General features: G+C 70.8%; 47 protein-coding genes and 6 pseudogenes (2 of these 53 only partly in view). 27 read left to right on the plus strand and 26 right to left on the minus strand.

The annotated features are described in order from the left end of the window. Both ACWD10_RS06135 and ACWD10_RS06140 read right to left on the minus strand, forming a co-directional pair. On the minus strand, positions 1-356 hold the start of the coding sequence (locus ACWD10_RS06135; RefSeq protein ID WP_451087527.1) for a fructosamine kinase family protein. Its footprint begins 574 nt before the window's first position; 356 of the gene's 930 nt are visible here — the first part of the coding sequence; its start codon is at positions 354-356; its stop codon lies off the left edge, out of view. 125 nt (positions 357-481) lie between these two features. After that, complete coding sequence (locus ACWD10_RS06140; protein ID WP_451087529.1) at positions 482-1,435, minus strand: GlxA family transcriptional regulator; 954 nt, start codon at positions 1,433-1,435, stop codon at positions 482-484. A gap of 207 nt (positions 1,436-1,642) precedes the next feature. Between ACWD10_RS06140 and ACWD10_RS06145 the strand changes: the two genes are divergently transcribed. Next, positions 1,643-2,629 carry an NADP-dependent oxidoreductase gene (locus ACWD10_RS06145; protein ID WP_451087805.1) on the plus strand — a complete coding sequence of 329 codons (987 nt, stop codon included), beginning with the start codon at positions 1,643-1,645 and terminating at the stop codon, positions 2,627-2,629. A 39-nt stretch (positions 2,630-2,668) separates the two neighbouring features. Here the strand turns inward: ACWD10_RS06145 and ACWD10_RS06150 are convergent, their stop codons facing one another. The 3 genes from ACWD10_RS06150 to ACWD10_RS06160 all read right to left on the minus strand — a co-directional run bounded on the left by ACWD10_RS06150 (position 2,669) and on the right by ACWD10_RS06160 (position 6,311). Next, a complete protein-coding gene (locus ACWD10_RS06150) occupies positions 2,669-3,541 on the minus strand; it encodes an arylamine N-acetyltransferase family protein (RefSeq protein ID WP_451087531.1) in 873 nt (290 codons plus the stop codon). Between the two features lie 122 nt (positions 3,542-3,663). Next, on the minus strand, positions 3,664-4,533 hold the full coding sequence (locus ACWD10_RS06155) for a DUF4389 domain-containing protein (protein WP_451087533.1): 870 nt from the start codon (positions 4,531-4,533) through the stop codon (positions 3,664-3,666). Positions 4,534-4,757: 224 nt separating this feature from the next. Further along, positions 4,758-6,311 carry an MFS transporter gene (locus tag ACWD10_RS06160; protein ID WP_451087535.1) on the minus strand — a complete coding sequence of 518 codons (1,554 nt, stop codon included), beginning with the start codon at positions 6,309-6,311 and terminating at the stop codon, positions 4,758-4,760. Between the two features lie 207 nt (positions 6,312-6,518). On the opposite strand from ACWD10_RS06160, the gene ACWD10_RS06165 reads away from it, so the two are divergent. From ACWD10_RS06165 to ACWD10_RS06175, 3 genes are all read left to right on the plus strand, one after another. After that, positions 6,519-7,919: a cytochrome P450 gene (locus tag ACWD10_RS06165; protein WP_451087537.1), complete on the plus strand. Its 1,401-nt coding sequence runs from the start codon at positions 6,519-6,521 to the stop codon at positions 7,917-7,919. Between the two features lie 396 nt (positions 7,920-8,315). Next, positions 8,316-10,322, plus strand: coding sequence for an ATP-binding protein (locus tag ACWD10_RS06170; protein WP_451087539.1), 2,007 nt, complete (start codon positions 8,316-8,318; stop codon positions 10,320-10,322). A 225-nt stretch (positions 10,323-10,547) separates the two neighbouring features. After that, positions 10,548-11,069, plus strand: coding sequence for a hypothetical protein (locus ACWD10_RS06175; RefSeq protein WP_451087541.1), 522 nt, complete (start codon positions 10,548-10,550; stop codon positions 11,067-11,069). 138 nt (positions 11,070-11,207) lie between these two features. Here the strand turns inward: ACWD10_RS06175 and ACWD10_RS06180 are convergent, their stop codons facing one another. The 6 genes and pseudogenes from ACWD10_RS06180 to ACWD10_RS06205 all read right to left on the minus strand — a co-directional run. Beyond that, on the minus strand, positions 11,208-12,203 hold the full coding sequence (locus ACWD10_RS06180) for an aldo/keto reductase (protein WP_451087543.1): 996 nt from the start codon (positions 12,201-12,203) through the stop codon (positions 11,208-11,210). Between the two features lie 12 nt (positions 12,204-12,215). Then, positions 12,216-12,707, minus strand: a complete 492-nt coding sequence (locus ACWD10_RS06185) for a glyoxalase (RefSeq protein WP_451087545.1) — start codon at positions 12,705-12,707, stop codon at positions 12,216-12,218. 46 nt (positions 12,708-12,753) lie between these two features. Beyond that, complete coding sequence (locus tag ACWD10_RS06190; RefSeq protein ID WP_451087547.1) at positions 12,754-13,389, minus strand: GNAT family N-acetyltransferase; 636 nt, start codon at positions 13,387-13,389, stop codon at positions 12,754-12,756. A gap of 134 nt (positions 13,390-13,523) precedes the next feature. Further along, positions 13,524-15,695, minus strand: a complete 2,172-nt coding sequence (locus ACWD10_RS06195) for a GAF domain-containing protein (RefSeq protein WP_451087549.1) — start codon at positions 15,693-15,695, stop codon at positions 13,524-13,526. A gap of 124 nt (positions 15,696-15,819) precedes the next feature. Next, positions 15,820-17,232, minus strand: coding sequence for an MFS transporter (locus ACWD10_RS06200; protein ID WP_451087551.1), 1,413 nt, complete (start codon positions 17,230-17,232; stop codon positions 15,820-15,822). Positions 17,233-17,391: 159 nt separating this feature from the next. Then, positions 17,392-17,568 (minus strand): annotated as a pseudogene (locus ACWD10_RS06205) (IS30 family transposase); the annotation flags it as partial. Between the two features lies 1 nt (position 17,569). Between ACWD10_RS06205 and ACWD10_RS06210 the strand changes: the two are divergent. Next, positions 17,570-17,653 (plus strand): annotated as a pseudogene (locus ACWD10_RS06210) (IS5/IS1182 family transposase); the annotation flags it as partial. Between the two features lie 395 nt (positions 17,654-18,048). On the opposite strand, the gene ACWD10_RS06215 reads toward ACWD10_RS06210, so the two are convergent. Then, positions 18,049-18,672: a TetR/AcrR family transcriptional regulator gene (locus ACWD10_RS06215; protein ID WP_451087553.1), complete on the minus strand. Its 624-nt coding sequence runs from the start codon at positions 18,670-18,672 to the stop codon at positions 18,049-18,051. Positions 18,673-18,718: 46 nt separating this feature from the next. On the opposite strand from ACWD10_RS06215, the gene ACWD10_RS06220 reads away from it, so the two are divergent. Next, entirely contained in the window at positions 18,719-19,201 is a 483-nt protein-coding gene (locus ACWD10_RS06220; protein ID WP_451087555.1) for an AMP-binding protein, read from the plus strand. 253 nt (positions 19,202-19,454) lie between these two features. Further along, positions 19,455-20,342: a helix-turn-helix domain-containing protein gene (locus ACWD10_RS06225; protein WP_451087557.1), complete on the plus strand. Its 888-nt coding sequence runs from the start codon at positions 19,455-19,457 to the stop codon at positions 20,340-20,342. 7 nt (positions 20,343-20,349) lie between these two features. Here ACWD10_RS06225 and ACWD10_RS06230 read toward each other — a convergent pair. From ACWD10_RS06230 to ACWD10_RS06250, 5 genes and pseudogenes are all read right to left on the minus strand, one after another. Continuing rightward, positions 20,350-20,584 (minus strand): annotated as a pseudogene (locus ACWD10_RS06230) (molybdenum cofactor biosynthesis protein MoaE); the annotation flags it as partial. Between the two features lie 55 nt (positions 20,585-20,639). Further along, positions 20,640-21,795: pseudogene (locus ACWD10_RS06235) on the minus strand (XdhC family protein). Positions 21,796-21,940: 145 nt separating this feature from the next. Continuing rightward, complete coding sequence (locus tag ACWD10_RS06240) at positions 21,941-24,148, minus strand: xanthine dehydrogenase family protein molybdopterin-binding subunit (RefSeq protein WP_451087559.1); 2,208 nt, start codon at positions 24,146-24,148, stop codon at positions 21,941-21,943. After that, a complete protein-coding gene (locus ACWD10_RS06245) occupies positions 24,145-25,125 on the minus strand; it encodes an FAD binding domain-containing protein (RefSeq protein WP_451087561.1) in 981 nt (326 codons plus the stop codon). Before ACWD10_RS06245 ends, ACWD10_RS06240 begins: the two co-directional genes overlap by 4 nt. Positions 25,126-25,137: 12 nt before the next feature. After that, entirely contained in the window at positions 25,138-25,791 is a 654-nt protein-coding gene (locus ACWD10_RS06250) for a (2Fe-2S)-binding protein (protein ID WP_451087563.1), read from the minus strand. Between the two features lie 707 nt (positions 25,792-26,498). Between ACWD10_RS06250 and ACWD10_RS06255 the strand changes: the two genes are divergently transcribed. Further along, positions 26,499-26,846, plus strand: a complete 348-nt coding sequence (locus tag ACWD10_RS06255) for a VOC family protein (protein WP_451087565.1) — start codon at positions 26,499-26,501, stop codon at positions 26,844-26,846. 105 nt (positions 26,847-26,951) lie between these two features. Further along, complete coding sequence (locus ACWD10_RS06260) at positions 26,952-27,794, plus strand: hypothetical protein (protein WP_451087567.1); 843 nt, start codon at positions 26,952-26,954, stop codon at positions 27,792-27,794. A 42-nt stretch (positions 27,795-27,836) separates the two neighbouring features. Here the strand turns inward: ACWD10_RS06260 and ACWD10_RS06265 are convergent, their stop codons facing one another. Continuing rightward, positions 27,837-28,430, minus strand: a complete 594-nt coding sequence (locus ACWD10_RS06265; protein WP_451087569.1) for a dienelactone hydrolase family protein — start codon at positions 28,428-28,430, stop codon at positions 27,837-27,839. A gap of 342 nt (positions 28,431-28,772) precedes the next feature. On the opposite strand from ACWD10_RS06265, the gene putP reads away from it, so the two are divergent. The 6 genes from putP (at position 28,773) to ACWD10_RS06295 (ending at position 37,452) form a co-directional block, all read left to right on the plus strand. After that, positions 28,773-30,437: a sodium/proline symporter PutP gene (putP, locus tag ACWD10_RS06270; RefSeq protein ID WP_451087571.1), complete on the plus strand. Its 1,665-nt coding sequence runs from the start codon at positions 28,773-28,775 to the stop codon at positions 30,435-30,437. A gap of 215 nt (positions 30,438-30,652) precedes the next feature. Continuing rightward, positions 30,653-31,954, plus strand: coding sequence for an MFS transporter (locus ACWD10_RS06275; protein WP_451087573.1), 1,302 nt, complete (start codon positions 30,653-30,655; stop codon positions 31,952-31,954). A gap of 3 nt (positions 31,955-31,957) precedes the next feature. Then, positions 31,958-34,429, plus strand: coding sequence for a beta-glucosidase (locus ACWD10_RS06280; protein WP_451087575.1), 2,472 nt, complete (start codon positions 31,958-31,960; stop codon positions 34,427-34,429). Positions 34,430-34,471: 42 nt separating this feature from the next. Further along, on the plus strand, positions 34,472-35,134 hold the full coding sequence (locus tag ACWD10_RS06285) for a TetR/AcrR family transcriptional regulator (protein WP_451087577.1): 663 nt from the start codon (positions 34,472-34,474) through the stop codon (positions 35,132-35,134). Next, positions 35,127-36,584, plus strand: a complete 1,458-nt coding sequence (rox, locus tag ACWD10_RS06290; protein ID WP_451087579.1) for a rifampin monooxygenase — start codon at positions 35,127-35,129, stop codon at positions 36,582-36,584. Before ACWD10_RS06285 ends, rox begins: the two co-directional genes overlap by 8 nt. Before the next feature lie 187 nt (positions 36,585-36,771). Further along, positions 36,772-37,452 carry a DUF899 family protein gene (locus ACWD10_RS06295; RefSeq protein ID WP_451087581.1) on the plus strand — a complete coding sequence of 227 codons (681 nt, stop codon included), beginning with the start codon at positions 36,772-36,774 and terminating at the stop codon, positions 37,450-37,452. Between the two features lie 57 nt (positions 37,453-37,509). Here ACWD10_RS06295 and ACWD10_RS06300 read toward each other — a convergent pair whose 3' ends face one another. From ACWD10_RS06300 to ACWD10_RS06310, 3 genes are all read right to left on the minus strand, one after another. Further along, the gene (locus ACWD10_RS06300) at positions 37,510-37,932 is read right to left on the minus strand and encodes a PPOX class F420-dependent oxidoreductase (protein WP_451087583.1); all 423 of its coding nucleotides are present in this window, start codon (positions 37,930-37,932) and stop codon (positions 37,510-37,512) included. Between the two features lie 141 nt (positions 37,933-38,073). Continuing rightward, on the minus strand, positions 38,074-40,008 hold the full coding sequence (locus tag ACWD10_RS06305; protein WP_451087585.1) for an ATP-binding cassette domain-containing protein: 1,935 nt from the start codon (positions 40,006-40,008) through the stop codon (positions 38,074-38,076). A gap of 336 nt (positions 40,009-40,344) precedes the next feature. Continuing rightward, entirely contained in the window at positions 40,345-41,142 is a 798-nt protein-coding gene (locus ACWD10_RS06310; protein WP_451087587.1) for a 3-hydroxybutyrate dehydrogenase, read from the minus strand. Positions 41,143-41,373: 231 nt separating this feature from the next. On the opposite strand from ACWD10_RS06310, the gene ACWD10_RS06315 reads away from it, so the two are divergent. Then, on the plus strand, positions 41,374-41,787 hold the full coding sequence (locus tag ACWD10_RS06315) for a VOC family protein (RefSeq protein WP_451087589.1): 414 nt from the start codon (positions 41,374-41,376) through the stop codon (positions 41,785-41,787). Between the two features lie 8 nt (positions 41,788-41,795). Here the strand turns inward: ACWD10_RS06315 and ACWD10_RS06320 are convergent, their stop codons facing one another. Continuing rightward, the gene (locus ACWD10_RS06320) at positions 41,796-43,352 is read right to left on the minus strand and encodes a hypothetical protein (RefSeq protein WP_451087591.1); all 1,557 of its coding nucleotides are present in this window, start codon (positions 43,350-43,352) and stop codon (positions 41,796-41,798) included. Between the two features lie 60 nt (positions 43,353-43,412). Beyond that, positions 43,413-43,823 carry a Fur family transcriptional regulator gene (locus ACWD10_RS06325; RefSeq protein WP_451087593.1) on the minus strand — a complete coding sequence of 137 codons (411 nt, stop codon included), beginning with the start codon at positions 43,821-43,823 and terminating at the stop codon, positions 43,413-43,415. A 368-nt stretch (positions 43,824-44,191) separates the two neighbouring features. On the opposite strand from ACWD10_RS06325, the gene katG reads away from it, so the two are divergent. Both katG and ACWD10_RS06335 read left to right on the plus strand, forming a co-directional pair. After that, positions 44,192-46,414 carry a catalase/peroxidase HPI gene (gene katG, locus ACWD10_RS06330; protein WP_451087595.1) on the plus strand — a complete coding sequence of 741 codons (2,223 nt, stop codon included), beginning with the start codon at positions 44,192-44,194 and terminating at the stop codon, positions 46,412-46,414. A gap of 119 nt (positions 46,415-46,533) precedes the next feature. Continuing rightward, entirely contained in the window at positions 46,534-47,379 is an 846-nt protein-coding gene (locus tag ACWD10_RS06335) for an SDR family oxidoreductase (protein ID WP_451087597.1), read from the plus strand. An 87-nt stretch (positions 47,380-47,466) separates the two neighbouring features. Here ACWD10_RS06335 and ACWD10_RS06340 read toward each other — a convergent pair whose 3' ends face one another. Beyond that, positions 47,467-47,598 (minus strand): hypothetical protein, encoded by a 132-nt coding sequence (locus tag ACWD10_RS06340; protein ID WP_451087599.1) that lies wholly within the window; start codon positions 47,596-47,598, stop codon positions 47,467-47,469. A 218-nt stretch (positions 47,599-47,816) separates the two neighbouring features. On the opposite strand from ACWD10_RS06340, the gene ACWD10_RS06345 reads away from it, so the two are divergent. Both ACWD10_RS06345 and ACWD10_RS06350 read left to right on the plus strand, forming a co-directional pair. After that, positions 47,817-48,320, plus strand: a complete 504-nt coding sequence (locus ACWD10_RS06345) for a DUF2000 family protein (RefSeq protein WP_451087601.1) — start codon at positions 47,817-47,819, stop codon at positions 48,318-48,320. 63 nt (positions 48,321-48,383) lie between these two features. Next, positions 48,384-48,857 (plus strand): PaaI family thioesterase, encoded by a 474-nt coding sequence (locus ACWD10_RS06350; protein WP_451087603.1) that lies wholly within the window; start codon positions 48,384-48,386, stop codon positions 48,855-48,857. Here ACWD10_RS06350 and ACWD10_RS06355 read toward each other — a convergent pair. Next, on the minus strand, positions 48,845-49,363 hold the full coding sequence (locus tag ACWD10_RS06355) for a hypothetical protein (RefSeq protein WP_451087807.1): 519 nt from the start codon (positions 49,361-49,363) through the stop codon (positions 48,845-48,847). The two genes, ACWD10_RS06350 and ACWD10_RS06355, sit on opposite strands and share 13 nt — an antisense overlap. Positions 49,364-49,609: 246 nt before the next feature. Here ACWD10_RS06355 and ACWD10_RS06360 point away from each other — a divergent pair, with 246 nt between their 5' ends. The 5 genes from ACWD10_RS06360 (at position 49,610) to ACWD10_RS06380 (ending at position 54,344) form a co-directional block, all read left to right on the plus strand. Next, a complete protein-coding gene (locus ACWD10_RS06360; protein ID WP_451087605.1) occupies positions 49,610-50,644 on the plus strand; it encodes a PucR family transcriptional regulator in 1,035 nt (344 codons plus the stop codon). Between the two features lie 191 nt (positions 50,645-50,835). Further along, on the plus strand, positions 50,836-52,002 hold the full coding sequence (locus tag ACWD10_RS06365) for a glycoside hydrolase family 88 protein (RefSeq protein ID WP_451087607.1): 1,167 nt from the start codon (positions 50,836-50,838) through the stop codon (positions 52,000-52,002). A 183-nt stretch (positions 52,003-52,185) separates the two neighbouring features. After that, positions 52,186-53,010: a hypothetical protein gene (locus ACWD10_RS06370; protein ID WP_451087609.1), complete on the plus strand. Its 825-nt coding sequence runs from the start codon at positions 52,186-52,188 to the stop codon at positions 53,008-53,010. Positions 53,011-53,270: 260 nt separating this feature from the next. Then, positions 53,271-53,744, plus strand: coding sequence for a hypothetical protein (locus tag ACWD10_RS06375; RefSeq protein WP_451087611.1), 474 nt, complete (start codon positions 53,271-53,273; stop codon positions 53,742-53,744). Positions 53,745-53,834: 90 nt separating this feature from the next. Then, positions 53,835-54,344, plus strand: a complete 510-nt coding sequence (locus ACWD10_RS06380) for a hypothetical protein (RefSeq protein ID WP_451087613.1) — start codon at positions 53,835-53,837, stop codon at positions 54,342-54,344. Between the two features lie 38 nt (positions 54,345-54,382). Here the strand turns inward: ACWD10_RS06380 and ACWD10_RS06385 are convergent, their stop codons facing one another. After that, the gene (locus ACWD10_RS06385) at positions 54,383-55,879 is read right to left on the minus strand and encodes an aromatic amino acid ammonia-lyase (protein WP_451087809.1); all 1,497 of its coding nucleotides are present in this window, start codon (positions 55,877-55,879) and stop codon (positions 54,383-54,385) included. Here ACWD10_RS06385 and ACWD10_RS06390 point away from each other — a divergent pair. Further along, positions 55,872-56,480 (plus strand): annotated as a pseudogene (locus ACWD10_RS06390) (ABC transporter substrate-binding protein); the annotation flags it as partial. The gene ACWD10_RS06385 and the pseudogene ACWD10_RS06390 overlap by 8 nt on opposite strands. Positions 56,481-56,486: 6 nt before the next feature. Continuing rightward, a pseudogene (locus tag ACWD10_RS06395) lies at positions 56,487-56,814 on the plus strand (purine-cytosine permease family protein) (it continues 837 nt past the right edge of the window).

Consider the following 56,814-nt stretch of genomic DNA (forward strand, 5'->3'; position numbering starts at 1 on the left):
GCGGCGGCCCGTGCGCTCGGCCGTCCTTCCGGCACCCGGTCCGTCACCAGCCAGTCTGCGTGGTCTGCGTGGGCTGCGTGGTCTGCGTGGGCTGCCTGGTCGGCGTGGCTGCCGTAGCTGCCGTACACGCGTGGCACGCGGACCGCGTCGGCCGCGGCCAGCCACCGCAGCCCGGCCGCCTCGGCCCGCACGGCACCGTCGCCGTCGGCCCGCTTGACCACCACCAACTGCCCGCCGTCCAGGGTGACTTCGGTCACCTCGGCGGACAGCGGCCGCTGCCGCACCACCCGGCGCCCGGTCAGCCGCGCGGCGGCGACGGCGGCCGGGTCGCCCGCGCCGCGGCTCGTCTCCCTCATGACACACCAGCATGCACCAGACGGACGCCATCGCCGGGCGGGACGGGACGGACGGGGCGGGGCGGGACGGGGTGGGGTGGCGCGTGGTGGCGCGGGTCCGCGATTCCGGGGGAGGCGGGCGGCCGTTACGCGCGGTCGTCCACCGTGGCGTGCCGGAACGTACGCCGGTACGCCAGCGGTGACACCCCGATCGCGGCGTGCAGGTGCTGCCGCAGCGAGGTACCGGTGGCGAAGCCGACCTGCCCGGCGATCTCGTCCACCGGAAGGTCGGTGGACTCCAGGAGGTGCCGGGCCCGGTGGACGCGCTGCTGGATCAGCCAGCGGCCCGGGCTCATGCCTACCTCCTCGGCGAACCGGCGGGCGAAGGTGCGCAGGCTCATCCGGGCGCGCTCGGCGAGGTCGGCGAGGGCCAGCGGCTCGTCGAGGTGCTCAAGTGCCCACTGCCGTACGGCCGCTGTGCTGTGCGACGAGGTCTCGGGCACCGGCTGCTCGATGTACTGCGCCTGCCCGCCGTCCCGCCACGGCGGTACGACACAGATGCGGGCCACCCGGTTGGCGACCTCGCTGCCGTGGTCCCGGCGGACGAGATGCAGACAGACGTCGACGCCGGATGCGGCACCCGCCGAGGTCAGCACGTTCCCGTCGTCGACGAACAGTACGTCCGGGTCGAGGGCCACCCGCGGATACGTGGCGCGGAAATGGTCCGCGAGCGCCCAGTGCGTGGTCGCCGGGCGGCCGTCGAGCAGCCCCGCGGCCGCGAGCGCGAAGGCGCCGGTGCAGATCGACACGAGCCGCACTCCGGGAGCCACCGCGGCGAGCACCGCCGCCGCGCCCTCGGGCACGTTCGGGGCGAGGCAGCCGCTGCCGAACGACGGGACGACCACGGTGTCGGCGGTGCGCAGCGCCTCCGGGCCGTGCTCGGGGGTGAGCGAGAAGTCGGCGTTCGTCCGCACCGCGCGGCCGTCGAGGCTGCACGTCACCACCTCGTACCGACCGTCCGCGGCGCCGAACACGCGGCTGGGAATGCCCAACTCGAAGGGGTACACCCCGTCCAGGGCCAGAACAACGACTCGGTGCACGGCGCCCGCTCCATCCTTCTCCTGACCCTGACCCTGACCCTGACCCTGACCCTGACCCGACGACCGGGCCGTGCTGGCAGGATCTTGTCGAAAGATGGCCATCATGCCATGGCCTGCGCCGCGCCCGATGACGACGCTGGAACCATGAGCAACGGACACACCACGAACCACGACGCGACGAACAGCGACCCGGCCCACACCGCCACCATGCGCGCCATCAGCCAGGACACCCTCGGAACTCCCGATGTGCTCAAGGAAGTTCGGGTACCCAAGCCCGTGCCGGGCCCGGGCGAGATCCTGGTCGCCGTCCGCGCGGCCGGCGTCAACCCGACTGACTGGAAGCACCGGTCCATGCGGATCTTCCTCCCCCTCCCCTCGTCGAGGATCCCGCAGACCCTCGGCTGGGAGGCCTCCGGAGTCGTCGAGGCCGTCGGGCTCGGCGTCACCCTCTTCAAGCCGGGCGACGAGGTCTTCGGCATGCTGCCCTACCCGCACGGCGTCGGCGCCCACGCCGAGTACGTGACCGGCCCCGCCCGCGCCTTCGCCCGTAAGCCCGCCGCCATCGACCACGTCCAGGCCGCCGCGCTGCCCCTCGCCGCGCTCACCGCCTACCAGGCACTCGTCGACACCGCCGACGTACGCGCCGGGCAGCGCGTCCTCGTGCACGCGGCCGCGGGCGGCGTCGGGCATCTCGCCGTGCAGATCGCCAAGTCCCGTGGCGCGTACGTCATCGGCACCGCCAGCGAGGCCAAGCACGACTTCCTGCGCTCCCTCGGTGCGGACGAGACGATCGACTACCGCACGGTCGACTTCGCCGAGGCCGTCTCGGACGTCGACGTGGTCCTCGACGCGATCTCCGGCGACACCCGCACCCGCTCCCTCGACGTGCTGCGCCCCGGCGGCACCCTCGTCTCGCTCCTGCCCAGCACCGACCCCGACGAGGCGGCGAAGGCCGCGCAGCGGGGCGTACGGGCGGAGACGATGCTCGTCGAGGCCGACCACGCGGGCATGAACGCCATCGCCGACCTCGTCGCATCCGGCACCCTGCGCCCCCACATCGAGGCCGCCTTCCCGCTCGCCGAGGCCGCCAAGGCCCACGCCCTCGGCGAGACCAACCGCACCACCGGCAAGATCGTCCTGGTTGTGGAAGGCACGGAGACGGGAGACGGACCCGCCGCGGTCGTAGGGGCGTAGTGACGTAGCGACTGCGCCGTGGACGGTGTCAGAGCTCGCTCACCCCTCCAGCATCGCCCCCTCCAGCCGTGTCCCCTCGGGCAGTTCGATGCCGAAGTCCGCCGCGAGGACCCGCAGCGTCGCGTCGTTGCCGTGCACCTCGCGCTCCTCGCGCCTGCCGTCGTCGTACGTCGTCACCAGGCGGCCGCGGAACAGGTACAGGTGGAAGCCCTCGGTCGTACGCTGAGCGGTCAGCCGTCGGCTGAAGGGGGAGCGCGGGTGGGTGGCGACGTGCCAGTTCATGACCTCGTAGTCGGGCAGCTCGAAGGGCTCGCCGGTGAAGGCGTACTCGTCCTCCCAGTCGCCGTCCGTGAAGGCCCGCAGTACCCAGAGGTCGTCGGGGCCGTGGTGCGGCTCGCGCACGAGGCGGTGGCGGCGCGGACCGGCCGTCGTCTCGGTGCCCGTGGCCAGCGGGATCGGCTCCAACAGGCCGGATATGTCGCCGAATCCGACATCGGCGAGGTACGGCTGCGCGCTGCCCGGGACGTCCACGCGCAGCGTCATGTGCGTGCGCGGGCGCACCGCACCCGCCGGTGCGCCCTTGCGGACCCGGGCGGCCAGGGCGGTCACCCGGAAGCCGAGGGCCTCCAAGGCGGCGGCGAGCAAGGTGTTCTGCTCGAAGCAGTAGCCGCCACGGCGGCCGCGGACCAGCTTGGCCTCCAGGTCCGGCAGCGTCAGGGACGGGGCCCTACCGAGCACCGGATCCCCGTTCTCGAACGGGATCGCCGTCAGATGCGCCCGGTGCACCCGCCGCAGCGTCTCGACCGTGGGCTCGGGACGCCCGGACGGAAGGCCTATGCGGGCGAGATACGCGTCGAGGTCGAGCTTGAACCGGGCAGGGGTGAACGGGGGCAACACGGGCGTCGTATCCATGGCTCGAGCCTATGGGCGCCGCGCGCCCCTCCACCTCGGCCGCCCGGACGGGACTTGTTGGGACGGAGGACCTAGGGCCATGTCCTCCGATCGGTCCTAGGGTCCGCGAACCGCGGCTTCCGCTACTTCGGAGAGCCCAGCGACACTTCGGAGAGCCCAGCGATGTCGGGGTGCTGCGGGGCGGAAACGCGGGCGTCCCCGTAGGGGCCCCGGTCCTTGTCCCAGTCCTTGTCCCCGTCGTAGCCGTCGTAGTCAACGCTGCGCGGCACGACGGACCCGAGCAGGCCGAGCACCAGGAAGATCACGACGAGGGCCTTGCCCCAGGTGTCGAGGAGCAGCGGCCGGGTGCCGGAGCGTACGGCCGCCGCGGGGACCGGCTCGTCGCCGAAGAGCCGCTTGGGGTAGGCGGGCGTGAGCATCGTGGTGTACGCCATGAAGCGCATGCCGAAGCGGGCGACGGCCGCGCTGGACGCGTACACGGGGCCGGGCAGTCGGCCCAGGACGAGGGCGATGAGCCAGAAGATCCAGCAGATCGCCAACCAACCGGCCTGGACCAGGTTGTTGATGATCGCCGCCGGGATCATCAGGATCAGCCGGAACAGCACCGCGAGCCGGTTGAGCGGGGTGGCCTGCAGCTCGATCCGCACCGGGTGGTCCGGAGCCGTGAAGGCGAACGGCGGGTAGCGGTCGACCAGGAGCATCATGCTGGCGTTGACCCGGGTCCGGTAGACGAGGACCGAGCCGAGGAAGTCGAAGATCCCGTCGGGCAGCCGTCCCAGGAAGAGGGCGGCGAACCAGCCGGCGATGGTGACGAAGAACGCCGCGATGGAGAGGAAGAAGACCACCACGAACTGGGGCACGAGCAGGAGCCAGCGCAGCAGCACGGTCCAGCGTCGCTGGGGCCCGGGAGCGGGGATGTCGAGGACGGGCAGAAACTCACCGCCGTCGTCGTCGGCTGCGGTGGTGGGGCGAGGGCCCCAGCCTGTGGCCATGAGCGCTCCTGGTGGTCCCGGGTTCGACGTGGTCCTTGATTTCGGCGGGTGGTCACCGGCTGAACGATTTCGGCGGGTGGTCTCCGGTCGAACGATTCGGCGGGTGGTTTCCGGCTGAACATCGCCATCCTGCGGCGGTACGGCGTCCCGCGCGCGGCCGGAGGGCCCGAATGGAGGCGGCGTACCACCGCCGTGGCCTTGGGGCAGTCAGGTCCGTGGACCGGTCAGCGGCCCGGCCCGTGGGCCGCGGCCTGGGACCGCTCCCCGCGCACATCGGCGACGGCGACCGCGAGCGCGAGCAGCACGAACCCGAGTGCCGTGAGGAGCCCGAGCTGCAGCGCCCGCCCCCAGTGGTCGTGGTTGGCGACGTGGGCGAAGAAGACGGCGCCGACCGTCGCGATGCCCGCCGCGGAGCCGATGCGCTGGCCGGTCTGGAGCACGCCGCTGGCCGAACCGCCCAGGGACACCGGCACCTTGGACAGCGTGAGCGTGGTGTTCGGCGAGATCACGAACCCGGAACCGACCCCGGCCAACAGGAGCGGCACGGCCGCCACCCAGGCCACAGCGCGGCCCGGCACGAAGTGCACCACCACCATCGTGCCCGCCAGGCCGACCGCGACCCCGACCAGGCCGTACGCCACCAGGCGCCGCCCGTGCCGGACCACGAGCCGCCCGCCCACCGCGGCCGCGCCCGCCGACCCGACCGCGACCGGCGTCGCGGCGAGGCCCGCCTGAAGGGCGCTGAGCCCCTGCCCGTTCTGGAGAAAGAGCGTGTAGACGAAAAAGATCGTCGTGAACCCCGAGAAGTAGACCATCCCGAGCAGCGCGCCCAGCGAGAACGACCGCAGCCCGAACAGCCGCAGATCGACCAGCGGCGCACGGCCCCGCCCGGCCTCCGGCTCTCGTCCCGCCCCCGGCTCTCGTCCCGTCTCCGGTTCTTCTCCCGCTTCCGGTTCTCGCCCCGCCCTCGGCTCTCGTCCCGCCCCCGACTGCCGCCGCTCCCACCCCCAGAAGCCCGCGAGCAGCAGCATCCCGGCGGGAATCAGCAGCCACTTGCCCCGCCCGGCCCACTGCTGCTCCTGCACGAGCGGCAGCATCACCGCTACGACCCCGGTGCCGAGCAGCGCGACTCCGACCAGATCGAAGCCGGTCCGGGCACGCCCGGCACGCTCGCCGCGTGGCAGCAACCGCAAGGCCGCCACGAACGCGGCCACCCCGATGGGCAGGTTCACGAAGAACACCGCACGCCACCCGTGCTCAGGCCCGAACACACCGATGAGCAGCCCACCCGCGAGCGGCCCGACCGCCGTCGAGATCCCGACGACGCTGCCGAGCCGCCCGAACGCCCGCGCCCGCTGGGGCCCTTGGAACATCTGCTGGATCAGCCCCGACACCTGCGGCGACACCATGCCCGCCGCGGCACCCTGGAGCAGCCGGAACACCACGAGCCAGGTGGCCCCCGGCGCGAGTCCGCACGCCAGGGAAGCCAGCGTGAACAGCGTGAGCCCGCTCAGGAACACCTCCCGCCGCCCGTACAGATCCCCCAGGCGCCCGGCCGGGACCAGCGCGAGCCCGAACGTCAGCGCATAGCCCGACACCACCCACGACAGATCCGCCTCCGCGGCGCCGAGCCCTCGCTCGATGGAGGGCAGCGCCACATTCACGATCGACGTGTCGAGCAGCGTCATGAACCCGGCGGTCAGCAGCACCCCGAGCGCCCGCCAACTCCTCTGATCTGCGGCTTCGTCCGCGGACACACGCGCCGTGGGGGTCTCCATGCGCCCACGCTAGGCAGCACGAGCCCGGTCCCGGGGCGCCGGAGAGCCCATCTGGAGTACGCCGGTGCGAGCCCGGCTCCGCGAGGCGTGACGGTGGGGGGAGCCCCACACGCGTACCCATGCATACGTCCGAACCCATACATACGCCTGTACCCATACATACGCCCGTACGAATGCGTACGCCCGTACGAAGACGGAGAAGGACACGTGCTCGACGACCTCGCACCCGAAGACCACGGGACCCAGGAACGCGGAACGCAAGGCGGAACCCAAGAGAGCCAGGGCGACCCTCCCCCCGTCCGCTCCTGGCCGACCCAGAACATCCAGGGCCCCGACTTCGACCCGGTCCTGACCGAGCTGATGCGCGAAGGGCCCCTCACCCGCATCAAGCTGCCGTACGGCGAGGGCTGGGCCTGGCTCGTGACCCGCTACGACGACGTACGCGCCGTGACGAACGACCCCCGCTTCGTCCGTGGCCCGGTCACCGAACGTCAGATCACCCGCCTCGCCCCGCACTTCAAACCCCGGCCCGGCGCGCTCGCCTTCGCCGACCCGCCCGACCACAACCGGCTGCGCCGCGTGGTCGCGCCCGCTTTCACGGCTCGCGGCGTGGCGCGGCTGCGTGCGCGGGCGCAGCAGACCCTCGACGCCCTGGTGGACACAGTCGTACGGGACGGCTCTCCGGCGGATCTCACCGCCCGGGTCCTCGAACCGTTCCCCATCACGGTGCACTGCGACGTCATGGGCGTCCCCGAGGCCGACCGCCCGTTCCTGCACCGCCTGACCAAGGAGATCGTGTTCCCGTCCCGCGACGCGACGGTCACGGGCCGGGCGAAGGACGAGCTGTACGGCTGGCTGGCCCGAGAGATCCGCGCCCGCCGCGCAGACGGCCGAGCCCCCGCCCCCGAAACCGCCGCTGGCGACGCCGGAGAGGCGGGGGAACGAGGAGAGGCGGGAGAGGCGGGAGACGCGGGATCGGCGAGAGAGGTGGGAGAGGCGGGATCGGCGGGGGAGATGGGAGATTCCGGAGAAATCCTGTCGCTCCTGGCCGCAGGGGTGGACCGTGGCGACCTGTCGGAGGAGGAGGCCATCGGCGTCGCGGGCCCGCTCCAGATCGGCGGCGAGGCCGTCACGAACAACACCGGCCAGATGTTCTTCCTGCTCCTCACCCACCCTCACCTCCTGCACCGCATGCGGACCGACCCCACGATCCGCCCCCGGGCAACCGACGAACTCCTCCGCTACATCCCGCACCGCAACTCGGTCGGCCTCGCCCGCATCGCCACGGAGGACGTGGAGTTGTGCGGCCGCCGTATCCGGAAGGGCGAGCCGGTGTACGTCTCGTACCTGGCGGCCAACCGCGACCCGGACGTCTTCCCGGACCCCGACCGCATCGACTTCGACCGCACGGACAACCCGCACGTCTCCTTCGGCCACGGCACCCACTACTGCACGGGCGGCCCGCTGGCCCGCCTCCAGATCGACCTCCTCCTCGACACCCTCCTGGACCGCCTCCCCGCCCTGCGACTCGCGGCCGCCCCCCACGAGATCCCCTGGCGCCGCAACGCCCTGATCCGCGGCCCGGAGGCCCTGCCGGTCGCGTGGTGAGCACTGACGTGTTCAGCGCTGACGTGGTGAGCGCTGAAGGTTGCGTGTGCGGTGCGGTGCCGGATGCCCTGCGGATCGCCCGTTGGGCCGCCGCGTCTTGACGCTTGCGAGTTCGGTTCTTCAGCGCGGGGGGTGGTCCCGCGCGTGGCCGCGCCACTCGGAGCGCGCCGAGCGCGTTGGGGTTCCGTGGTGCCGCTGCAGTGACGGTCCTGCAGCGGGCGGGGCCGATGCCCGGGCTGCGGTGGCACCTCGTACGGATCGTGAGCAACGCGGGGAGTCAGTGACGTGTGGAGAAGAGCTGGCAGTGCCGAGGTCGCCCGGCCCTCGCCGCCGGGTGCGGGACATGCTGGTGAACTGGTCGGGCGGGAGCGGGAATTAGCGGCCTTGGAAGGGCTGTTGACCCAGCATCGCTTGGTGACCGTGGCCGGGCGGGCCGGGGTGGGCAAGAGTCGTCTGGCCGCCGCCATCGCGTCGACGACGGCCGGGAGGCAACGCCTCGTCACGGTGCGCTGGCAGGGCAATGGACCGGCCGCCCCAGGCTCGTTGACGTCCCTTGTCGCACGGACGCTGACCGGCTCCACGCCGCCGGAGCCGCGCACGGCGGATCTCCGTGGCCGCGTCGCCGAACACCTGGCGGGCGCCGCCACGTTGCTGTTCCTGGACGACATCGACCCTGCCCACGCCGAGTGCCTGGGCCTGGTGCAGCGGCTGTTGATGGCCGTGCCGACGCTGCGCGTGCTCGTGACGTCGCGCCGGGCGCTCGGGCTCGGCGACGAGCGGGTACTCCGCCTCGAGCCACTGAGCGTCGAGGCCGACATCATCGACGACATCGACGACATCGACGACGTTGCCGCCGGGCTCGGCTCGCCCACCGCGTCCGACGTTCTTGCCCCGGCCGTCCGCCTGTTCCTCGACCGAGCACGGGCGGCCGTGCGCGCCGACGGGAGCGATCGCGGCACGGACAGCGCAGCCATGGACATCACCGACGTCGACAACACGGCCAAGGACATCGCCACCAAGGACATGACCGTCAAGGACATGACCGTCAAGGACATCGCCACCGTGGCGGAGATCTGTCGGCTCCTCGAAGGAGTCCCGCTGGCCATCGTCCTTGCGGCGGAGCAGACGGTACGTCATCCGGTGGGCGAACTGGCCGAGTTGATCCGTCGGCAGCACGGATGGCTGACCGGTGACCGCCCCGCGCTGCGGCGGCACCGGTCCGTGCGGGACGCGATCGGGGCGACGTATGTGCTGTGCGAGCGGGCGGTACGGATCGTCTGGGCCAGAGCGAGCGTCTTCGCCGCCACGTTCACGGAGCAGAACGCGGTGTTCCTGTGTGCCGACGGCGACGTGCCACCCCACCGGGTCCCCGGCCACCTGGCCGAACTCGTCGCGTACGGCGTGCTCGAAGCGGTGGGCGACCCGGGTGGCCTGCACATGCCGCGCTACCGGATGCCGCGGGCCGCCCGCGAGTTCGGGGCCGAACGGCTCGGCGAGGCCGGGGAGTTCGACCGGGTGGCGGAGCGGCGCCTGGTGCACTGCCGCCGCCTGGCCGCGGTCGCCGAGTCCCTGTGGGACGGCGGGCAGCAGAACCAGGCCGTGCGCCTTCTCCGGGATGAGCAGGACGACTTGACGGCGATGCTGCGGTATGCCGCGACCCGGCCGGGTCATGCCGAGGACGCCTTGCAGGCCGTGCTCGGCGTGTGGTTCTGGTGGGCCGTGCACGACCGGGCCGAGGAGGGCCGCCACCACCTCAACGAACTGCTGCCGCTCTGCGAGGCCGACGGCCCGGCGGCGGCGCGCGGCCGGTGGCTTGCGGCCTGGCTGACCGCGTACGACGAACCCCGGACGGCCACCGAACTGCTCCAGAAGGCCTGGCCCGCCGCCGTCCTCGCCGGTGACTCCGCCACTGTCGGCCGTATCGCCCACGTAGAAGGCGTTCTGGCCCTGCACCGCCGCGACCTGGCCGCGGCCGCCGCGCACTTCCGGCAGGCCGCCGAGTCCATCCCGGCGCACGCACACGGCGGCCCGTCGGCGGCCGTCAGCCACGCCTCCGCGGCCGTGACCCAGGCGGCCTTCGCCCCCACCGAGGCCCGCCGCAGCGCCCGCCGCGCCCTCACCCACCCCGGCATCCGGGACGACGCCTGGGCCCAGACCGTCGCCCGCTACGCCGCCGCCTTCGTCGACCACCGCCTCGACCGCCGCGACCGCGCGCTGCGCCGGGCCCGCCGGACGCTCGCCCGCATGGACGCACGGCTCGCCGCGCCACACGGCCGCGCGGCCCTACACCAGTTGATCACCGACATCGAGGCAGGCACCCCGTCCCGCCTCTACCTGCCGGGCACACACCCCGCCACCGACGCGCCCGCGGCCACCACTACGGCCGACCGGGCCTTGCGGTGAGCCGGGTTCCGTGCGGTTGTGCGTGTGCGAGCCCGTGCAGTCGTACGTGAGTGAGCTGAAGAACCGTTCCGCGCAGTACGGGGGACGACCTGGTCGTACGGCTGCTGCTGGTGCGGGGTGGAGTTGAGGACATGGTGCGGGAGCGGGAGTGGTTGCCGCACGGTTCCGGGTGGGCGTTGCCCACTGAGGGGAATACCGTGGACACCACGCCACGAAGGGGGAGCAGTGGAAGCCGAGTTGGCGACGCTGGTGGCCACCGGGGCGACGACCCTGGTCGGCCTCATGGTCACCGAGACGTGGACCCAGGCGAGAGAGCGCGTCGTACGGTTCTTCGCCCGCGCCGGTGCGGACGACGAGGCGGATGCGGATGCGGATGCGGTCGAGGAGGAACTCCGCGCATCCCGGGCCGCGTTGATCGAGGCCAGGACCGCCGCCGAAGAAGTCGACGTAGACGCCGGTGAAGCGGCCGAGGCGCAGCAGATCTCGGCCGACATCGAGGCGCAGTGGCGACTACGCCTGCGCCGCGCCCTGCGCGCCGACCCGGCGGCCGCGAGGGAACTGCGAGCACTCCTGGATGAGCTCGCACCGGACACGGGCGGGGACACGGGGGCCACGGGCGCGGTGCACAACACGATCAGCGGCGGTGTGCAGCACGGCCCGGTGATCCAGGCACGGAACATCTCGCGCGTCGACCTGCGGGGTTCGGGCGGTTCCGGCGGTTCTGGTCCGACTGACGGAACCGATTGACGTAACCGACTGAAACGTAACCGACTGAAACGTACCGACTGACGGAACCCGCACCGCCGACCCGCGAAGCGGAGCGATGGCACGGGTCAATGGCACGGGTCGGCGGCACGGATCGGCGGCACACGAAGCCCGGCACCGTCAGATCAGAGTCCCGCCCTCGACCTCAGTCGTACGCAGAATCTCGTCGAGCCGGGTCAGCGCATCCTGCGGCAGCGTTACCCGAGCCGCGGCGAGGTTCTCCTCGATATGACTCGGCGTACGGCTGCCCGGGATCGGCACCACATGCGGGTCCTGGTGGAGCAGCCACGCCAGGGCCAACTGGGCGGGGGAGAGGCCGAGTTCCTTGGCGACACCGCGCACCGGGGCGAACCGGTCGTGGTTGGCCTGCCGGTTCGCGGCGTCGAAGCGCGGATTGTTCTGCCGGAAGTCGCCGTCCCGCACCTCGCTCACTTGCCCGGTGAGGAACCCGGCCCCGAGCGGCGACCAAGCCACCACACCGACACCCAACTCTCGGGCGGCAGCGATCAGTTCGGCATCCACCGGCCGCCACATGGACCACTCGGTCTGCACCGCGGCCACGGGATGCACCGCGTGCGCGGCCCGAAGCTGCTCAGCCGTCACGTTGGAGAGCCCGAGGTGCCGTACGAGCCCCGCCTCGATCAGCTCAGCGACCGCCCCGACCGTGTCGGTCAACGGAACCTGCGGGTCCGGGAAGTGCGGGTAGTACAGGTCGATTCGGTCCGTGCCCAGCTCCCGCAGGCTGGCCTCGGCATAGCCGCGCACATACGCGGGGTCGGCATTCACGGCCAACTCCCCGAAGGCGAAGCCCACCGGGAAGGTATGCGGCTCCGCGCCCTCGGGTATCCGGAAGCCGAACTTGGTCGCGATCACCACCTCGTCCCGCCGGGAGCGCAGGGCCCGGCCGACGAGCCGTTCGTTGTGCCCGGCCTCGCCGTAACCGTCGGATGTGTCGAAGAAGGTGGCGCCGGCGTCCAGCGCGGCGAGCAGCGCCCGCTCACCACGCTCGTCATCGATGTCGCCGTACACGCCCGGAGAAAGCACCATCGCTCCGAAGCCGAGCGCGGAAACCTCAAGATCGCCAAGTCGCCTTACAGGCAACGTGTGTTCGGTCATGACGCATGCTTATCAGACACCCCGCGGTTCCATGAACTCAAGCCGGTTACCGAGCTTGTCGAAGGCGTAGAACCGGTCGTGACCGGGGAAGTCGTCGTCCCACGTGACCTCGTGCCCACACGCCTCAAGCCGCTCGGCGAGCCCGCGCAGAGACCGTACGAGAATCCCCGGATGCGCCTTACGAGCAGGACGGAAGTCCTCCTCCACGCCGAGATGAACCTCAAGCCCCCCGCCCCGGAACCAACACCCACCCCGTGCGGCAAGCACCGCGGGCTTCGCCACCTCGCTCATCCCCAGCACGTCCCCCCAGAACTGACGACACAGATCCTCGGCCCCGACGGGGATGGCAAGTTGAACATGATGGAGACCACCGAGAACAAAGTCGGCAGCGTGCCCGGTTGCAGTATCGGTGGCGGTGGCGGTGGCGGTGGCGGTGGCGGTGGCGGAATCGGTATCGGCGCCGGTGTTGTCCGCTTCCGCGGCGCCCGTACGTCCGTTGCTCATGTGCATCCTTCTCCCTCTCTCTGGAGCCTCCGCCGACGTCCTCGCCTCACGGCTGGTAAATGCACTCCGCCAGCGTCGCGTGTTTCTTCCAGCCCAGCGATTCGTACAGCGCACGTCCGGCGTCCGTCGCGCCGAGTACGCCGAGGGTCGCGCCCTGGTCCAAGGCGCGGTCGGCAAGCGTACGCATGACGAACTGGCCGAGGCCGCGCCGCCGGTGAGCTTCTTCGGTTATCACGCGGTCCACCACCGCGGCCTCCCCGAGCATGGCCATCTGTCCTTGGGCCACCTGCTCGCCCGCCGCATCAAGGACCCGGATGTGGTCGACGGCGCCGACCGTCTCCACGGTCGCGGTGCAGCCCTCGGGTGCGACCGGGTTCGTGGCCATCAGGTCGACGGCCATCAGGTGCCCGGTCTCCTGCCAGGCCACCACCCACCCCTGCGGTAGCCAGGGTTCGATCTCCTCCGGTTCCGCGGGCATTTTCATCCAGGTGCGCGGCACGGTCACGGACGCGGCGGCGCTGCGGACCAGTGACTCATCGACTTCCGGCAGGACGTGGCGTCCCACTTCGGTGGGGTTGTCGGGCACGTCGACGTAGAAGCCCCAGGGCTTTTCTATCGGCGGGGGTGTCCGCCGCGACAGTGCCCAGCCCGCCACCCAGGTGCCGATCATGTCCGCAACCATCAAGCCCTCCCCGAAGCAGCGGCCGTATCACCGGCCGAGCCGAGCCGAGTAATAGACAACGTCCGGAGTCGCGCATTACATCTCGCCGTGGTGTGCGGCATCTGATTTACGTGCGGCTCCCGCCACGCCTTCTCCTAGGCAGGCCCTGGGTGGTCGTCATTCGGTGGACTGCCCATGCTCAAGTCGTGGAGCCGTAGGGCCAGTTGGAGTTCGAGGGCGTGGGACGGGGAGTTCCAGTCGTCGCCCAGGAGGCGGCGGACCCGGTCCAGGCGCTGGACGACCGTGTTGACGTGCACGTGCAGGGCGTCCTTGGCCTTCGCGAGGCTGCCCCCGTGGGCGTAGAAGGCGTGCAGGGTGCGGGTCAGTTCGGTGCCGCGGCGGGCGTCGTACGAGAGGACCGGGCCCAGGACGTCCTCGATGTAGCCGTGGATGTCCGCTCGGTCGCCGAGGAGTACGCCGATGAAGCCGAGGTCGGGGAGGCGCGCGCCGGAGCCGGTGCGGCCCAGGGTGTGCAGGGCGCGCAGGCAGCGCAGGGCCTCCGCGTGTGTGGCGGGCAGTCGGTCGGGGGACTTGGCCGGGCCCGCGGCGCCCACCGTGACCGGGGTGTCGAGCAACCGGCCGAGCTCGGCGGCCAGTTGCCGGGCGCGCCGCCCCGGGTGGTCGGTCCCGGTCGGCACGATCAGCACCGTATGACCGTGGTGCGGCCCGGCCAGGCCGCCGTGGCCGCGGGCGTACCGGGTGACCTCGGCGTACAGGCGGGGTCGGTGCTCCGCGGCGCAGTCCAGGACCAGAACGGCGTGCGGCCGTCCGAGGTGGACGCCGAGCTTGCGGGCGCGCAGGGCGAGGCTGTCGGCGTGGCGGCGGTCGGGGTCCACGGGGTCGGCATGCAGGGGAAGGGCGGAGTTCCGTTGACCGGCGCACGGAGGGCCGACCTGCCGGTGGTCCGCGGCAAGCAGGTCACTGAGGAGTTCCCCGCGCACCCGGTCCTCCGCTTCGGCGACGGAGCGGCGCAGCAGGAGCAGCAACGCGGTGACCAGTCCGGCCCGTTCGAGGAGCCGCCGGTCGACCTCGCTCAGGTCTGTTCGCCCGGTCAGGGTGAGGGTGCCGAGGAGTTCGGGCCCGGCGAGGGCCGCGCAGATCCAGGCGCCGTCGGCGGCGACGGCTTGGCCGGTGGCTCGGGAGGCCCGTACGGCTTCCTCGGGCGGAGGGCCCGTCTCGCTGCCCGCGTGAGGAGATTCCGTCTCCGTGCCGGGACGGGCCAGTTCCGTGCCGTCCGCGTCGTGGACCGCCACGCCACCGCCGAGCAGCGCGGCGATCTCCCCGGCGACATCGGTGACCGTACCGCCGCGCAGCACGAGTTCGGTGAGGCGGTCGTGGGTCTCGGCGGCGCGGTGCAGGGCGCGGCTGTGGGCGCGTGCGGTCTCCGTCGCCGCGTTGAGTTCGGTGAGAGTGGCCCGGGTCTCCTCCAGGAGACGGGCGTTGTCGATGGCGATGGCGGCGTGGTCGGCGAGCGAGGAGAGCAGCGCGACCGCATCCGGCGTGAACGTACGGGGACTGCGGTCGGCGGCGTACAGGACCCCGATCACCTCGGTGCCGACCCGCATCGGGACGCCGAGGATGCCGCGCAGCCCTTCCTCGCCCACCCCGTGGTCGATGGCCGCCGTATGCGTGAAGCGGTCGTCGACGCGGTAATCGGTGCTGGCGTACGGCCGTGCCGTCTGCGCGACCAGACCACCGAGACCCTCGCCCATGCCCAGGCGCAACTGCTGGAAGGCGGCGGACACGGACCCGTCGGTGACGCGCATGAACGTGTCCCCGCCCGCAGGGTCGTTGAGGGTGAGATACGCGACGTCCGTACCGAGCAGGGTCCGGGCCCGGTGCACGATGGCGCGCAGGACCGCGTCGAGGTCGCGCAGCGCGGCCAGGTCGCTCGCGGTGTCGAACAGGGCGGCCAGCTCCGTCTCGCGCCGCCGGTGCTGTGCGAGGGTCCGCCGGATGCCGAGCGCCACCTCGGTGGCCTCGTCCACCAGGACCTGCGCGTCGGGCCCGGCACCCTCGGCGCGCGCCTGGGCCGCCGGGCGGGCGAACTCCTCGGCCGGGGCCGAGCGGGCCAGGAGGTCAAGCAACTGCCGTAGGGCGACGGCTGGTTGGTCATGGGCGCCCGGTTGGCTGTGATGTACGTCCGGCGCGTCCGGCGCGTCCGGCGTATCCGGCGCGCCCGGCCCGTCCGGCGCATCCGGCCCGTCCGGTGGGCCGAGTGCGTCCGGTTGACCGTATACGTCCGGTCCGCCGGCGGTGTGTCCCATGGTGCGGGGCCCTCCTGGTCGGGTGGGTCACGGGCGCGTGACCGCAGGAGCCGACCGTACCGGGACCGGTCCGACTCGGCCCGGCCCGGCCCGGTGCGGTGGGGTGGTGCGGGGGGCGGCTGGGTCAGGCCGGATCCGCGGGCAGCGGCGCCGGAGTCTTCGAGACCGAAGGAGAACCGGGGGATCCCGTCACGACCCGGTCCTGGGTGAGGTCCCGCCCCCGAGTCTCCCGCGCCACGGCAACGGTGACGGTCGTGATGACGGCGGCCGCAGCCAGATACAGAGAGATCGGCACGGAGGAGTCGTACGTCCGCAGCAGCTCGACGGCGATGATGGGCGCGAGCGCACCGGCCACGATGGAGGCGAGCTGGGAGCCCATCGACGCCCCCGAGTACCGCACCCTCGTATCGAACAGCTCGGAGACGAAGGCAGCCTGGGGCCCGTACATGGCGCCGTGCAGCAGCAGCCCCACCGTCACGGACAGCGTGATCACGACGAAGGACTCCGAGTCGACCAGGACGAAGAAGCCGAACGCCCACAGCGCCATGCCCGCCGAGCCGAACAGCGTGACCGGCCGCCGTCCCACCCGGTCCGACAGGGCGCCCCACGCGGGGATGGTCACGAAGTGCACCACGGAGCCGATGAGGACGGCGTTCAGGGCCGTGCTCTTGGGCAGCTCCAGGTGCGTGGTGACGTACACGAGGAGGAAGGAGGTGAGGATGTAGTAGGAGATGTTCTCGCCGAAGCGGGCGCCGATCGCGGTGAGCACCTGACGCCAACTCGTCCGCAACACCTCCACCACGGGCGCCTGCTCCTTGCCCCCGGCCTGGGACTTGGCCCCGGCCCTTGCCTCAGCCTCGGCCTTGGCCTTCGCGGCAAGGAACACCGGCGACTCCGTGACCGACATCCGGATCCAAAGCCCGACGACCACCAGAACCCCGGAGAGCAGGAACGGCACCCGCCAACCCCAGGCCAGGAACGCCGCGTCCGACTGCACGGTGGCGAGCACCGCGAGCACACCGGTGGCGAGCAGATTCCCGCCCGGGGCGCCCGACTGCGGCCAGGAGGCCCAGAAGCCACGGTGCTCGGCACCGCCGTGCTCGGAGACGATGAGCACTGCCCCGCCCCACTCGCCGCCGAGCGCGAACCCCTGGATGAGCCGCAGCAGCGTCAACAGGATGGGCGCGCCCGCCCCGATGCTCGCGTACGTGGGCAGGAGTCCCATCGCGAACGTCGCGCCGCCCATCATCAGCAGGCTGAGCACGAGCAGCTTCTTCCGTCCGACCTTGTCGCCGAAGTGCCCGAAGACCACACCGCCCAACGGCCGGGCCACAAAGCCGATCGCATACGTGACGAACGCGATGAGCGTGCCCGTCAAAGGGTCGGCGGCCGGGAAGAACAGCTTGTTGAACACGAGCGCGGCGGCGCTGCCGTACAGGAAGAAGTCGTACCACTCGATCGATGTGCCGATGAGGCTGGCGGCGACAATGCGCTTGATGCCGACGGGCGTTGGCGGAGCGGGTGCAGGGGCGGCCATGGTCACCACTTCCGGACGGGATACGGGGACGTTGTGTGTCGCCACACCGTAGAAACAGGCAGGTCACCCGCACATGTGACGGGACACCATACTTCTGGGGGCCGAGGTGTGGACAGGCCCCGTGGTAAGCGGAGTTGAGGGACGACGGGGTCGCTGAGGTCCTGATGGAAGGGTGTCTCTTTTGGTGCACTTTGACGCTGCGGTGCTGCCGTGCTGGTCGCTCGCTGGGTCGCAGAAGTGGACCGGAATGTCTGTGGCGACGGTGAAGGCGTGGTGGGCGGCCACCTCGGAGGCTTGATCCCAGGTCAGGGACTTGGTCAGGTATCGCGGCAGGGTGACCGTGCGTCGCCGGTTCCTGATCTGGTCGAGAGTCGGCGTCTGGGGCCGTCTGTACGAAGCGGTCTGCTATCAACTCGATGACACCGAGCGCCTGCACTGGGGAGGGGAGAGAAGGACAGCCGGTGATCTACCTGCTCGACACATCCGGTTGCTCTTATGGGCACGCGGAGGGTACGGCGCTGCGGCGAGCGGGAAAGTGGAGTGCACGCGGCCCTCGTTGCGCTCGGACTGCGTCGACTCGAAGGTCTGCTCAGGTACGCGATTGCGGTGCACATACGGGGACGGTCGTCTTCGTGGAAGCGGACCGCAGGTTGTCCCGCTGCTTCCGGGGCTTGACTCTTCCGTTCGTCTGCAGCGCGCACAGACCCAGTGGTCACACTCCTACGAGCCCAGTCTGCCTGCGCTCGATCCCGTGTGACCGGCAGCTGCAGTAGTCCGCCGGACAGCCGCTGCAGCAGGTCCGTGCGGTGGGCCCGGTTACTCCCTCAATGCGCCCATCGCCCGGTCGAGCAGCACGGCCAGCGGGACTGTACCCTCACAGGCCACCCACCTCGTGGCGGCCACGTCCAGGCAGGCGAGCGCCGCGGCGGCCAGCGCACTCGGCCTGGTGTCCTCGGGCCGGTCAGGGCTGACCCCCAGCCGTCGGGCGACCTCCGGCACCAGCAGCTCCTGCCAGTTCAGTTGCTTCTCGTAGTGCCGGGCGCGCAGTGACGGGGTCTCCTGGAGCATGCGCAGATAGCTGAGTGCTTGCTCGGGCGCTGCCTCGTTCATCCGCGTCAGAACGTCGAACGCCCGGCGCAGTGCCTTCCAGGGCTGCTCGTCGTCCGGGCGGGCGGCGAGCGCCTCCGCGATCTGGCGGCCGGATTCCTCCAGGCGCCCCAGGACGATGTCTTCCTTGGTGCCGAAGTACCGGAACAGGCTGGCGCGTGACAGGCCCACCTCGGCGGCGATCTGGTCGACGGTCGTCCGCTCGAATCCCTGCTCGGTGAAGAGCCGGTTCGCCACCTCCACCACTTCCACCCGAACCGTCGCACGCATGCGCTCACGCAAGCCGGGCGGCTTGCGTGCCGGCTGGTCGGCGGTGCGGGCGGGCTCAGACATGCAAGAAGGGTACAGCAAGACTCAATTTGATACTGAGTATCAGGCTATGCGAGATCTCCTCGCCCGAGGCTGCCCTGTCCGGCGCCGACCGCACCGACCGCACCTGGACCTACGCCCAGCTCCTGGACGACGCCGAGCGCGCCGCGTCCTGGCCGGCTGCACGGTCCCTGGTGCCGCGGCGCAGATCCAGTACACCTCCGGCACGTCCGGCATCCCCAAGGGCGCCGTCCTGCACCACCGCGGCCTCGTCGCCAACGCCACCTTCGTGGCCGCCCGCGCCGGATTCTCCCGGGACGGGGTCTGGGGCAGCGCGCTGCCGCTGTTCCACGCCGCCGACTGCGACCTGACGGTGCTCGGTGTGGCCACCGCCACCGGCACCCTGGTCCTCGCGCGGGTCTTCCCACCCAGACCAGCCCCGACGCAGCGCCCGCGACACGTTGCAGACCGCCGGTCGGCCCCTGTGGCAGATCGAGGTCAAGATCGTCGGCCCCGCCGATCCCGATCCGCTGCCCGTGGGCGAGCCGGGTGAGATCTGCGCCCGCGGCTACCCGCCGCGGCGGGGGCGCGGCCTGCGGCAAAAGCCCCGGTCCGGCGGGGGCACGCACCGTGGCGGAGGCACGGCTCGTGCGCCCGCTTCACAGCCTCCGCGGCGGTCCGAAGCCGCGCAAGGAATGAGTCGGAGACTCCACGTCTATCTGACACTCAGTATCAAGATGATTCGTAGGGTCGATGCTGTACGCTCCTCAACATCAGTGAGGCACGCTGACGACTGGAGGACAGAGATGTCTTCGCATCTGGCGCCTGGTGACCAAGTGACGTCCGGACTCGATCGGCGTACCGAGCTGAGGGAGTTCCTGCGCTCTCGCAGGGCCCGGCTGAAGCCCGAGGATGTGGGTCTGCCCTCGCTCGGGCGGCGGCGGGTTCCCGGATTGCGGCGCGAGGAGCTGGCGCAGCTGGCTGGGGTGTCGTACGCGTACTACGCCCGTCTGGAGCAGGGCTACGGCGAAACCATGTCGGCCGAGGTGCTGGACGCCGTCGCCCGCGCCCTGCGCCTGACCGAGGAGGAGCGTGAGCATCTGGTCCGGCTGGCCCAGCCCGAGCGGCAGAGCGCGACGCAGGCCGTGCTCCCGCCGCGGCGATTGCGGCCCAGCGTCCAGCACCTGCTCGACGGGCTCGGCGTGCCCGCCTACGTCGTCGGCCGGCGCCTGGACATCCTGGGGTGGAACCGGCTCGCCGCCGCCGTCTTCGGGGACTGGGCCCTGCTGCCGCCCGAGGAGTGCAACCTGGCCCGGCTGATCTTCCTCTCGCCCGAGATGCGCGACCGGTTCGCCGACCCGGACCGCCTGGCGCTGAGAGTCGCCGGCGTTCTGCGCATGAACGCCGGCAAAAGCCCCGGGGATTCATACCTCTCTTCCCTGATCCAGGAGTTGTCGCAGACGAGCGAGGAGTTCCGGCGGTTGTGGGCACGGCACGAGGTGAGCTGCGGGACCACCGGCGAGTCCGTGCGGTTGCGGCACCCGCTGGTGGGAGAGTTCGACCTCATCCACGAGCCCATGGCGCTGCCCGGGGGCGCCCCTATGCGGCTGGTCACCTACCACGCCGAGCCGGGGTCCCGATCAGAGGAAGCTCTGCGGATGCTGGCCAGTTGGGAGATGGAGCCGCTGCGCTGAGACTGCGCTACGCGCCGACCCATTCATCGGTTCCGTCCGAGAACTTCTGGTGCTCCCAGGTCAAGTTCACCGCCCCGGTGCACCGCGGCGAGGGCACGCACCGGGTAGTGCGCCACGACCTTCTCCGCGATCCGCCGCCTCTCGGCCGCTGCCGTCGGGTGGCACGAATACCCCGGTCCGTCCACGTCCGCGCCTGAGTCATGATTCCGCACCGTGCCGACGAACAGCGCGATCCCGCCTGCTCACCGGGGTGCTCGTGGGCCACTCGGCCGTGGGTGTCGATGAGTATGTGGGGCCTCATACGGTCAGGAGCGCGGCTGGTGATGACACCTGGGCCGCGGGGACGGAACCGTGGATGGGGCCGGGGACGCGGGACAGGGGCAGGCCGGTGCCGTTGTGGGTGTGGGCGATGATCTCGGCGGTGATGGAGACCGCCGTCTCCTCGGGGGTGTGGGCGCCGAGGTCGAGTCCGATCGGTGAGTGCAGGAGCGCGAGGTGCTCCTCGGACATGCCTGCCTCACGCAGCCGTTCCAGGCGGTGCTCGTGGGTGCGGCGGGAGCCCATTGCGCCGATGTAGCCGACCGGGAGGTCGAGGGCCAGGCGGAGCAGGGGGATGTCGAACTTGGCGTCGTGGGTGAGGACGCAGATCGCGGTGCGGGCGTCGACCTCGGCGCGCTCCAGGTAGCGGTGCGGCCAGTCGGCGACGACGTCGTCGGCGTACGGAAAGCGGGCCGGGGTGGCGAAGACGGGGCGGGCGTCGCAGACGGTGACCCGGTAGCCGAGGAAGTGTCCGGCCTGGCTGAGGGCGGCGGCGAAGTCGACGGCGCCGAAGATCAGCATGCGGGGCGGCGCCGCGTGGATGTGGACCAGGAGTGTCAGCTTCTCCGGGCAGGTGTCGGCGTCTCCGCCGACCTCGACGCGGGCGGTCCGGCCTGCCCGCAGCAGCGCGCGGACCCGGGTGGCCACCGCCCGGTCCGCCTGCTGGCTTCCCAGTGTCCCGTCGTACGCGCTGCCGCCCCCGAACACGGAAAGGGTGCGGCCGAGGAGGCGCTGTGGCCCGTCGATCACCTGTGCCACGGCGACGGGGGCACCGGCCGACACCTGTTCCAGGGCGGTGGTGAGGTGGGGCCGGTCGGCGGGGTCGACCCGCTGCACCAGGACCTCAAGCTCGCCGCCGCAGGTCAGGCCGACGGCGAAGGCGTCGGCGTCGGAGTAGCCGAACGAGGCCCGAATCGGGGGTTCGCCCGACTCCAGCACCTGCTGGCACAGCTCGTAGACGGCGCCTTCGACGCATCCTCCAGAGATGCTGCCGACCGCTTCGCCGTCGGTGTCCACGGCCAGTGCGGTGCCCGGTGGCAGGGGGGGCGCTGCCGCTGACCTGGACCACAGTGACCAGGGCGAAGGGGCGGTCCTCGCGGCACCAGCGGTACAGCGCGTCCGCGATGTTCAGCATGAGAGGCGTCCTTCGGTGGGTGGTTGGGGAAGCCCGCCGCCGCGCCGGATGGGGATGGCGAGGCACGGCGGCGGGCCGACCGGATCGCTTCGGTTCCGGGGCTCCCCGGGGGAGGGGGGAGGGAGAGAGCCCGGCCGCCCGGGGGTCAGAGCAGGGCTTCGGCGGTGATGGGCAGTTCGCGGACGCGGCGTCCGGTGGCGTGGAATACCGCGTTGGCGATGGCGGGTGCCACGCCGATCTGTACGAGCTCGCCGAGGCTCTTCACGCCGATGGGGTCGGCCCTGTAGTCCTCCCCGTTGAGGTAGACGGCCTTGAGGTCGGGAATGTCGGCATTGACCGGGACGAGGTAGTCGGCGAGGTTGGCGTTGACGATCCGGCCGTCGCGGTGGTCGGTGACCGTGTGTTCCAGCAGGGCCGCGCCGATGCCGCCCACCATGCCGCCGATGGCCTGGCTGTCGGCGAGCTTGGGGCTGATGATGCGGCCCGCGTCGTACACGCCCAGCATCCGCCGCACCCGGACAAGGCCGAGCCGGGCGTCGACCGCGACCTCGGCGAACATCGCGGCGTAGCCGTACATCGAGAACCGGCTGTTCTCCTCGGGAGCCCAGGACCCGCCCGCCTCCAGGTGGGTGCGGTTGTTGCGGGCCAGGAGCTGCCGGTAGGTCTCCCCGCGCGCGGGGTTGCCCTTGACGTGCAGCCGTCCGCCGCGGACCACGATGGCGTCGGCGTCGACGCCGTGCAGCGGTGAGCGCTCGGCCTCCACCGCGAGGGTGATGGCCTGCCGCCGCAGCTTGTCGCAGGTGTCCTGGACGGCGGATCCCACGCTGGCCATGGTCTGCGAGGCACCCTGGGGCGGGGCCTGCGGCATGGTGGAGTCGCCGAGCCGGAACTCAACGTTGCGTACGGCCAGGCCGAGGGCGTCGGCGGCGACCTGGGTCATGGAGGTGTACGTGCCCGTACCCACGTCGTGCGTCGCGGACTGGACCACCACGGTGCCGTCGGCGTCGAGCCTGGCCTGGGCGTGGGCCTCTCCCCGGAAGACGTCGTAGCAGCCGGTGGCCACGCCGGTGCCGATGAGCCAGTCGCCGTCCCGCCGGGAGCGTGGCCGGGGGTTGCGCCGGTGCCAGCCGAATTCGCGGGCGCCGACGCGGAAGCACTCGCGCAGCCGCCGTGTGGAGAAGGGCTGCTGCGTCGAGGGGTCTTCGCCGGGTTCGTTGCGCAGCCGCAGCTCGATCGGATCGATGCCGAGTTTGTAGGCGAGTTCGTCCACCGCGGTCTCGATGACGAAGGCGGCGCTGCCGTAGCCGGGGCCGCGCATCCACATCGGGGTGCTGACGTCGAGCGGCACGATCTGGACGTTCTGGCTGACGTTGGGCACGGCGTAGAGCATCTGCCCGAGTGCCTGGTTGGCCTCCCAGAACTGCTCGTAGCGGGAGGTCTCGTACTTCATCTCGTGGACCATCGCGGTCAGCCGCCCGTGCCGGGTGCTGCCCAGGCTCAGCTTGTACTCGTAGGCGGGCCGGTAGCCCACCGTGAAGTACATCTGCCTGCGGGTCAGCGCGAGTTTGACCGGGCGTCCCACCTCGCGTGCGGCGAGTGCCGCGATGACGACGTGCGGCCAGGTCCGCAGGGCGTTGCCGAACGCGCCGCCGATGAACGGCGAGAGGACGCGCACGTTCTCTGGCGGAATGCCGAACACGGACGCCGCCTCGTTCTGCGCGCCGATCACCCACTGGGTCTTGTCCCACAAAGTGAGCTTGTCGCCGTCCCAGCGGGCGATGGTGGCGTGCGTCTCCATCGGATTGTGGTGGTTGCGGGAGAGCCGGAAGGTCATCTCCATCCGGACGTCCGCGGAACCCAGCGCTTCCTCGGCGTTGCCCCGTGCGTAGGGCTCAGCGAAGGGAGCGGGCCCGTCCTGGGCCGGGCTGCGGGTCAGGTCGGTCGACGGCTTCTCGGCGTCGTAGGAGACCTTCACCAGGTCGGCGGCGTGTTGCGCGGCCTCCAGCGTGGTCGCCACCACCACGGCGACCGGCTGGCCCAGGAACTGGACGGCATCGTCCTGGAAGGCGCGCAGCCGCCGGCCCGGGAAGGGGAAGCTGGCCGGGTTGTCGCGATACGCAAGCCTGGGCGCGTTGCGGTGGGTGATCACCTTCAGGACGCCGCGCTGGGTTTCGGCGCCGCGGGTGTCGATGCCGGTGATGCGTCCGCGTGCGATGGTGCTGTTGACGATGACGGCGTGGACGACGCCGTTGATGTCGTGGTCGGCGGCGTACTTGGCCTGGCCGGTCACCTTCAGCCGTCCGTCGACCCGGGACAGCGGTGCCCCGACGGCTGCCTGCGGCTGCGGGCTCACTTGCCACCTCCTACGACGCGCAGTTGGCGCTCGACGGTCCGTTTGAGCAACTCGACCTTGAAACGGTTGTGCCGGAGAGGCCGGGCCCCGTCGGCGGCGTGTTCGGCGGCCTTGGCCCACAGGGCGTTCGACGGCCGCCGCCCGATGAGTTCCCGCTCGACGGCGGGCAGTTTCCAGGGGACGGTGCCCACGCCTCCGGCGGCCACCTTTGCCTCGCGGATCACTCCGCCGCGGATGTGCAGGGCGACGGCCGCCGAGGTGAGCGCGAACTCGTAGGACTGCCGGTCGCGCACCTTCAGATAGCCCGACCTGAGTGGGCGCGGAAGAGCCGGAACCTCCACCGCGGTGATCAACTCGCCCCGGCGCAGAGCCTGCTCGCGATTCGGTGTGCTGCCCGGCCGGAGCAGGAAGTCGGCGAAGGACACCGTCCGCTCCCCGTCCGGGCCCAGCAGATGGACCGTCGCTTCCAGGGCGGTGAAGGCCACGGCCACGTCGGAGGGGTGGGTGGCCACGCAGGCGTCGGAGGTGCCGAGGATCGCGTGGGTGCGGTTGACGCCGTGCAGGGCCGCGCAACCCGAGCCCGGCTCGCGCTTGTTGCAGGCGGCCGTCACGTCACGGAAGTACGTGCAGCGGGTGCGCTGCATGATGTTGCCGCCGATGGTCGCCATGTTGCGCAGCTGCGCCGACGCGCTCAGCTCCAGCGCCTGCGAGATCACCCGATACAGAGCGCGCACCTCCCGGTGGGCAGCGACATCGGCCATCCGTACCAGCGCGCCGATGCGCAGGCCCCCACGCCGGGTGACCGTGACTTCGCGCAGCGGCAGGGCGCTGATGTCGACCAGGGTTTCGGCGCGTTCGACGGTCTCGCGCATCAGGTCGACCAGTGTGGTGCCGCCGGCGATGTAACGGCCGCCGCCGCGGCCCGCGTCGAGGGCCTCACGGGTGTCGGTGGCCCTGGTGTAGGAGAAGGGATGCATGGGGACCGTGCCTCATTTCCCGCGGGCGGTCTGCTCGACCGCGCGCACGATCTTCACGTAGCAGCCGCAGCGGCAGATGTTGCCGCTCATGAACTCCCGGATCTCCTCCGGTGAGCCGGTGTGACCCTCGTCGATGCAGCCGACGCCGGACATGATCTGGCCGGACGTGCAGTAGCCGCACTGGAAGGCGTCCTGGTCGATGAACGCCTGCTGCAGCGGGTGCAGCCGCTCTCCTCGCGACAGGCCCTCGATGGTGGTGACCTCGGCGCCGTCAAGCCGAACCGCCAGCGTCAGGCAGGAGTTGACCCGGCGGCCGTCGACCAGGACGGTGCAGGCGCCGCAGGCACCGGCGTTGCAGCCCTTCTTCGATCCGGTCAGGCCGAGGTGTTCGCGCAGCAGGTCAAGGAGCGAGGTCCGGTTGTCGACCGTCACGGTGTGCCGCTTGCCGTTGACGGTCAGGGAGACGCGGCTGCCGGGCGGTGCCTCGGCGGCGTCCGCGGGCTCGGTGCCGAACACGGACTGTCCCGCTATGAGACCGCCTGCCACGACCGCCCCGCCGACGGCGGTGGTGGTCGCGATGAACGTGCGCCGGGAACGGGCGGACGCGGACCCCTCGGATGAGCCCTCGGGGGGAGGAACAGCTGACTCGGTGGGTTCGGTGAACATGACCACTCTCTCGGTCTACGGAAGGCGGTTGGCGGTACCGACCACCGTCATGTGCACGAATCGGTCCCGCCGGGTGGCGTCGTGGTCTGCCGTGTCCCGGCGGTGCCGGTCGGCCCGGCGTCCGGGGACACGGTTCACGCCGCGGCGGACCAGGCGGGCCGTCGGCCCAGGAGGAGTGCGGTGGCCGGGGGGTGAACACGATCGGCAGCCGCCTCACCAGGTCTCCGGTGCGGCACGGCATCCACTGTGCGGCAAGTGGCGCGATACAACGAGCACAGATTTTTGGGACGACTCGGGTAAGTACCACTGCCGTTGGTACGTCTGGCAGTAGCAGTCAGGGCGGTCCGACCGCCGGCGGTGGTCGTCATGCCGTCATGCGTGGGGAGGGTGCCCGGTATCGGACGCCCTCCCCTGTTGAAGTCGTCCCTCGCCTAGCTCTGATCGAATGAGTGGTCGTACCACTCGATCGACGTGCCGATCAGGCTGGCGGCGACAATGCGCTTGATACCGACGGGCGTTGGCGGAGCCGTTGCAGGGGCGGCCATGGTCACCACTTCGTGGAGAGCTCTGCCCTAGAGTCCGGAGTTCGGGAGTCTTGAGTCCGGGAGTCCTGAGTCCGGGAGTCTGGAGTCCTGAGTCCGTTCCGCCCTCACCCTTCCGCCCTCACCCTTCCGCCCTCACCGTTCCGTCCTCACCCGGAGGCGTAAATGGCCGTTCGCCGTGTCATGCCCATCATCCAGTCGGAAGCGACGCAGGAGAGCCGGGAGTTCTACGGTCTGCTCGGCTTCGAGGAAGTCATGAATCTCGGCTGGATCACGACGCTTGCCTCGCCGTCCACCCCGGCGGCCCAGGTCAGCGTGATGACCAGCGACAAGACCGCCCCGGTCACCCCCGACATCAGCATCGAGGTCGACGACGTCGAGGCGGCTTACGCGGCCATGCGGGACAGCGGCGCGGAGATCGTGCACCCCATCCAGGACGAGGAGTGGGGCGTACGGCGCTTCTTCGTACGTGATCCCAACGGCCGCGTGATCAATGTGCTGAGCCACCGCTGACGCTCCCGGCGACCGCAACCGGTCCGTCCCTACTTCCCATGTGGTACTTCCGGTTCCTTCGGCTGTACGACGCCACCGGGTCGCCGCTCGGGAATGCTGAGCAGCATGGAACCGGCTGACCAGGAGACACAGGCACGCCTCAGGCCCACCGTCGTACGCGAGGCAGGGCCCCGAACGGCATTCCGTTTCGGCTGGGGATCCGGCTGGAGAAGTGCGCGCCCCGTGGAGCGTGCCAGTTACGCGATCGGCGCCCTCCTCTTCGCCGTCGGCCTCTTCCACCTCTTTGTCTTCGCGGTGGACGGGGGGCCGTGGGACGGGCCGGTGTCCTGGCGCAAGCCCACCACCTTCGGGCTCTCCTTCGGTCTGACGCTGATCGCGATCGCCTGGGTGACCTCGTATCTGCGGATGAGCGGACGCATCCGCACGGTGCTGCTCACGCTCTTCGCCGCGGACTGCGTCCTGGAGGTCGGCGGCATCACCCTCCAGGCATGGCGGGGCGTGCCGTCGCACATGAACATGGAGACGGGCTTCAACACGGCCGTGTCCTTCACGCTCGCGGTGGGCGGCGGGCTGCTTGTGGTGCTGCTCTCGGTGTTCGCGGTCGTGTCGTTCCGGCGGCGCCCCGAGGGGCCGACAGGGATGGCGCTCGCCCTGCGGGCCGGGTTCGCGATCCTGCTGGTGGCTCTGGTGTCCGGCGCCGGCATGATCGCCCGGGGCGTGGCCCTCGCCAGGACGGGCGACCAGCTCGGCGCCTACGCTTCGACCGGATTCCTCAAGCCCCTGCACGGCGTCAGCCTGCACGCGGTCCTCGTCCTGCCCGCCGTGGCCTGGCTCCTTTCGCACACGTCGTGGAGCGTCGAGACCCGGCAGCGGCTGGTACGCCTGGCCGTCGCCGGGTACGTGCTGGCGGTCCTTGCGGCAGGGGTGTGGGCGATCCTGACGTTCTGACCGCCACAGGTGAGGACGTAGACGTACGGGTTGGGAGTCTGCTCAGCCGCGATCGATACGTTCAAGGAACTCCAGGACTCGCGCGAACAGCATCTCCGCCGACTCCTGGTGATACTCCTCGGGCAGGCTCGGGTCGGTGATCAGATGCCCGGAGACCGGATACTCGAAGAACTCATAGGAAGCCCCCGAGTCCCGGACCGAGGCCGCGAACGCGTCGATCAACTCCTGCTCGCGGAACGGGTCGTCGGCCGCGTAGTGCACCTGAACCGGCACATCCTCCGGCCAGGCCGACGCACCGAACGCCGCCAACGGCAGCGCCGCGTGCAGCAGTACGGCACCCCTGGCCCCCGGCCGCGTCGCCGCGAGCAGCTCCGCGGAAGCGCCGCCGTTGGAGAACCCGGCGTACACCACAGCCTCGGGCAGTTCGGCGACGGCCGCCTGCGTCCGGCTGATGAGTTCGGGGATGCCGCCGATCGACTCGACCCATTCAAGGGCGGTCGTGTAGTCGTCGAAGACTTTTCCGTCGTAGAGGTCAGGGGTGTGGACGAGGTGTCCGGCCGAGCGCAGCCGCTCGGCCGCATCGGTCACGCCGGGCCGCAGCCCCAGCACGGAATGGAACAAGACGATCTCTGTCATGGTGCCTGTCTAGCACCCTGGTCTGACAACTGACCCTCATTGACTGCTGATTGCTGAGTTCAACCTTGCCGGTCGCGGTCGCATGCCCGCCCCGGCCATCGCCAACCCGCAACCGCTTACTTATTCGCTGAGCTGCCAGGCTTCAAGAAACCTGTTCGACCTGCAGGTTCTGGCTCGCGTCCCACGGTCATCACAATCCGGAACCGATGAGGGCAGCTGATTTGGGATTCTCTCGTCGCTCCCCACCGCGGCGTCCTACACTCCCACCTCTTCGGCCCGGAAGGTGGCACCTGTATGTATTTGGCATGTACCTGTGACCGCCGTATCGCAGGGGAGTAATGCATGATCACGCTGAGCGTCCCCGTCATGATTACCTTCGGAGTCTTTCTGATCGCGGTGGTCATGATCGGCGTCGTGACGCATGGAGAGACGACCACGTTCGAGGACTTCACGGTCGGCGGCCGTCGCCTCAGCGCCCCGGTCGCGGCGTTGTCCGCCGGAGCCAGTGACATGTCCGGCTGGCTGTTCCTGGGCCTGCCGGGCGCCGTGTATATGGCCGGGATCGGGGCTACCTGGATCGCCGTCGGCCTGATCATCGGCACGTATCTCAACTGGCGGCTTGTCGCACCTCGCCTGCGCACCTACACCGAGTTGGCCGATAACTCCGTGACTCTGTCCGCGTACCTGGAGGGTCGTTTCGAGGACCGGAGCAGGGTGCTTCGGCTCCTCTCAGGCATGGTCACGGTCGTGTTCTTCACCGTCTACGTCGCCAGCGGACTGGTCGCCGGCGGGCTCCTGTTCAACGAGATATTCGGAGCCGATTTCGAGTTCGGGCTCACGGTCTTCGCCGTGGTGATCGTCGTCTACACCATCCTCGGCGGCTTTACGGCCCTGAGTGTCACGCACTCCATCCAGGGCACGCTGATGTTCCTCGCGGCGATCGCCCTCCCTGCGATCGGTCTCTGGCAGCTCGGCGGCTTCGGCGCGCTGCACGGCGCGCTCACCGACACGACCCCGGCGCTGCTCGACCCGGGAGTCCGGGCCTCCTTCGCCGGCAACGCGTGGACGGCCGGTGAGCCGCTCGGTGCCGTGGCGATGATCTCGATGCTCGCCTGGGGGCTCGGCTACTTCGGCCAGCCCCACATCCTGAGCCGCTTCATGGGTATCCGCAGCACACGGGACATACCGCTGGCCCGCCGTCTGGGTGTGGGTTGGGTGTTCGTCGTACTGCTCGGTGCCTCGTTCATCGGGCTTGCCGGGATCGCCGTGCTCGACGAGCCGCTCGACAATCCGGAGACAGTCTTCATCGAACTGTCCACCCAGCTGGTCAACCCCTGGATCGCGGGAATCCTGCTGGTGGCCGTGCTGGCCGCGATCAAGTCCACGGTGGACAGCCAGCTGCTGGTCTCGGCCACGTCCCTCACCGAGGACTTCTACCGAGCGTTCGTCAACCGGCGGGCCTCGGACACGGTGCTGCTGGTGGTGGGGCGTCTGAGTGTGGTGGCCGTGGCGCTGGTCGCCTACGCGATCGCGTTCAGCGGCGGTGCCGTGCTCGACATCGTCGCGTACGCCTGGGCGGGATTCGGCGCGGCCTTCGGCCCGGTGATCATCCTGTCGCTGTACTGGCCGCGGATGACGGCAGCCGGGGCGATGGCCGGCATGGTGACCGGCGCGGTCACCGTGGTCCTGTGGGACGAGATCGACCCGCTCCTCGGGCCGCTGGAAACGGGCGTCTACGAGATGGTGCCCGGCGTGCTCGCCGCCACCGCGGCAGCACTGCTCTTCGGCAAGTACGTCGGATGTCCCCCGGCGCGCACCTGGAGCGGCACGATGGAGCCCGCGATGGCGGTGACCCCCACGGCGACGCCCCCCACGACGGAGGACGACAAGCCGCACTACGGCACCGCGACGTACAGCTCGACGGATTACGGCACGGGGGCGTACGGCTCGACGGACTACGGCACCCCCCGGGGAATGCCGCGGGACGACGACCCGTGGCGCCAGTGACCTTGCGTCCGGCTCGGCGTACTGCTGCGGCGTGCCGTAGGGCTCCTGGTGGTCGGTCACCACGGTTGTGCCTGTGCGTTGGCCGCGGTTGCCCTCCAGGGGCAGGTCACGGATCGATAAATAGTTATTAGCATCTATTTTAATTTTCTGTTACGGCTGTTGTGCTTCCGGTCACGCCGCGCGGTACCCGTCCCCCGAGACGCCCGGAGCACCAGATGTCGATCCCCGTTCACGACACGCGCGCCGCCGCAGGGCCCCGTGCCCCACGCTGCGGTGAGAAGCCGACCGAGCCGAAGTCCGCCTTGTTCGTCGTTGCCCTCGGCTTCGCGCAGTTCGGCCTTTTCGTCGCCCTCCTCGGGCCGGTCATGGTGAGCATGGCGCTCAAGGTCGCCACGCTCACCGATGCCGCCACCGAGCGCACCGCCGCGCTCGGCACGATCCTCGGCGTCGGCGCCATCGCCGCGGTCGTGGGCAATGTCGTCTTCGGCCGGCTCTCCGACCGTACGACTTCCCGGTTCGGGCGCCGACGGCCCTGGATCGTCGGCGGCGTCCTCGCGATGGCCGTGGCGCTGCTGTGGGTGTCGCAGGCGACCACGGTCGCCGGACTGGCGGTCGGCTGGTTCGTCGCCCAGCTCGCCGCGAACGCGTGCTTCAGCCCGTTCATCGCGACGCTGGCCGATCAACTGCCCGAGCGGCAGCACGCGAAGGTCTCCGCGATGGTCGGCATCATGCAGAACGTCGGGATCCTCGGGGCGACCCAGATCGCGTCCCGGCTCACCGAGAACATGGTGCTGCTCTTCATGGTCCCCGCCGCGATCGGTGTGGTCGGCATGCTCGTCTACGCCGCCGTCCTGCCCGACCCGGTGCTTCCCGCCAAGCCCGGCCGGTTCGATCTGCGCGCGCTGCTCCAGACGTTCTGGGTCAACCCGGTCCGGCACCGTGACTTCGGGCTTGCCTGGGCTTCCCGGTTCTGTCTCGTCCTCGCCTCCTTCCTGTTCACCACCTTCCGGTTCAACTTCCTCGTCGACCGGGTCGGTCTTGAGGACGCCTCCGCCGCGGCCGCCGTCGCCAGCGCGACGCTCATCTATACGGTCGTCCTTGTCGCAGCCGGTTGGGTCGCCGGTGTCGTGTCCGATCGCACCGGTCGGCGGAAGGTCTTGGTGGCGGCGTCAACGGCCCTGTTCGGGCTGGGAGTTGTGCTGCTCGCCCATGCCGACACCCTCACCGCCTTCTACCTCGTTGAAGCGATCATGGGCCTGGCGTACGGCATCTACATGAGCGTCGACATGGCGCTGGTGCTCGAAGTGCTGCCCGACCCCGAGGACGCCGGAAAGGACCTCGGCGTCTTCAACATCGCCAACGCCCTGCCCCAGTCCGCGGCACCGTTCCTCGGCGCCCTGCTGCTCGGCTTCGGCGGGGCCGGAGCGGGCCCGCAGTACGGGCTTCTGTTCTGGGTCGCCGGTCTCGTCTGTCTGGCCGGCGCGTTCGTCGTCCTCCCGATCAAGAAGGTGCGCTGACGTATGACCACGTACGACCGCATGACCACGTACGACACCGCGCTCGCCGCGCTCTCCCTCGAGGAGAAGGTCCAACTGCTCACCGGCGCGACCGCGTTCACGCTGCACGGTCACGAGGGCATCGGCCTCGCCCCGATGGCGTTCTCCGACGGTCCGACCGGCGTACGCGGCCTCGAGTTCACCGGCGGCGCGGAAGTCGCCCTCTTCCCGAACGCCACCCTGCTCGCCTCCGCGTGGAGCACCGACACCGCCCACGAGGTCGGCGAGCTGCTCGCCGACGAGGCCGAGCGGCAGCGGATCCACGTGGTGCTCGGGCCGACCATCAACCTGCACCGCAGCCCGCTCGGCGGCCGCCTCTTCGAGCAGTACGCCGAGGACCCGCTGCTCACCGGGCACCTGGCGGCCGCGTACGTCCGCGGGCTGCAGTCGAAGGGCATCGGGGCCTGTCTCAAGCACCTGGTGGCCAACGAGTCGGAGACCGAGCGGAATTACCTGAGCTCCCAGGTCTCCGAGGAGGCGCTGCGCGAGCTGTATCTGCTGCCGTTCGAGATCGCGGTGGCGGACGCTCAGCCGTGGTCGATCATGGCCGCGTACAACGATGTCAATCAGGTGGCCGCGACCGAGCACGACGCCATCAACAACCAGGTGGTCAAGGGGGAGTGGGGCTGGGACGGACTCCTGATGTCCGACTGGTTCGCCACCAAGACCTCCGCGGCGGCCGCGAACGGCGGCCTCGACCTGGTGATGCCCGGCCCCGACGGACCGTGGGGCGCCGCCCTGGTCGCCGACGTCCGCGCCGGGAAGGTCGCCGAGGAGACCGTCGACGACCACGTACGCCGACTGCTCCGGCTTGCCGACCGGGTCGACGCCCTCGGTGAGACGCGCACGTGGCGCACCGGCCTCCCCGCGCCGGACGCGCCCGAACGCCGGGCGGCGCTGCGCCGCCTTGCGACCGACGGCATGGTCGTACTCCGCAACGAGCGCGGCGTACTGCCGCTGGCCGGGGACGAACAGGTGGCGCTCATCGGGCGACCCGCCGTGGAGACCGTGTGCATGGGCGGCGGCTCCGCCACCGTGAACCCGCCGCACCAGGTGACCATCGCCGACGGCCTGCGCACCGCACTCGGCGACGACCGCGTGCGGGTGATCGACGGCGTCGACGTACGAACCCTGCCCGTCCCGGCCGGACCGGACGCCCTGACCCACCCCGACACCGGTGCCCCCGGCGTACGCGTGGTCATGCTCGACGCCGACGACGCCCGGCTCATCGAACGGCACCGCGATGTCGCCTCCGTCTCGGTCGGCTGGGACGGCGACCTGCCGCGGCCGGTCGCGCGCACCCGGCTCACCGGCCGGTCGGCCGAGGGCGGGCGGCTGCGCCTCGGCGCGATCGGGACCGGTGCCTGGACCCTGCGCGTCGACGGGCGTGAGGTCGCGGCGTTCACGCTGGCGGCCGGTGGCCACGACCCGGGCGAGGCGATGCTGGTGCCGCCGCGCCGCACCCTCGACGTGGACGTGCCCGCGGGCGCCCTGGTCGAGGCCGAGGTGCGGATCGTGCCGACCGAGCCGGTACCGGGCCCGGACGGTGTCGTGGGGGTGATCGCCCACGCCATCGCCTCCGGCATGGGCATCAAGGGCCTGGTCGCCGCGCCCGTCCCGGCGCCGGTGGCGGAGACCATCGCCGCGGCCGTCGACGCGGCGCGGGACGCCGACGTCGCGGTGGTCGCGGTGGGCCTCACCGACGAGCAGGAGACCGAAGGGGCCGACAAGACCACCCTGCGGCTGCCCGGTGAGCAGGACGCGCTGGTGCGGGCGGTCGCGGCCGTCGCCCCGCGCACCGTCGTCGTGGTCAACGCCGCCACCCCGGTCCTCATGCCCTGGGCCGACGAGGTCGACGCGATCGTGGTGGCCGGACTGCCCGGCCAGGAAGGCGGGCACGCGGTCGCCGACGCGCTGCTCGGAGTACGGGAACCGGCCGGTCGCCTGGTCACCACCTGGCCGGTGGCCGACAAGGCCGCGCCCGCGTGGGACGTAGTACCCACTGCCCTCCAACTCCCTTATACCGAAGGCACGTTCATCGGCCACCGCGGCCACCACGCGGGCCGTGCCAAGGCCCCGGCGTACTGGTTCGGGCAGGGCGAGGGCTACGGCACCTGGGAGTACGACGCGGCCCGGCTCGTCGACGGCCACCCCACCCCGGCGGTGGAGGTCGACCTGCGGAACACCGCGGGCCGCCCCTCGCGCGAGGTCGTCCAGGTCTACCTTCAGCCCGCCGAGCCCGATCAGCCGGTACGCCTCGTGGGCTGGACGACCGTGACCGTACCGGCGGGCGAGAGCGTCACCGTGACCGTGACCACCGACCCGCGCGCCTGGCGCCGCTGGACCGCCGACGGCTGGTTGCCCCTGACCGGCGGCGAGTTGCTGGTCGCCCGCGGCCTCGGCGACGTACGACACAGGCTCACCGTCCCGGCCTGACCGGCGGCTCATGGTGTCGACACCACTCGTAGAGTCGACACCATGAGTACTGGAGCTGACCCGCGCCCCCAACCGGCACGACGGGGGCGCGGGCGCCCGCGCGGAGGCGGGGGAGCGGAGACCCGCACCCGGATCCTCGACGCCGCGGCGGAACTGTTCGCCGAATCCGGCTACCGGGCCACGACCATGGTCGCGGTCGCCGAGGCCGCCGGGCTGAGCCAGACCGGGCTGCTCCACCACTTCCCGGACAAGGAACGGCTGCTCGCCGACGTCCTCGACCGCCGCGACCGCCTCGACATGGAGGCCATCGGCGACATCCCGGACGCCCGCGGCTGGGACCGCTTCGACAACCTGCTGCGCCTGGTCGAGCACAACACCGGCCAGCCCGGCATCGTCCGCCTCTTCGCCGCCCTCGAGGGCGAGGCGATCGACGCCGACCACCCCGCCCACGACTGGCTGCGCCGCCACCACCGCATGGCCGCCGAGATGATCGGCGCCTGGCTGACCGAGGCGATCGAGGACGGCACCGCACCGCCGGACACCCCGGTGGACCGCATCTCCCGCCTGACGGTCGCGGTCATGGACGGCCTCCAGGTGCAGTGGCTGATGGACCCCGAAGGCGTCGACATGATCGGCGACTTCGCCGCTCACTTGGCGGCGGTACGGGCGCGATGGGAGCGGAAGGGGGATGCGTTTCATGGTTGACGTGATCGTGGTCGGCGGCGGTCCGACCGGCTTGATGCTGGCCAGTGAGCTGCGGCTGCACGGCGTGCGCGTACGCGTACTGGAGAAGGCGGCGGAGCCGACCCGGGTGGTCCGCTCGCTCGGCCTGCATGTGCGCAGCATCGAGGTGATGGACCAGCGCGGCCTGCTCGACCGGTTCCTCGCGCTCGGTCAGCGGTACCCGCTCGGCGCCGGTTTCTTCGCCGGTATCGCCAAGCGCTCGCCCGACCGCCTGGACACCACGCATCCGTACATCCTCGGCATCCCGCAGCCCACCACCGATCGCCTGCTCGCCGAGCACGCCACCGAACTCGGCGCCGAGATCCGGCGCGGCTGCGAACTGGTCGGGCTGAGCCAGGACGAACACGGGGTGACCGCCGAGCTGGCCGATGGGACGCGGCTGCGCTCGCGCTACCTAGTCGGCTGCGACGGCGGCCGCAGTACGGTGCGCAAGCTGCTCGGCGTCGGCTTCCCCGGCGAGCCCTCCAGGGTCGAGACGCTCATCGGCGAGATGGCGGTGGCCGTGGAGCCGGAGGAGCTGACCGCCGTGGTGGCCGAAGTCCGCAAGACCCAGCTGCGGTTCGGTGCGATGCCCCTCGGGGACGGGACGTACCGCGTTGGCGTGCCCGCCGAGGGGGTGGCCGAGGACCGCACGGTCCCGCCGACCCTCGAGGAGTTCAAGCAGCAGCTACGGGTGCACGCCGGGACCGACTTCGGCGTGCACTCACCGCGCTGGCTCTCCCGCTTCGGCGACGCGACCCGGCTGGCCGAGCGTTACCGCGTAGGCCGGGTGCTGCTTGCCGGTGACGCGGCGCACATCCACCCGCCGACCGGCGGGCAGGGCCTCAACCTCGGCATCCAGGACGCGTTCAACCTCGGCTGGAAACTGGCCGCCGAGGTGCGCGGCTGGGCGCCGGAGGGCCTCCTGGACAGCTACCACACCGAACGGCACCCGGTGGCCGCCGACGTCCTCGACAACACCCGCGCACAGATGGAGCTGATGTCCCTCGAGCCGGGCCCCCGGGCAGTGCGCCGACTGGTGTCGGAACTGATGGACTTCGAGGAGGTGAACCGGTACCTGATCGAGAAGATCACGGCGATCGGGGTCCGCTACGACTTCGGCGAGGGGCACGAACTGCTCGGCCGACGGATGCGGGACGTGGAGCTGAAGCGGGGGCGGCTTTACGAGTTGATGCGCGGCGGCCGCGGACTGCTGCTCGACCGGACCGGCCGACTGTCGGTGACGGGCTGGGCGGACCGGGTCGACCACGTCGTGGACGCCGCCGACGCCGCCGACGCCGTCGATGTCAGCGGGGAACTGGACGTGCCCGCGGTGCTGCTTCGGCCGGACGGTCACGTGGCGTGGGTCGGTGAGGAACAGCGGGATCTGCTCGGCCAGTTGCGCAAGTGGTTCGGCGCCGCCATGAGGTGAAGCCGTTTTTCAGCTCGACCTTGACCCTGCGTCGGCCCATTGATCCATGCATCAGCCCATTGATCCATAGGAGTGCACCGACCAGCTCCCCGTCGCTCGCTGCCCGGTGGGCCCCGTGTGCGGGCATACGGTGGTGCGTCGTCGGAACAGCCGAGTGTCACCGGACAACAGCGAGGCCGGGGTAGCGATGCGTCAGACCAATCTCACGGGAGAATCGGCCGAATACGTCAGCGCCCGCGAGGAGTTGCGGCAGGCCGAGCTCGAGCTGATGCGCCATCGTGAACGCGTCGCCGAGCTGCGGCGCACCTTGCCGCTGGGCCCCGTCGTCGACGACTACACCTTCGAGGAGGGCCCGGCCGACCTCGAGGCCGGTGACGCGCCGACGCGGACCGTACGGCTGAGTGAACTGTTCACCCGGCCCGGGCGCGACCTGATCGTCTATCACTTCATGTACGGCAAGACGCAGACCGAGCCGTGCCCCATGTGCACGATGTGGATCGACGGGTTCAACGGCGTTGCCCGCCACGTCGCGCAGAACGTCGACCTCGCGATCGTCGCCGCGGCCGAGCTGCCCGCACTCCGCGCGCACGCCCGGAACCGCGGGTGGACGAATCTGCGGCTGCTCAGCGCCGGGTCGAGCACCTTCAAGTACGACCTGGGCAGCGAGGACGCCGAGGGCAACCAGGACTCGACGGTGTCCGTGTTCACCCGCGACGACGACGGGTCGGTACGCCACTTCTACTCGGTGCACCCCCGTATGTCCGACGACTTCGACGAGCGAGGCATCGACCTGCTCACCCCGGTATGGCACCTCCTCGACCTCACCCGCCGAGGCCGGGACAACTGGTACGCCACACTCGACTACTAGCTCGACTACTAGGGGGAGACACCCCTTGGTAGTACGCACGGCTGCCGAGGCCACCCTTCACCGCGCGCCGCCGAACGGTTCGACGCCCACGATGCGGCGTACCCGAAGGGGCTCGACGACCACGGTGATGCGGCGTTCGTCGGGCAGCAGCCACTCGTACGGTGTGCCCAGGTACTTGTGGGCGAGCCGGTCCATGTCGCGGTTTGCCTGCTCGCCCTCGACGAAGCGGGTGACGCGGCCGTGGATCTGGATCCGGTCGAAGGGGTTGTCGGTGTCGGCGTTCGAGAGGCAGACGCGCGGGTCGGCGCGGAGGTTGCGTTCCTTGACCCGGCCCACGGAGGTGTTGAACCACACGCTGTCCCCGTCCAGATCGACCCACATGGGACTGACATGCGGGGAGCCGTCCGGGCTTGTGGTCGCCACGAACCAGATGCCCTTGGCCGCTAGACGGTCCCGTATGTCCTGGGTGAGCTGGCGCATTTCTCTCTTCTCTCTGTGCTGACGCTCCCCGTTCCGGAAGCGCGGGCAGGATCAAGCATGCCTGGTGACCGGGTCGGCGGAAGACTCACCCCCCAGTCAACTGGTCGTCCGACGCGGGCAGTTGAGGAGTTCCACCTGGGGTCATCTGTCTTTGGACAGGGCCAGGAGTTCGGCGAACAGTCCGCCCGCGTGGACGAGGTCGTCGTACGTTCCGTGTTCGGTGATGCGGCCGTGGTTCATGACGACGATCCGGTCGGCCAGGCGGGCGTTCTCCAACTGGTGGGTGACGACCAGTGTGATGCGGTCGGCGGCGATGGCCTTGATCGACTCCAGGATGGCGTGTTCGCCGCGCGCGTCCATCTGGGACGTCGGCTCGTCGAGGATGAGCAGGTCGGGCCTTCGGTACAGGGCCCGTGAGCAGGCCAGGCGCTGCCACTGTCCGCCGGACAGTTCGGTGCCGCCCCACAACTCGCGGGCGAGCAGGGTGTCCAGACCGACTGGCAGCTTCTCGAGGGCGTCCCGCATGCCGACGGCGTCGACGGCCGTCCAGACCGGGGCGTCGTCCTCGGTCCTGGGCTGCCCGAGAGTGATGTTCTCGCGGGCGCGCAGCGGCCATTGGGCGAATACCTGGGGGACGAGACCGGTGTGCTCCCAGACGCTGTGCGGGTCGACGGTGGCGATGTCCTCGCCGTTCCACAGGACGCGACCCTTGTCACTCAGGAGCAGGCCGCAGATCAGGCGCATGAGGGTCGACTTGCCGGAGCCGTTCTCGCCGATGATCGCGACGATCTCGCCGCGCCGGAGGGTCAGGGAGAGGCGGTCGACGGCCGGGTCGGTCTTGCCCGGGTAGCGGTAGGTGACCTCGTCCAGGCGGATCTCCCGTACCGGAGCCGCGATGGCCAACTCGCCGCGCCTGGGCGCGCGTTGGTCCGCGAGAGCCAGGAAGGCGGTCATGTCCGCGAGATAGAGGCTGGTGTGGAACATGGCGGCGGCGTGGATGACGACCTGGTTCAGGGCGGCCAGAGTGGTCTGCACGGCGACGATCGCGGTCGCCGCGACGGCCAGGTCGACGCGCCCTGTCCGGGCGAGCCACGCCAGGGCGGCCCAGGTGAGCAGCAGGAAGGTGCCGCCGAGGGCGGAGGTGGCGAGCTGGATGCGGAGCACGCGCGGGGCGGCGGACAGGGTGCGCCGGTCGATGCGCCGGGAAATGGTGCGGTACCAGTACAGGAGATAGCCGGTCATGCCGTTGGCGCGGACCTCGTCCGCGTACTTCGACGTGGTGCTCCACCAGCGCATCATGTGCCGGACGTTGCGATCGGCCACGTTCGCGTAATGCGTCTCGTACGTCACCCGGGCCGAGAGGACGGCCCCGATGCCCGCGGGCACCACGGCCAGGAGCAGCAGCGGGAGCATCGCCGGGTGCAGGATGGACAGCACGCCGCTCGCGGTGATCATGCGTACCGCCGCGGTGGTCAGGCGGGTGGCGTCCTGCACCATCAGATGGGTCCGTACGACGCCCATCTCGGCTGATTCCTGCCGGTCGGCGAAGCCGTCCTCGCCGTACGCGGCGGTCTCGACGTTGCACACCGCGGCGACCAGCGCGGTGTCGGCTTCCGTGGTGAGCCGTGGGGTGATCCGCCCGTCCGCGTACGAGGAGAACGCGCCGGCGGCACGTCCGGCGGCCGCGGCGGAACAGATGGCGATGAGTGCGGGTGTGGCCGCGTGCAGGCGCTCCGCGATCGGCCCGGCCGCGGTGAGGTGCTGCATGGCGCGTGCGGTGAAGGCGAGCAGCACGGCGGCGCTGAGCCCGGTGAGCACCTGGCAGCCGAGCAGCAGCACGACCGCCCGGCGGTCGACGGCCCAGGCCATCGCGGCGGTCTGCCGCATCACCCCCGGAAGCCGCTTGCACATCGCGGCGAAGGAGACCTCCCCGAGCGGGTTCCTGGCGTACTGCCCGGAAAAACGGATCTGGGCGGGCTCCGGCGGTGCGGGGCGCCGGGGCGTACTGGAGTTCTTGTCCGTACCCGTACCCGTATCCGTGTCTGTGTCTGTGTTCGTGTGCCTGTGCCTGTGCATGTCCGCGGTCGTCAACGGATGACCTCCGCGTCGGCGCGTTCGAACACAAGGTGAACACCGGTGATGTTGGGGCAGGTTGACAAGGCGACTCCTCCAGCGACCTCGTACGGACAGATGCTCGGTTAACCGAGTCGATCGCTGCTCCGTAACGGTGAAGCGAGGAGGAATTTTCGGATGTCAGTGCGAACGCGAAGCGGAGTGCTTGCGGTACCGACCTTCCGGGCTGTGATCTCGCGTTCGATTTACTCGATCGGTTCGCCTCACCCGATCCGGCGATTGCGCGCACGGCACGGCACGGCACCGCAACGCACCGCACCGCGCCGGACCGGGAGCGCGTCAGTTCGCGCCCCAACCGCCGTCCAGGGAGAGCGACGCTCCGGTGATGGAGCCGCTGTGCGGGCCGCAGAGCCATACGGCGGCCGCGGCGACCTCCTCCGGTTCGAGCAGCCGCTTGATGGGGGAGCGGGTGAGCAGCACCTCGGACACGACGGCGTCGGGGCTGATGCCGTGCGCGGCGGCCTGGTCGCGGATCTGGCCCTCGACCAGCGGGGTGCGTACGTAGCCGGGGCTGACGCAGTTGCTGGTCACGCCGTGCGGTGCGCCCTCGATGGCGGCGACCTTGCTGAGGCCTTCCAGGGCGTGCTTGGCGGCCACGTACGCGGATTTGAAGGCGCTGGCGCGTAGTCCGTGCACGCTGGAGATGTTGATCACCCGGCCCCAGCCGCGTTCGTACATGGCCGGGAGCATGCGCCGGAGCAGCAGAAACGGGGCGGTGACCATCACCTGCTGGATGCGGGCGAAGGTCTGCGGCGGGAAGGCGTGGAGCGGGGCGACGTGTTGCAGCCCGGCGCTGTTGACCAGGATGTCGGCGCCTATGGGCAGCGTGTCGACGGCCGCGGCGTCCGCGAGGTCGCAGACGTGGGCCGTGCCGCCGGTGGCGTCGGCCGTGGCCTTGGCGGCCTGGGCGTCGACGTCCACCACCTCGACCGTCGCTCCGGCCGCGGCCAGGGCGAGGGCGCAGGCCCGGCCGATGCCGCTGCCCCCGCCGGTCACGAGGGCGACGCGCCCGCGCAGGTCACCGTCAGTGGTGCCGAGCCACGGCAGCGGGGTGGATGCGGGAGATCCGGTTGTCATGAACGAAAACCGTAGGCCGGTCCCCACCTGGTGCCCATGGTGCGAATCCCCGTACACGGGCGTGGAGTTATGGCGCCCGCCGCCATACGTGGTGGGCTTTCTCGCGTGCGGCGCGGGGCGGATGGCACTACCGCGGGCCACCTCGGCCGGGGCCCGGGCCGGGCGGCGCGCGGGCGCGGCCTTCCAGTCGTAGGCTCCGTATCGGACGAATCCCCCAGAAAGGATCATGCTGTGGCTTCTCGGCTCAACCCTTACATCAGTTTCTCCGGCAACGCCCGACAGGCGCTGGAGTTCTACCAGTCCGTCCTCGGCGGCGAGCTGAACCTGAACACGTACGAACAGTTCGGCGGGGCCGGTGCCGAACACGACGACAAGATCATGCATGGCATGCTGGAGACACCCCGTGGCTTCGTCCTGATGGGCGCCGACACCCCGCCCGGGATGGAGCACAAGCCCGGGAACAACTTCGCGGTGAGCCTCAGCGGCGACGACGCCGACGAACTGCGCGGCTACTGGGAGAAGCTGTCCGACGGCGCCACCGTGTCCGTCCCCCTGGAGAAGCAGATGTGGGGCGACGTATTCGGCATGTGCACCGACAAGTTCGGCGTCTCGTGGATGGTCAACATCAGCGAACCGCAGTCCTGACGGCTCGCTCAGCCGCGCAGCTCCAGGCCCAGCTCCTTCTCCAGAACATCCGCCTGCTCGGGCGTCGCGAAGACGAAGTAACTGTCGAAATTGGCATCCCGTAGGCGCACGAAACTGGCCAGATAGAAGCGGCGCGGGTCGTCGCCGGGGTCGGGGTCCACGTGGCCGATCATCTCCGATATCGCCAAATGGTCCAGGTACTCGTCCGACATGTGCTCGGTCGGCTGGGTCACCACGACGCCGTTACGGGCGAACTCAAGGAACTCCTCGTCCTCGTCGTCTCCTTTCTCATCGTTCATGCGTAGCCGGACATCGGTGATGGTGACCGCGCCGTCGGTGAGCGCCGACGCTCTCTCCAGGAAGTGCTCGTAGCTTTCCTCCAGGAAGTCGACGTCGTCCCCGTGCGCCGAGACCGCCACCCCGAACTCTTCGAGTGCGCTGGGTACTTCATGCGGGGGCAGCGGCTCGTGGGCGAGGTCGGCGAAGTGCGCGATCACCTCGGCCACCCGCTCCGGCGGCACCATGCCCATCCGCTCCAGGACCGCCCCCACGTGCGCATACGAGGACGCCCTGAACCAGAACAGCACGTCCCGCAGCCGCGCCTCCGGCTCCTGAGGCGCACCGGCCACTGCCGCGTCCGCGGTGGGCAGCAGCTCGCGCAGGCACTCCAGCGGTAGCGCCGTGCCGCCGACCCGCTTGTCCGGCTGATCCACGAACGGCACCTCGGTCCACGCGCACTCCCGGGAGCCGACCGTGCCGGGCTCGGTGTCCGGATCGAACGGGACGTACTGCCACACCGCCCCCTTGTTCCTCCGGATCACCTCGCCCAGATACCAGCAGGCGCCCTGGACGAACGGCTCCTCCCGCGCGGCGTCGAACTCCTCGACCGTGGCGAACCGCCGCCGCACGACGGCATCCAGCCAGTCCAGCGTGTCGGGGTGGAAGTTCCACCGCCACGCCCCGTCGAACGCGTCCTCGGCCCACGCGGAGAGCGCCCGCTCCCGCTCGTCCAGCCAGGCCGCGAGCGCCGGATGCTCCGGCAGCGGCGGCGCGGGGGGAACGTACGGCAGGTGCGCCCTGACCGGCTCCCACCCGTCGTCGGCCTGCTGCCGCCCCGCCACCGCCTGCCGCAGCCGCTCGGCCTCATCGGCGAAGGCCGTTCCGGTGCGCACGCGCAGCGCGTACGCGATCAGCAACATCGGTGCGATGGGCGAGAGTTCAAGCTCCTGGTCCGGCCGGACGACCGGCTGGCCCGGCAGGTCACCGAACGGCCGGGTGTTCCAGGCCCAGGAGCCGCCGGCTATCCCGAGGAGGACTTCGCCGAGATAGGCCGCCGCGCTCTGCGTGAACTCCGTTCGCCGGTACGGGTCCTGGTCGGCCGCGTAGCGCTGCAAGAGGCGGGTCTCCAGCGCGTTCAGCGACGTCGGGGCGTAGTCGTAGGCGAATTCCTCGCCGACCAGCACATGTTCCAGGAGCAGCAGTTGATACGGGAGGTCACCGGTCCACTGCTCGAGCAGCTGCTGCGGGGAGTTCGCCGGGTGTGCTGCCGGTGTCTCAGGGCTCATACGGCGACTGTAGGGGCCGCCACTGACAGTGCCCGGTCCTTGGACGGGGCCGGGCACGGTCTAACTGCAGGAGGGGCACATTCCGCGGTAGGTGATGTCGACCTCGGACACCGTGAAGCCGAAGCGCTCCTCCGCCGGAAGGGCGGCCAGTGCGTCGCCCGTCGGGTGGACGTCGCGGATGGCGCCGCAGCGGGAGCACACCAGGTGCTGGTGCGGGCGGTGCGCATTGGCGTCGTACCGCTTGGCGCGGCCGACCGTGGAGACCTCCGCGATCTCGCCGATCGAGACCAGCTCGCCCAGGGTGTTGTAGACCGTCGCCCGGGAGATCTCGGGCAGCCGCTCGGTCGCCCGCGCGTGCACCTCGTCGGCTGTGAGATGTACATGATCACCGTCGAGGACCTCCGCAACGACGCGCCGCTGGGATGTCATCCGCCAGCCACGTCCGCGCAGCCGCTCAAGGAGGTCACTCATCTGGTTCACCTATCCGGTTCTGTCGGATGCCCGAAGTTCACCAAGGGACGTTCGCATGCTTCTTGACTTGGATCGAGTCCATCGTAGGATCGGTTCTGTAGATAGCCAAGGGACAGGAAGACTGCAGCTGGGTCCTTGAGATCGAGAGGTGACGGGATCACCGCCGGGAAACCGTGTGGTGTCGACCTCGGGCTGACGGCCGCTCGCCGCGCATCCCTGGGCACCCACGCAATCCATGTATGAGCCCCTCACCGCGTCGTGTGCCGGTCTAGAGTGCCGTCGCCGACGTCGATCCCACAGGCTGTGCGGCCCCCTCCCTGACCGCCGCCGTATGTGCACGGTCATCCGTCCAGTAGGGAAGGATTCCCATGTCTGAGAACAACGAACCCATCGTCACGGAGGACCCGGAGGGCACCGGTGGCTGCCCGGTCGCGCACGGCCGTGCCCCGCACCCCACCCAGGGCGGCGGAAACCGCCAGTGGTGGCCGGACCGCCTCAACCTGAAGATCCTTGCCAAGAACCCCGCCGTGGCGAACCCGCTCGGTGAGGAGTTCGACTATGCCGAGGCGTTCCAGGCCCTTGACCTCCAGGCCGTGAAGCGGGACATCGCCGAGGTCCTGACCAGCTCGCAGGACTGGTGGCCCGCCGACTTCGGCAACTACGGCCCGCTCATGATCCGTATGGCCTGGCACAGCGCGGGCACCTACCGCATCAGCGACGGCCGCGGCGGCGCCGGGGCCGGTCAGCAGCGCTTCGCTCCGCTGAACAGCTGGCCGGACAACGCGAGCCTGGACAAGGCCCGCCGCCTGCTGTGGCCGGTCAAGAAGAAGTACGGCCAGTCGATCTCCTGGGCCGACCTCATGATCCTCACCGGCAATGTCGCCCTTGAGACGATGGGCTTCAAGACCTTCGGCTTCGGCGGCGGCCGCGAGGACGTATGGGAGGCCGAGGAGGACGTCTACTGGGGTCCCGAGACCGGCTGGCTCGACGACAAGCGCTACACCGGCGACCGTGAGCTGGAGAACCCGCTCGGCGCGGTCCAGATGGGCCTCATCTACGTCAACCCGGAGGGCCCCAACGGCAACCCGGACCCCATCGCCGCGGCTCGCGACATCCGCGAGACCTTCCGCCGGATGGCGATGAACGACGAGGAGACCGTCGCCCTCATCGCCGGTGGCCACACCTTCGGCAAGACCCACGGCGCGGGCCCGGCCGACAACGTCGGAGCCGACCCCGAGGCCGCCTCGCTGGAGCAGATGGGCCTCGGCTGGCAGAGCACGTACGGCACGGGCGTGGGCAAGGACGCCATCACCAGTGGCCTCGAGGTCACCTGGACCACGACGCCCACCCAGTGGAGCAACGGCTTCTTCAAGAACCTCTTCGAGTACGAGTACGAGCTCACCAAGAGCCCGGCCGGCGCTCACCAGTGGGTGGCGAAGAACGCCGAGGAGATCGTCCCCGACGCGTTCGACTCGTCGAAGAAGCACCGCCCGACGATGCTCACCACCGACCTGTCGCTGCGCTACGACCCGGTCTACGAGCCGATCGCCCGGCGCTTCTATGAGAACCCGGAGGAATTCGCGGACGCGTTCGCCCGCGCCTGGTACAAGCTCACGCACCGCGACATGGGCCCGATCGTGCGCTACCTCGGCCCGGAGGTTCCCTCCGAGGAGCTCCTGTGGCAGGACCCGCTGCCCCAGCGTACGTACGAGCTCATCGACGCCGCGGACATCGCCGACCTGAAGAGCCAGGTCCTCGCCACGGACCTGACGGTGTCCCAGCTCGTCTCCGCCGCCTGGGCCTCGGCCGCCTCCTTCCGCGGCAGCGACAAGCGCGGCGGCGCCAACGGCGCGCGCATCCGCCTCGAGCCGCAGCGCGGCTGGCAGGTCAACGACCCGGACCAGCTGGCGCACGTCCTGCGCACCCTCGAGGGCATCCAGGAGTCCTTCAACTCCGCCCAGAGCGGCGGCAAGCAGGTCTCCCTTGCCGACCTCATCGTGCTCGCGGGTGCCGCTGCCGTGGAGCAGGCCGCCAAGGACGCAGGCGTCGACATCGAGGTGCCCTTCACGCCGGGCCGTGTGGACGCCTCGCAGGAGCAGACGGACGTGGAGTCGTTCGCCGCGCTCGAGCCGTCCGCCGACGGGTTCCGTAACTACGTCGGCAAGGGCAACCGCCTCCCGGCCGAGTACCTGCTGCTCGACCGTGCCAACCTGCTGTCCCTGAGCGCCCCCGAGACGACCGTCCTCGTCGGCGGTCTGCGGGTCCTCGGCGCGAACCAGGGCCAGTCGAAGCACGGCGTCCTCACCAACAACCCGGGGACGCTGAGCAACGACTTCTTCGTCAACCTGCTCGACCTGGGTACGACGTGGAAGTCGACGTCCGAGGCGCAGGACGAGTTCGAGGGCCGTGACGCGGCCACCGGCGAGGTCAAGTGGACCGGCACCCGTGCCGACCTCGTCTTCGGCTCGAACTCCGAGCTGCGCGCGCTCGCCGAGGTGTACGCGAGCGACGACGCGAAGGCGAAGTTCGTGCAGGACTTCGTCGCCGCGTGGGACAAGGTCATGAACCTGGACCGGTTCGACCTCGTCTGATCAAGCCCGGATTGGACTCCGGTCGCATGTGACGTCCGGGTCGGCCCTCACCGGCCGACCCGGACGTCCCGTTTTATTGAGGTGCTCGGGCCCGGAGCGCTGTGGAACAGTGGTTCAGCGTGCCGCTTCTTCCTCCTCCCACCCCTGACGAACTCCGCCGCGATCCGCTGCCGTTGCGCGGCCGCACCGCCCTGGTCACCGGCGCCAGCCGACGCGGGGGCATCGGGTACGCCGTCGCGCGTCGGCTCGCCGCGTACGGCGCGAGCGTCTATCTGCACCACCACCTACCGCACGACGCCGAACTGCCCTGGGGCGCCGACCGGATCGAGGACGTGGTCGCCGGAGTCCGGGACGCCCTTGCCGACCCGGACGCGCGGGTCCACGACGGCGGCGGTGACCTCGCGGATCCCGAGCAGCCCGCGCGGCTCGTCGCCGACGCGGCCGCGGCGCTCGGCGGCCGCTTGGACATCCTGGTCGCCAACCACGCCCGCAGCGGCCGCGACGGCTCCCTCGACGCCGTCGACGCGGCGATGCTCGATGCCCACTGGGCCGTCGACACCCGCGCGGTGATCCTGCTGATCCAGGCGTACGCCCGGTTGCGGGCCGCGCTGCCCGAGCCGCGCCCCGGCGGGCGGGTCGTGATGATGACCTCCGGACAGGACATCGCGGGCGGCATGCCGCACGAGGTCGCGTACGCGCTCCAGAAGGGCGCGCTCGCCTCCGCCACCCGCACCCTGGCCACGGGTCTCGCGGACCTCCAGGTCACCGTGAACACCGTCAACCCCGGCCCGGTGGACACCGGTTACCTGTCGGGCACCGCCTACGACGCCATCGCCGCACGGTTCCCCGCGGGGCGCTGGGGCATGCCCGACGACCCGGCCCGCCTGATCGCCTGGCTCGCCACGGACGAGGCGGCGTGGCTCACCGGCAATGTCCTCGACTCCGAGGGTGGCTTCCGCCGCTGAAGTCGTGTGCGTGCGCCCGCTGCTGCGGGCGGCTAGCGGAGGCTGACGACGCCGCTGCTTCCGGAGCAACTGCGAGGTCAGCTCGGCTCACGGGGCGGCGGCGTACAGCTCCATCTGCATGCCCCAGGGCGTGAGGCCGTAGACCCAGCGCGTTCCGGCCGCGGGATGGCCGTCCGCGGTGATCGTCTGCGGTTCACCGCACAGCGTGGCCCCGGGCACCTCGCGCAGCCGTGCCCGGGGACGTTGACGATCACCACCGAGTCGGGTGTCGGTCGCGTGCCCGCGAGCGCGTCCACGTCCGCGGTCGACAGGGCCGAGGGCCGCTCTACGGTGAGGAGTTCCCGCACTTCCGGCCGGTCGTTGAGCCTCCCGCGTGCGGGATCACCGTGCAAGGAACGTACAAGACGGTGGGGGAGGCCGACCGGCAGCCTCGAAGCATGAGCACAGGGAACGACCACGCACACGCCCACGCCCGCGCCCACAACCAAGTCCAAGAACCCGCCTCCGCCAACACCCCCGCCCCCGCCCTCGTACGCTTCGACACCAAGATCGCCGTGTTGCTGCGCGAGGATCTGCGGTCCTGGCAGCGCCTGAACGTGACCGCGTTCCTGGTCAGCGGCCTGGGTTCGGCGGTGCCCGAGGTGATCGGTGAGCCGTACGCGGACGCCGACGGCACCGCGTATCTGCCGATGTTCCGCCAGCCCGTGCTGATCTTCGAGGGCACGAAGGAGAACCTGACCGCCGCGCACACCCGGGCCCTCTCCCGCTCGCTGCCGCTTTCGGTGTTCACCTCCGATCTGTTCGCCACGGGCAACGATCGCGACAATCGTGCGGCGGTACGGGCCGTGGGCAAGGGCCAGTTGGACCTGGTCGGGCTCGCGGTGTACGGGCCGCGGAATGCCGTGGACAAGGTACTGAAGGGCGCCCGTCTGCACCCTTGAGTACGTTGAGTACCTTGGGCCCGCAACCCCGACCACCGGCAGGACGGCGAAACGAGGCGGCGCATGCAGGAGACCCCCGAGACCCCCGAGACCCCCGAGACCCCCGAGACCCTCGACCTGGCACTCGCGCAGAAGGTGCTCGCGGCCCAGCCCTTCAGCAATCTGCTCGGCGCCCGCATGGTCGCCTTCAGTGAGGGCGAGGCGGTCCTCGAACTGGACATCCGCGACGAACTGCGCCAGCAGAACGGCTTTCTGCACGGCGGCGTCCTCAGCTACGCGGCCGACAACGCGCTGACCTTCGCCGCGGGCACGGTGGCCGGCGGCCGCGTGATGACCGCCGGGTTCACCATCGACTACCTCCGCCCGGCCGACGGCTCCGTGCTCCGTGCCCGTGCGACGGTCGTACGGGCAGGCCGCACCCGAGTGGTGTGCCGCTGCGACCTGACGACCCTGGACGCGGACGGCACGGAGACGCTGTGCGCCGTGGCGCAGGGCACCATCGCGGCGACGCGCGATCAGCGGGATCAAGCGACCTGAGCGATCTGCCAGAACTCGGCGTAACGGCCGCCGCGGCGCAGCAGTTCGTCGTGGCTGCCCTCCTCCACGATCCGGCCGCCGTCCAGGAAGGCGACGCGGTCGGCACGTTGGACGGTGCGCATCCGGTGCGCCACAAGGGCCACCGTCCGCCCCGTCTCACCCACCACCTTCGCCAGCTCTCCGGTCCGACGCCGCGAGAACCACCCGAGCGGTACGCGTCCGAGCCGCTCGGCCAGGTGCCGACGGAACGTCAATTGCACGTGCCCGTCGAGGACATGCCCGATCGCGGACGACGCCGCCGTGAACAGCATCCGTACGAACAAGCCGACCGCACCCGCGATCACGACGAACCAGACATGACCGTGATCGACCGGGCCGGGCGACAACAGCGCCCGCCCCAATTCGACGACGGCCAACAGCGGCGCCATACCCGCGACAGCGCCGATGACCTGAAGGATCACCTCGGCCGCGAAACTCCCGAGCCAGGGGCGAAGCAGCCCTGACAGGCCGCGGCCGCCCGGCGCGGGTTCGGCAGCCGATGAGGCTTCGGCGGCCGATGACGCCTCGGCAGCCGGTGGAGGCTCGGCGCCCGGTGGCGGCTGTTCCCCGCACGCGGGCAAGGTCGGTAAGGGTCATGTCGGCCATCGTTCCGGCCGCCACCGCCGCGATCAGCCGCCAACTGTCGGGCATCCCACGCCGATTGCGCACCGATCGGCGCCGCTCCGCCGCACCCCGGGTCCTATCCTCCTGCCATGGAGGCACTGGCCGTACGGCTGTCGGGACTGGATGCGTACGCCGACGGGGCGATCCGTGTCGTCATGTTCTACGACACGCTGATGCGCCGACGGGTCGACCTCCCGGCGCTCGCCCGGGCCTCGGCGGTCCTGGCCGAGTGCGTGGCCGGGATCCGGCTCCACGACACGGCCCGGGCGATCCGGCTCGCGCCCGACGGCAAGGCAGCGTCGAGCCCGCCGGGAACCGCGTCCACCACGATGCCGATCACCCTCGACGAGGAGGAGATCGGCACGGTGTGGCTGGAGCGCCCGGGACCGCCGAATCCGCTCGACGACGTGCTGCTCGACCGGCTCGCCATCGCCGCCGCGGCCGTCGCCGAGCGGTACGGCCCGGCCCGTACCACCATGGCCGACCCCGCCCTCGTCGAGATGGTGGTCAGCGCCGACAGCGACGAGGCGGCCAGGGCGCGGGCGCTGCGCCTGCTCGGCTTCGCCCCCGACGTGCCGCTGCGCGTCATCGCCGTACGCTCCCCGGTCCCGCTCGACCGGATCGGCGCCCTCATCTGCCCGAACCGCCCGGTGAAGGCGGCACCGCTCGCCGACGTCGGCGTCATCCTGGCCACCACCCTGGACGCGTCCCGCCTCCCCGAGGGCGTACGCGCGGGCATCGGCGCCGCGGAGAGCCCCGACCGGTCCTGGCGCGAGGCCCGCACCGCCCTCCGCTTCACCGGCCCCCGCGAACCCGTCATCCGCTACGACGAGTTGGGCGCCCTCGCCCTGCTCGCGGAGATACCGCAGGACGCCATGCGGGACAACGCCGACGTGGCCGCCCTCGACGGCATCGCGGCCAACCCCGAAGACCTGGAGACCCTGGAGTCCTACTGCGCCACCGGCTCCCTGCGCCGCGCCGCCGACCTTCTCCACCTGCACCACAGCAGCGTCGCCCGCCGAGTCGACCAGATCGGCAAGACCCTGGGCATCGAACTCACCGAGCCCTCAGGACTCCTACGGGCCCGACTCGCCCTCGCCGCACGCCGGTTGCTCAAAGACTGAGGTACCCGGGCGGGTCCGCCAGGGCGCGGGCCGCACCGTCCCGGGGCCGGAGGTGCTGGTCACGGGTGGGCTCCGTCTGGGCTCGGGTGCGACGGGAGCGGGTCGTGGAGTGCGATGTCGTGTTCCGCCATGGACAGGGGAGTTGGGCTGCTTCAGGATGGCGGGCGTCCACAACCGAAGGAGACGTTCACATGCATAGACGTCATCTGCTCTCGGGCAGCGCCGCCGTCGCGGCCGCCACGGTCTTACGGCCCCTGCTCCCTGGCACTACGGAGGCCACCGCCGCCCCCGCCGCTTCCCGGACCGTGCCGGAACTGCCCTCCCGGGACGAGATCCTGAACGTCCTGCACCGCGTCGCCCGGCACTGGCTCGCCGCGCACCCGGACCCGGGGGACAACGGGTGGGCCAACGCCACGTTCTTCAGCGGCCTCCTCGCCCTGCACCGACTGACCGGAACCACGGCCTACTTGGACTACGCCCGCGACTGGGCCGAGCGGCACGCGTACGGCCTCAAGGACGGCGTCACCACCCGCCACGCCGACAACCAGTGCGCCGGACAGGCCTACCTCGACCTGTACGAGATCGAGCCCGACCAGCAGAAACTCGCCGCGATCGAGACCTGCCTGCACCGCATGACCTTCACGGACCGGCCGGACAAGCACGACGACTGGTGGTGGGACGACGCCCTGCACATGGCCATGCCACCGTTCGCCCGCCTCGGCGCGCTCCGCGGCGACCCCCGCTACTGGGAGAAGATGTACCGCCTCTACGACCACACCAAGCGCACCGAAGGCGGCCCGGGTCTCCACGACGGAGCGGCCGGGGCCACCGGCCTCTGGTACCGGGACAAGCGGTTCCTGCCCGGCGGCATCCTCTCGCCCAGCGGGAAGCCCGTGCTCTGGTCACGCGGGAACGGCTGGGTGACCGGCGGCCACGTCAAGACCCTCAAGGCCCTGCCCGCGGGCGAGCCCCACACCGCCGAGTACCGCCGCACCCTGACCCGCATGGTCAAGGCGCTCGCCGGGGTGCAGCGCCCGGACGGCTTCTGGAACGTCAACCTCGCCGACCCCGCGCACCTGCCCGGACCCGAGACGAGCGGTACGTCCTTCTTCCTGTACGGCACGGCGTACGCCGTCACGGCCCGGCTCGTCGACCGCGAACGGTACCTGCCGGTGGCCGCCCGGGCGTGGGACGGCCTGGTCGGCACGGCCGTGCACCCCGACGGCTTCCTCGGCTACGTCCAGAATGTCGGCGACCGTCCCGAGTCCAGCCAGCCCGTCACGTACGACAGCACCGCGGACTTCGGCGTGGGCGCCTTCCTGCTCGCCGGGACCGAACTCGCCGCTCTCGCGCGCTGACCCCGGGGCGGGGGCAACCGGGTGGCAGGGGCCCGATTCCGAGCGTGGTGCCGCAGGGGCGTAGGGGTGCGCCGGTAGTTGTACTGACGCATCCAGTTCGATCACGCGTGCCGCTGCGGCTGCCGCTCCAGCGTCCGGCGGAGGTGGTCGGCAGTCCACGACATACACGAGATCGGAGATCCGATGGGCAGCAACCCCGGCCGGGCTCGACACTTCCTGGCGGCCGGCCTGTTGGCGGCCGCACTGGCCACGGCCGCCCCAGGCGGGGCCGCGAGTGCCGTTGCCGACTCCCTCCACGACGGCGGTGGACACGGTGGCGGTGGGCACGGCGCGGACCATGGGGCGGCCGGGCACGACGCGCAGCGCGGCGAGGTCGGACCGACGTCGGACATCTTCGCCGTCACCGTGCGCCGGGTGTCCGCCACCGGCGACCGCGCCAAGGAGGTCACGTACGAGGCGGAGGTGCGCAACCGGACCGGCCAGGAATACCCGGGGGCCGAGATCGTCCAGATGCTCCCCAGCGACGCCCGGCTCCTGGCCACGGAACCCACCGCCCGCGCCCAGCAGGACTGGCTGATCTGGGGAGAGCCCTTCAAGGCGAAGGGGCGCGCGACGGTGCGCACGACGTTCGTGCACGCGGAGTCGGGCGAGCGCGCCGCCAATGGCGAACCGGTCCAGTCGCACCCCGTCGTCTGCGTACGCCCCGACCCGCACTCCGGTTTCAGCGGCTGCGGCGGCGTCGCCCGACCGTCCACGGCGCCGACCCCGCCCGAGCAGGAGCCCGCCACGGCTCACGAAGGCGGCGGCAGCAGCGACGGCAAGCCGGTGATCGGCAACCCCGGGAGCAAGGCGACCACCGGCGCCGACGCCGCCCCCAAGACCGCCGCTGACTCGCCCTCGTCCGGACTCGGCAACGACAAGGTCCTCATGGCTGTGGCGGCAGTGGCCGGAGCTGGACTGTTCGTGGTGCTGAGGTGGCGTATTCGGCGGGGCAGGTCCACTTCCTGATGCCCTGTCGGTAGCGGCCCGGGCCGACCCGGCCCGGCTCCGGTGACCAGTGCGGCGCGTACGTCCGAGGTTGAGCTGATGCCAGGCGTCCTGGAAGCGGGCGACGGCGTCCGCTGCGCGGCGGGGACCGCCCGTCCCTCTGTTGGAGTGGACCTTGCGGTCCTGCCGCGCACGGCGCTTTGCGCGGAAGGATTATCGGACCTGGAATGACTGGCCAGTGCTCCGGAGGACCGAGCACCCACAGCAACCCGGGAGGATGCATGCCCGCTGCCACTGTTCCCCGCGCCTTGACCGTTGGCGCTCTGACCACCGCAGTTACCCTTTCGCTCACCCTGCAGGCCGCGGCGGACGCCGGGGACAAAGACACCGTGCGGGTCAGGCTTGTCGGCACCACCGTGCATGACCCGAGGTCGCCCTCCACCCGTCCGGACGCCAGCCGGGTCAGCTACCTGCACCTCTTCAACCCCAAGGGCAAGTTCGTCGGAGACGCCGGCTCACGGTGCGACGTCGTCGAAGCCGACCGGGACAGGCTGACCACCCAGTGCACGCGGGTGCTGCGGCTCAAGAACGGAGAGATCACACTCCACGACGTGATCACCCGTCAGGGCAACGAGCCCGTCACCGCGAAGACCGCCATCGCGGGCGGCACGGGCGTCTACAACGATGCCGAGGGAGAGGGCTACATCACCCTGAACGGCGACCGCGTTCTCTTCGACCTGCACGTCGACGACTGATCGGGCTGCCGTGCCCGGCAGGAACGAAGTTCGGAATAACTCGCCCGTGCTCCGGAACGCCTGGGGCGCCTGGTTCGGCCTGGAGGTGCCGTGATCAAATCGGCTGTCCGCGGTGTTGCCGTCACCGCCCTCACCACCACGTTCGCCCTTCTGCCGACGTCGGCGCAGGCCGAGGGGAAGGACAGTGACAACGACATCGAGAGGGTCGAGTTGACCGGCGTCAGCCGGCCCACCACATCGCATGCGTCCGTCCGGAGAGAGATCCGGGTCGGTGACGGCTGGACGAACCGTCTGGACCTGTACGCAGTGGGGAAGACGGAGGCGGACAAGAATCAGCTGCGGCACGCAGGTGACGGTGCGTCGGCCTGCAGCGTGGTCCACATCGACCATGACCGGGTGACCGCGCAGTGCACTCGCGTTCTGCGCTTGAAGAAGGGGTCGCTGAGGCTCAGCGACATGATCACCTACGGGCCCGTGCCGCCCGTGACGGCCAAGACCGCTATCGTCGGCGGCACCGGCGACTACCGCTCCGCCTACGGTGACGGCTACATCACCCTGGATGGCAACCACGTCCATCTGAAGCTCAACGTCGACGAATGACGCGGTATACCTGACTTCTGACGCGGTCTACCTGAGTGTTAGAGCTCCGCGAACGCGTCGAGCAGCGCTGCCGCCGCCTCCACATCGTCCGTGAGCGGCCGGTCCACCGGGTCGGGGTCGAGGGCGGCAGCGGCGAGCTCGAAGGCTCGGCCGACCGGTAGGTCCGTGTCGGGATGCAGGTCGCGCAGGCGCAACGCCCTTACCGCGGCGACCAGTTCGCAGCCCACGACCAGACGGTAGGGCTCGGCCGTGCGGAGGGTTTGGCGGGCGGCGAGGGAGGCGAAGCTGGCCTGTTCCTCCACGCCGCGGGAGAGGACGGCGTGGCCGAGCGAGGCCGGGGCGGAGAACGAGCGGAGTTCGCCCAGGGCGGCTCCGGCGGCGTACTCGAGGATCATGACGCCCGACGAGGCGGCCTCGCCCGCGGTGAGGAAGGGCTTGAGGCGGGTGTAGGCCGGTTCGTTGAGGGCGGACAGGCGGGACGTGGAGAGCCGTGCCGTGTGGACCAGGGCCAGTCTGAAGTGGTCCAGGGCCAGGGCCAGTTGGGCCATGTAGAAGCCGCCGTGGTGGTATGCGGCGCCCTCGTCGGCGCAGATCAGTGGGTTCTCGGCGGCGGCGTTGAGCTCCACGGACAGCGTGCGGTCGAGCGCGTCGGCCGCGTCGTGTGCGGGGCCGTGGATCTGTGGCAGGCAGCGGAAGCCGTACGGGTCCTGGATCCGGCCGAGCGGGGGAGTGGGGCGTTCCGGGGCGCCGAGGAGATAGCGGCTGCGGGCGGCGACCGCGTACGAGCCGGGGTGCGGGCGCGCCGCGTGGACGGGCTCGGCGAAGGCCTCGTAGGAGCCGTCGACCGCGAGGAGCGAGAGGGCGGCGACCACCTGCGTGGCCGCGACGAGGCGTCGCAGTTCGTCGAGGGCGAGCGCGGACTGGCCCAGGGTCAGGGCGTTGCTGCTGATCAGAGCCAGGGCGTCGTTGTTGTCCAGGGCGAGTGGTGCGGGGGCCTCGGGTGCTCCTGTGCCCTGCCAGGGGCGTTCGCCTGCCAGGGCGAGTCCGGCCTCGGAGAGTGCGGCGATGTCACCGGTGCCGACCGAGCCGTACTCGTGCACGACCGGGTGGGCCCCGGGCTCAAGGGCTTCGCAGAGCGCCGTGACGACGCCGGGGCGCAGGCCCGCGCCGCCTGCGAGCAGCTGATTGGCGCGGACCGCGAGCATGGCCCGGACCTCGCGCGGGGGCAGTGGCGCCCCGACGGCTCCGGCGTGTGAGCGGAGCAGTCTGAGTCCGTGCTCGGTGGCCTCCTCGGTGGGCACCGACTCGTTGCGGTTGGCGCCGACTCCGGTGGAGCGGCCGTAGACCCGGCCCGAGACGGCGAGTTCGCGGGCGGTGTTCCAGGACTCCTCGACGCGCTTCATGGCGTCGGTGCCGGGGAGGGGGCGGGCGGCGCCGTCGGCGAGGCGTACGACATCGGTGACGGTCAGGCTCCGGCCGTCGAGGACGAGGGGGGGAGGGGGCCGGGGACGCGGGCGATCCGGCCGGGGCGAGATGCAGAACGCCCTCGCCGTCGCCCTGCCGCCGGGCCTCCAAGTCCTGCCCTACGGACGGGCCGAGGACTCCGACGCCTTCGCCGTCACCCGCGAGACCGCCGAGAAGTACGGCCTGAAATCCCTCGCTGATCTGGCCGAGCACAATGGCAAGCTGGTCATCGGCGCGGCCCCCGAGGTGAAGAAGCGGGCCGTCGGCGCGGTCGGACTCAAGGACGTGTACGGCGTCGAATTCAAGGAGTTCAAGTCCCTCGACTCCTCCGGGCCGTTGGTGAAGGGCGCCCTGAAGAAGGGGGACGTGGACGTCGCCAACCTCTTCACCACCGACACCGACATCCAGGCCGAGGGCTGGGTCGTCCTCACCGACCCCAAGAACCTCATCCCCGGCCAGCACATCGTCCCCCTGATCGCCGACCGCAAGGCCGACGCCACCGTACGCAAGGCCCTCGCCCGCCTGGGCAACGCGCTGACGACCGAGCAGCTCACCGAGCTCAACCGGCAGGTCGACAAGGACAAGAAGGACCCGGAGGACGTCGCGCAGGCATGGGCGTCCGCGCACGGGCTGACGAAGCAGACCGAGAAGAACAAGAAGAAGGGGGACTGAGAACCCATGGCCGGACTCGTGGAGCAGCGCTCCATCGACGTCGTACCGGACGAGGAGCGGCACGGCACCGCCTTCTCCCAGTTCACGCTCTGGCTCGGCGCCAACCTACAGATCACCGCGGTCGTCACGGGCGCGCTCGCGGTCGTCTTCGGCGGTGATGCGGTCTGGTCGATCGTCGGCCTGGTCCTCGGCAATGTGCTCGGCGGCGCGGTGATGGCGCTGCACTCGGCGCAGGGCCCGAAGCTCGGGCTGCCCCAAATGATCCAGTCCCGCGCCCAGTTCGGGGTGTACGGGGCGGTCGTGCCGCTGCTTCTGGTGATCCTGATGTACGTCG

It is taken from the genome of Streptomyces sp. NPDC002851 (genome assembly GCF_053591935.1).

What these genes read in the sequence shown, in the direction of transcription:
- ACWD10_RS06360 (WP_451087605.1), top strand. Translation starts at nt 49,610, where the DNA reads ATGGAGGCACTGGCCGTACGGCTGTCGGGACTGGATGCGTACGCCGAC.
- ACWD10_RS06185 (WP_451087545.1), bottom strand. Translation starts at nt 12,707, where the DNA reads ATGAGCAACGGACGTACGGGCGCCGCGGAAGCGGACAACACCGGCGCC.
- ACWD10_RS06180 (WP_451087543.1), bottom strand. Translation starts at nt 12,203, where the DNA reads ATGACCGAACACACGTTGCCTGTAAGGCGACTTGGCGATCTTGAGGTT.
- ACWD10_RS06265 (WP_451087569.1), bottom strand. Translation starts at nt 28,430, where the DNA reads ATGACAGAGATCGTCTTGTTCCATTCCGTGCTGGGGCTGCGGCCCGGC.
- ACWD10_RS06285 (WP_451087577.1), top strand. Translation starts at nt 34,472, where the DNA reads ATGAGTACTGGAGCTGACCCGCGCCCCCAACCGGCACGACGGGGGCGC.
- ACWD10_RS06350 (WP_451087603.1), top strand. Translation starts at nt 48,384, where the DNA reads ATGCAGGAGACCCCCGAGACCCCCGAGACCCCCGAGACCCCCGAGACC.
- ACWD10_RS06195 (WP_451087549.1), bottom strand. Translation starts at nt 15,695, where the DNA reads ATGGGACACACCGCCGGCGGACCGGACGTATACGGTCAACCGGACGCA.
- ACWD10_RS06320 (WP_451087591.1), bottom strand. Translation starts at nt 43,352, where the DNA reads ATGAGCCCTGAGACACCGGCAGCACACCCGGCGAACTCCCCGCAGCAG.
- ACWD10_RS06250 (WP_451087563.1), bottom strand. Translation starts at nt 25,791, where the DNA reads ATGTTCACCGAACCCACCGAGTCAGCTGTTCCTCCCCCCGAGGGCTCA.
- ACWD10_RS06160 (WP_451087535.1), bottom strand. Translation starts at nt 6,311, where the DNA reads ATGGAGACCCCCACGGCGCGTGTGTCCGCGGACGAAGCCGCAGATCAG.
- ACWD10_RS06200 (WP_451087551.1), bottom strand. Translation starts at nt 17,232, where the DNA reads ATGGCCGCCCCTGCACCCGCTCCGCCAACGCCCGTCGGCATCAAGCGC.
- ACWD10_RS06365 (WP_451087607.1), top strand. Translation starts at nt 50,836, where the DNA reads ATGCATAGACGTCATCTGCTCTCGGGCAGCGCCGCCGTCGCGGCCGCC.
- ACWD10_RS06275 (WP_451087573.1), top strand. Translation starts at nt 30,653, where the DNA reads ATGTCGATCCCCGTTCACGACACGCGCGCCGCCGCAGGGCCCCGTGCC.
- rox (WP_451087579.1), top strand. Translation starts at nt 35,127, where the DNA reads ATGGTTGACGTGATCGTGGTCGGCGGCGGTCCGACCGGCTTGATGCTG.
- ACWD10_RS06260 (WP_451087567.1), top strand. Translation starts at nt 26,952, where the DNA reads ATGGAACCGGCTGACCAGGAGACACAGGCACGCCTCAGGCCCACCGTC.
- ACWD10_RS06280 (WP_451087575.1), top strand. Translation starts at nt 31,958, where the DNA reads ATGACCACGTACGACCGCATGACCACGTACGACACCGCGCTCGCCGCG.
- ACWD10_RS06375 (WP_451087611.1), top strand. Translation starts at nt 53,271, where the DNA reads ATGCCCGCTGCCACTGTTCCCCGCGCCTTGACCGTTGGCGCTCTGACC.
- ACWD10_RS06145 (WP_451087805.1), top strand. Translation starts at nt 1,643, where the DNA reads ATGCGCGCCATCAGCCAGGACACCCTCGGAACTCCCGATGTGCTCAAG.
- ACWD10_RS06370 (WP_451087609.1), top strand. Translation starts at nt 52,186, where the DNA reads ATGGGCAGCAACCCCGGCCGGGCTCGACACTTCCTGGCGGCCGGCCTG.
- ACWD10_RS06220 (WP_451087555.1), top strand. Translation starts at nt 18,719, where the DNA reads ATGCGAGATCTCCTCGCCCGAGGCTGCCCTGTCCGGCGCCGACCGCAC.
- ACWD10_RS06310 (WP_451087587.1), bottom strand. Translation starts at nt 41,142, where the DNA reads ATGACAACCGGATCTCCCGCATCCACCCCGCTGCCGTGGCTCGGCACC.
- ACWD10_RS06295 (WP_451087581.1), top strand. Translation starts at nt 36,772, where the DNA reads ATGCGTCAGACCAATCTCACGGGAGAATCGGCCGAATACGTCAGCGCC.
- ACWD10_RS06245 (WP_451087561.1), bottom strand. Translation starts at nt 25,125, where the DNA reads ATGCATCCCTTCTCCTACACCAGGGCCACCGACACCCGTGAGGCCCTC.
- ACWD10_RS06255 (WP_451087565.1), top strand. Translation starts at nt 26,499, where the DNA reads ATGGCCGTTCGCCGTGTCATGCCCATCATCCAGTCGGAAGCGACGCAG.
- ACWD10_RS06155 (WP_451087533.1), bottom strand. Translation starts at nt 4,533, where the DNA reads ATGGCCACAGGCTGGGGCCCTCGCCCCACCACCGCAGCCGACGACGAC.
- ACWD10_RS06190 (WP_451087547.1), bottom strand. Translation starts at nt 13,389, where the DNA reads ATGGTTGCGGACATGATCGGCACCTGGGTGGCGGGCTGGGCACTGTCG.
- ACWD10_RS06300 (WP_451087583.1), bottom strand. Translation starts at nt 37,932, where the DNA reads ATGCGCCAGCTCACCCAGGACATACGGGACCGTCTAGCGGCCAAGGGC.
- katG (WP_451087595.1), top strand. Translation starts at nt 44,192, where the DNA reads ATGTCTGAGAACAACGAACCCATCGTCACGGAGGACCCGGAGGGCACC.
- ACWD10_RS06305 (WP_451087585.1), bottom strand. Translation starts at nt 40,008, where the DNA reads ATGCACAGGCACAGGCACACGAACACAGACACAGACACGGATACGGGT.
- ACWD10_RS06150 (WP_451087531.1), bottom strand. Translation starts at nt 3,541, where the DNA reads ATGGATACGACGCCCGTGTTGCCCCCGTTCACCCCTGCCCGGTTCAAG.
- ACWD10_RS06215 (WP_451087553.1), bottom strand. Translation starts at nt 18,672, where the DNA reads ATGTCTGAGCCCGCCCGCACCGCCGACCAGCCGGCACGCAAGCCGCCC.
- putP (WP_451087571.1), top strand. Translation starts at nt 28,773, where the DNA reads ATGATCACGCTGAGCGTCCCCGTCATGATTACCTTCGGAGTCTTTCTG.
- ACWD10_RS06325 (WP_451087593.1), bottom strand. Translation starts at nt 43,823, where the DNA reads ATGAGTGACCTCCTTGAGCGGCTGCGCGGACGTGGCTGGCGGATGACA.
- ACWD10_RS06345 (WP_451087601.1), top strand. Translation starts at nt 47,817, where the DNA reads ATGAGCACAGGGAACGACCACGCACACGCCCACGCCCGCGCCCACAAC.
- ACWD10_RS06225 (WP_451087557.1), top strand. Translation starts at nt 19,455, where the DNA reads ATGTCTTCGCATCTGGCGCCTGGTGACCAAGTGACGTCCGGACTCGAT.